This window comes from Microbulbifer variabilis (assembly GCF_056232115.1).
Map to the genome: position 1 here is coordinate 1385172 of NZ_CP174325.1, position 57671 is coordinate 1442842.

The window sequence follows — 57671 nt, forward strand, 5'->3', positions numbered from 1 at the left end:
GCTTCCCCCACCGCCGGCCACCCTTGTGAAACCATGATTGCGAGACACTTCGATATTAGCGATGAGGGACGCTCTGCAGATAAGTGGCTCGGCGAAGTAGTGCGCTGGACTTGGCGTATCAAGCTGCTTACCGCACTGGAAACCGACCTGCTGGGTGAACTGCGAGAAAAAGCCGAGGAAGAAGCGATCAAGGTATTCTCCCGCAACCTTAAAGACTTGTTATTAGCGGCACCTGCTGGACAAAAAGCCACTATCGGCCTGGACCCAGGCCTGCGCACCGGCGTCAAAGTAGCAGTGGTAGATGCCACCGGTAAAATGCTGGACCACACCGCTATCTTCCCCAACCCACCACAGAACCGCCATCAGGAGTCCGCTGCTGTTATCGCAGCCCTATGCAACAAATATAATGTGGGCCTGATCGCTATCGGCAACGGCACCGCCAGCCGTGAGACCGATAAGTTTGTAGGCGAAACTATCAAGCAATACAAACTCAGCGCGCAGAAAGTAGTGGTGAACGAGGCTGGTGCATCTGTGTACTCTGCCTCTGAATTTGCCGCGCGGGAATTCCCTGACCTGGACGTGACTATTCGCGGCGCTATCTCTATCGCCCGCCGTCTGCAGGACCCGCTGGCAGAACTTGTAAAGATCGAACCCAAATCCATTGGTGTTGGCCAATATCAACACGATGTGTCACAGACACAGTTAGCGCGCTCCCTCGACGCTGTAGTAGAAGACTGTGTAAACGGTGTCGGTGCAGAGCTGAATTCCGCCTCAGCACCACTGCTGGCCAAAGTTTCTGGCCTGACTGCCTCTATCGCCAGCAACATCGTCAGCTATCGCGACCAAAACGGTGCCTTTAAAAATCGTAAACAACTGATGGAAGTCCCTCGCCTTGGCCCAAAGGCCTTTGAGCAAGCCGCCGGATTCCTGCGCATTAACAATGGCGATAACCCCTTGGATAAATCCGGCGTACACCCGGAATCCTACATTGTGGTAAAACGCATCGCCGAGAAAAGCAGCCGTGAGATCAACAGCCTGATCGGTGACTCCGCCTTCCTGCGTCGCCTGAATCCAGCGGACTACACCGACGAAAAGTTCGGGGTACCCACCGTTACCGACATCATCGCCGAACTGGAAAAGCCCGGTCGCGACCCGCGTCCGGAATTCCGCACCGCTCGTTTTGAAGAGGGCGTGGAGGAAATCAAGGACCTGCGCCCGGCTATGGTTCTTGAAGGTACCGTAACCAATGTCACCAACTTCGGTGCCTTTGTGGATATCGGTGTGCACCAGGACGGCCTGGTGCATATTTCCGCACTCTCAGAAAAGTTCGTCAAAGATCCCCATGAGGTGGTTAAAGCCGGCGATATTGTAAAAGTAAAAGTGATGGAAGTGGACGTTGCCCGCAAGCGTATTGGCCTTTCCATGCGTCTCTCCGACGAACCAGGAGAACAGGGAAGCGGAGGTGTTAAAAAAGGTGATCAACGGGAAAATCGCCAGGCTCAGCGCTACAACAAACAACAAGGCAGCCGGCAGCAAAAGGGGGGCCAAGGTAACAACCGTGGCAGCATGGGCGATCTGTTGATGGCAGCGATGAAGAATAAGAAGTAATAATAGTGAAAGCAAAAGGCGATCTATTGATCGCCTTTTTAACTTAATATCAAACTACTTCTGACGAAGTGTTTCCTAAAGAGAACTCTTTTGAAAGCTCGCTACTGAAATACAACAATTCTCCTGTAGCTGGGTGTTTAAATCCCAGCTCTCTTGCATGCAGTAATAACCTGGGGGCTGCGTTCAGAGCCTCTATATGCGCATAAAAGGGATCACCTAATATCGGATGGCCTATTGCCTGCATATGCACCCGCAATTGATGCGATCGCCCAGTAACAGGTGTAAGTCGAATTAAGCTGCGACTCCCAGAAGTTGTTACTTTTTCCCAACGAGTTAGGGAGGGTTTACCTATTTCAAAATCCACTTTCTGCTTAGGCCTATTCGGCCAATCACAGATTAATGGCAGCTCAACTTTACCGGAGTCAGCTTCAGGAGCTCCCCATACCCACGCTATATAGGTTTTACTTACCTCACGATTTTGGAAGAGAACACTGAGTTGTCTATGCGCTTCCGGGCTACGAGCCATAACTACTAGGCCTGAAGTATCCATATCCAACCGATGCACAATCAATGCTTCCGGGTAACATTCTTGAACTCTGCTAGCCAAACTATCCCATTTGGTGGGATCACGACCAGGCACGCTAAGGAGTCCGCTCGGCTTATCCAATATCAGCAAGGAACTATCTTCAAAAACCACAGAGAGATAGGGCTCTGTGGGAGGGTTGTACTTGCGCATCACTAACTCTTAAAAAATGCTATCTGATACCAATCCCTTCCTGCGGTTTGAGAACCCAATATTCCTTCAAAAGTGAGAGGTCATTTTGCCCCTAGGCCTAGAGATTTCAAAATATGTGCAGAGGTATCAACCTGATTCATCGTATAAAAATGCAACCCGGGTGCGCCACCCTCCAACAGGGTTTCGCATAAATCAGTAACCAATTCCAGCCCTAATTTACGAACATCCTCTGGACTTTGGTAACTCTCCATCCGCTTTTTCAGCCAGCGTGGAATTTCAGCACCGCAATTGCGTGAGAAGCGTACTAAATTATCAAAATTGATAATCGGCATAATTCCTGGATAAATCGGTGCATCAATGCCAGCCCTCTCACACTGGTCAACAAAATAAAAATAAGAATCGGGGTTGTAAAAATATTGGGTCAGGGCACTGTTGGCACCTGCCTCAAATTTTCCCTTTAAATAACGTATATCATCGTCATAGCTATTGGACTCCGGATGTATTTCCGGGTAAGCGGCAACTTCCAGATGGAAATGATCGCCTGTATGGCGACGAATAAAAGCCACCAACTCATTCGCATATACCAGTTGCGCCACAGCTCCCATACCAGAGGGCATATCACCACGAAGTGCTACAATACGGTTTACACCTGCCTCTTGGTATGTATTCAATAAACCGAGTATTGTCTCTTCATTATCACCACCGAAAGATAAATGGGGTGCAATTGAGATACCATCGCGACGCATATCAGTGACGATATTCAAGGTGGTCTCTCGCGTAGTGCCACCAGCACCATAAGTGACAGAGAAAAATTCAGGGTTAAACGCCTGTAAAGCCTCGCGGGTTTTATACAGCTTTGCGCGACCTTCGGGGGTTTTGGGTGGGAAAAATTCGAAACTGATGCGAATGGAGTTTTTCATTTTATTTTCCAGGCCCTCCGAAATTTAGGCACCGGCTAAGCCGGTGCCTTTGATGAGGATATTAGTATTTGTAACTTTCTGGTTTGAACGGACCGTCCACGGAAACACCGATATATTTAGCCTGCTCTTCTGTCATACGGGTAATCACGCCGTCAAAACCTTCAACCATATAGCGGGCTACTTCTTCATCGAGGCGCTTGGGCAGTACTTTTACATACAGTGCAGATACTTTTTGGTCTGCAGGTAGATCAGCAAACTTCTCTTCAAACAAGTGAATCTGCGCGAGAACCTGGTTAGCAAAAGAGCCATCCATAATACGGCTGGGGTGACCAGTAGCATTACCAAGGTTTACCAGGCGGCCCTCGGATAGCAGCAGCAGGTGATCATTGGTCTCACTGTTGCGCACCACTTTATGTACCTGGGGCTTAACTTCCTGCCACTCCCAGTTCTCACGCATAAAGGCAGTATCAATCTCGTTATCAAAGTGACCGATATTCGACACAACTGCGCCACTCTTCAGAGCTGAAAGCATATGCGCATCGCATACATTGGCATTACCGGTAGTCGTTACGATCAAGTCAGTATTGGCCAGCAACTCCTTATTAACACCTTCCGCAGTGCCGGTGTTGATACCGTCAATGTACGGGGACACCAGCTCAAAACCATCCATGCAGGCCTGCATAGCGCAAATCGGATCTACTTCAGACACTTTTACAATCATGCCTTCCTGGCGCAGGGAGGCCGCTGAACCTTTACCCACATCACCGTAACCGATAACCAATGCTTTTTTACCAGCCAACAGATGGTCGGTAGCACGCTTGATCGCATCGTTCAAACTGTGACGACAACCATATTTATTGTCGTTTTTACTCTTAGTAACAGAGTCATTTACGTTGATTGCCGGTACCTTTAAGGTGCCTTCACGCAACATGTCCTGCAAGCGGTGTACACCAGTGGTAGTCTCTTCACTAATACCGTGACAGTTATCGAGAATATCAGGGTACTTACGATGCAGCAGTTCGGTAAGATCTCCACCATCATCGAGAATCATATTCGGCTGCCAGCCGGCGACATCGGCACCAACAGTGCGCTCCAGACACCACTCATACTCTTCCTCAGTCTCGCCCTTCCAGGCAAATACCGGAATGCCACTTGCGGCAATGGCCGCAGCAGCGTGATCCTGGGTTGAGAAAATATTACAGGAAGACCAGCGCACTTCTGCACCCAGGGCAACCAGAGTCTCAATCAGAACCGCGGTCTGGATGGTCATATGAATGCAACCCATGATACGCGCACCTGCGAGGGGTTGGTCTGCACGATATTTTTCCCGCAAAGTCATCAGTGCCGGCATTTCGCCTTCAGCGATTTCGATTTCACGGCGGCCCCATTCAGCCTTGGAAATATCCGCGATCTTGAAGTCTTTAAATTCAGTACTCATCTGGTTCATGCTATTTAATGTCCAATAAAAATTGTTATTACATTGGAGCTTTATCGCTCCAATTTAGTAGCTCCCAATTCAGAAATAGGAGCCACCGCCTTAAGAAGTGAGATCAAAGTCCGGCCTGGACGCGCAGGGCATCCACCTTGTCAGTTTTTTCCCATGGGAAAGCGGTGAAGGTCTCACTGCGCTCCTGACCATTACTGTCCACCCAGTTATAGGTATGGGTGAAAGGATCACGCCCAAAGTGGCCATAAGCCGCTGTCAGCTGATACATGGGATGCAATAGGTCTAAGGACCTGGAAATAGCAAATGGGCGCAGATCGAAGTTCTCACGTACCAGTTCGGCCAGTTTCTCTTCTGGAATAATGCCGGTACCAAATGTATTGATAGCCACAGACGTGGGCTCAGCTACACCGATGGCATAGGAAACCTGGATTTCACAGCGCTTGGCCAGGCCCGCAGCGACAATATTTTTTGCCACATATCGACCGGCGTAGGCCGCAGAGCGATCCACTTTAGAGGGGTCCTTACCGGAGAAAGCTCCACCACCGTGACGTGCAGAACCGCCGTAGGTATCCACAATAATTTTACGGCCAGTCAAGCCACAGTCGCCTACAGGACCGCCGATAACAAAGTTACCGGTTGGGTTGATATGGAACTTAGTGTCCTTGTGCAGCCACTCCACCGGCAGGGTGTGATGTACGATCAGCTCCATCACAGCTTCACGCAAATCAGCCTGGCTGACATCCGGATTGTGCTGAGTAGAAAGAACAACAGCATCAATCGCACAGGGACGGCCCTGTTCGTCATAGCGGAAGGTCAACTGACTCTTGGCATCCGGGCGCAACCATGGCAGCAGGCCGGACTTGCGCGCTTCCGCCTGGCGTTCCACCAGGCGGTGGGAGTAGTAGATAGGCGCCGGCATAAAGGTCGGGGTTTCATTGGTGGCGTAGCCAAACATCAGGCCCTGATCACCGGCACCTTGGTCTTCCGGTTTGGCACGGTCAACACCCTGGGCGATATCTACAGACTGCTTGCCGATCACATTGATCACACCACAAGTCTCGCCATCGTAACCCACATCGGATGAGGTGTAGCCGATATCGGTGATTACTTTACGCACCAGATCCTCAAGGTCCACCCAGGCAGAAGTGGAAATCTCGCCGGCGATCACCGCAATCCCGGTTTTTACCAGGGTTTCACAGGCAACACGGGCCTGCTTGTCGCGGGCCAGCAATGCATCCAGTACCGCGTCGGAAATCTGATCGGCAATCTTATCCGGATGCCCTTCGGACACGGATTCTGATGTAAACAATCTATATTCACTCATGTGAGAGTCTCCATTTATTCCGCCGCGGGCGGTTAGTAAAATTCTGCTTCTGACAATACGTTCAGACGCCGTCAGGGTTTTATAAATTCTCGTATCTGGATCTGGAAACCGTTACGCAGTGCACTGTATACACTGCGCCCATCCCTCAGCCCGGCACTCTGTGCCCAGTCACTCAATTGCTCCGGGGTAAAGCCCAGCCATAGATCACCACAGGCCTCCCTGGCCCAGTCCTGACCGTGCTCTTGCAATTCAGCCACCAACAACTGGCCGCCAGTTTTTAACGCGCTCTGCAAATCATGAAAGATCTGCGCGGGATCTGGGGTGTGATGCAGCACCATATTTACCACGATGGTATCCGCACTTGCCGGGCGCGCCGCGGCGGCACGTGTATCGCTGCAGACAAACTCAATATTGGCCAGCCCCTGCTCATCGGCAAAAGCCTGGGCTCGCTCCAACATAGCTGATGACAGGTCCAGAGCCGTTACCGTGCCAAAACGCAGGGATAGTTCCTGCAAAAACTCGCCTTCACCTGGGCCCACTTCCAATGCGTGGCGCCCAGAAATAAGCAGTTGGGCCACCTGTGGTCCATAAACGCTGTAGCTAGCGATCAGCTCCTGTTGTTCGCGGAACCGGTTACCGTAATCGGCAAAGAAACGGCGTGAAGCCTCAGCCCGCTCCTCAGAAATTCGCGCTACCGACAGGGCCCGTTCATCGGACAATGACAGAAGATCCAGATTCACAAATAACAGCTCGAGTAGCGGGGTGCCCCCCGTGCGCCGGTAAAAGATGTTGTTACCTTCGCGGCGCTTAGTCACCAGCCCAGCTTGGGCAAGGACTTTTAGGTGGTGGCTCAAGGCGGGTTGGCGCAGATCAAAAATTCGACACAATTCCAGCACACTGTAGGAGTCTTGACTGAGTAGACGCAATATCTCAAGTCGCAGGGGATCTCCTGCAGCCTTTAAGGTCATCGCCAGCTGCGAAATTTCCGCACCGGGACCGGATTCAAAGGTGGGCTGGGATTCAGACATGGGGACGAGTCTAGCAGGCACAAGATGCTATATCAAAAGATTTTGATATAGCTCCATAAAATTATTTTGATGTAGATACTTTTAGGCAATTCCAGAACCCAGATTAGGAAAATTGCTGCTGTACTTGGTGGCAATTTTTCCGGCAAGCCTTTGCGTGGGGCAGGTCTTTACGGGAAAATACGCCCCCATTTTGTCCTCGCGGAAGCTGCCAAGAGAGCAGTACCGCGGCCTACCCGAAAATCAGAGAGCTCTTCCTATGTCTTCTACCCCCTCTCGCACAGACATGGCCAACGCCATTCGCGCCCTGTCCATGGATGCGGTCCAGAAAGCCAACAGCGGCCACCCAGGTGCGCCTATGGGTATGGCAGATATCGCCGAAGTCTTATGGAATGACTACCTGAAGCACAACCCGGCAAACCCTGAGTGGGCCGACCGCGACCGCTTCGTGCTCTCCAATGGCCATGGCTCCATGCTGCTGTACTCATTGCTGCATCTTTCCGGCTACGACCTGCCGATTGAGGAGCTGAAAAACTTCCGCCAAATGCATTCCAAGACTCCGGGCCACCCGGAATACGGTTATGCGCCTGGCGTCGAGACCACTACCGGCCCGCTCGGCCAGGGTATAACCAATGCGGTGGGCATGGCTCTGGCGGAGAAAGTACTGGCAGCCCAATTTAACCGCCCCGGTTATGAACTGGTTGACCATCACACCTATGTGTTTATGGGCGACGGCTGTCTGATGGAGGGTGTCTCCCATGAAGCGTGCTCCTTAGCCGGCACTCTGGGCCTGGGCAAACTGATCGCCTTCTATGACGATAACGGCATCTCCATCGATGGCGAAGTGGAAGGCTGGTTTACCGACGACACACCCAAACGCTTCGAATCCTATGGCTGGCACGTAATCCCCAATGTAGATGGCCATGATGCAGCCGCGATCAAAGCTGCAATTGAGGAGGCCCGCTCAGTTACCGACAAGCCCACCATCATTTGCTGTAAAACGGTTATCGGTTTCGGTTCGCCAAATAAACAGGGCCGAGAAGAATGCCACGGTGCCCCCCTAGGTGACGACGAAATCGCACTGGTGCGCGAGACCATTGGCTGGGCCCACGCACCTTTCGAAGTCCCCGAAGGTATCTATGCCGGTTGGGATGGAAAAGCCAAAGGTGAAGCTCAGGAAGACGAGTGGAAAGACATCCTGACTGACTACCGAGAAGAATTCCCTGAGCTGGCCGCCGAATTCGAGCGCCGTATGAGTGGCGAACTGCCGGCAGACTTTCTGGTGAAAGCCGATGATTACATTAAACAGTGCCAGGAAGACGCGCAGAAAATTGCTTCACGAAAGGCGAGCCAGAATGCACTCAATGCCTATGGCCCATTGCTACCCGAGATCCTCGGCGGCTCTGCCGACCTGGCAGGCTCCAACCTCACTATTTGGTCTGGCTCCAAGGGTGTGAGCGCTGAAGATGCCTCCGGTAACTATGTCTACTACGGTGTGCGTGAGTTCGGCATGAGCGCCATGATGAACGGTATCGCCTTGCACGGAGGTTTCGTACCTTATGGCGCAACCTTCCTAATGTTCATGGAATATGCGCGCAATGCCGTACGTATGGCCGCACTGATGAAGCAGCGTGTTATCTTCGTCTACACACATGACTCGATCGGCCTAGGCGAAGACGGCCCTACCCACCAGCCTGTAGAACAGCTTAGCGCCTTGCGCTCCACCCCGAACCTACACACTTGGCGCCCCTGCGATGCCACTGAATCCGCCGTGAGCTGGAAGATGGCTATCGCGCGCAAAGAAGGCCCCAGCACCCTGGTATTCAGCCGTCAGGGGCTGGCTCCTCAAGCGCGCAATGCCGCACAGCTGGCGCAGATTGAAAAAGGTGGCTACGTACTTTCCGACTGTGAAGGCACTCCCGAAGCAATCATTATTGCTACCGGTTCTGAAGTCGAGTTGGCCATGGCCGCACAGGAAAAGCTCGCCGGCAAGAATGTTCGCGTAGTTTCCATGCCTTGCGCGGAAGCCTTTATGGAACAGGATGAATCTTATCGCGAATCTGTATTGCCCTCTGCTGTGCGTGCTCGTGTAGCGGTTGAAGCCAGCCATAAAGACTATTGGTACAAGTTCATTGGCTTTGATGGCGAGATTATCGGTATGAACACCTTCGGAGAATCCGCTCCGGGCGGCGAGCTGATGCAACACTTCGGCTTTACCGTAGACAACGTAGCCGCAACCGTCGAGAAGCTGGTGAAGTAACTCAGCGCGCTAGCTGGTCGCTCCCTGCTATTGTTTACCGCAGGGAGCGCTCGGTACCTTCCACAATTCCTATCTGGCAGTACTGCTATGACAACCCGACTCGCTATCAATGGTTATGGCCGTATCGGCCGCTCTGTTCTGCGTGCTCTTTATGAATCCGGTGCCCGAGATAACCTACAGATTGTCGCTATTAACGAGCTGGCTGACTGCGCCACTATTGGACACCTGACAAAGTACGATTCCGTACATGGGCGTTTTGCCGGTGAAGTCTCGGTGGAAAATGACATTTTGGTGGTCAATGGTGATCGCATTGCGGTGACACACCACGAACAGCTTGAAGATCTAAATTGGAAGCAGGAAAGAGTCGATATCGTGCTCGAGTGTACAGGCAGTTATAAGGAGCGTAAGCACGCCGAAACCCACTTGGCCACTGGGGCAAAAAAAGTTTTATTTTCCCAACCTGCCAGCCGCGATGTAGATGCCACTATTGTCTACGGCATCAACGACCACACTCTAAACGGCTCCGAAACTATTATTTCTGCAGCCTCCTGCACTACAAATTGCAGCGTGCCAGTGATCGCGGCACTCGACCGGGCATTTGGTATTGAAGCTGGGGTTTTAACCACAATCCACTCCGCCATGAACGACCAGCCAGTAAGCGATGCCTACCATCACACCGATTTGAGAAAAACACGGTCCGCCGTTACCTCAATAATTCCTGTCGATACGGCTCTTGCCCGAGGTATCGAACGCATATTGCCGCATTTATATGGAAAATTTGAAGCCCAGGCTATGCGCGTACCCACAGTCAATGTCTCCGCCATTGATCTGTCTGTTCAATTACAAAAGAATGTAAGTCAAATTGAAGTGAATGCTTTGCTGAAGTCCATAGCCGCAACAGAATTCAAAGGCGTCCTCGGCTTCACCGAAGAACCACTTGCCTCTTGCGACTTTAACCACGACCCTCGCTCAGGAATTATTGATGCCAGCCAGACACGGGTTGCCGGTGACAAATTAGTAAAAATATTAATCTGGTTTGATAATGAGTGGGGGTTTGCTAATCGGATGTTAGATGTGGCGCATATAATTACGAAAACACCCAGAGTTTGAATCGCCTGCACTCAACTCTAAACTACATCTTCCTCAGGCTGCTGCGGTAGCCGTATTTTTTCCCAATATCTGCCGAGAAATTTTATAACCCAACGTTTTTCTGGGACGATTATTTAAACGTCCAACAGCCACCTCAATCTCTGTTTGACTCACAAGTTTAAAGTCACAATTTTTCGGAAATTACTAGCGCAGCAAGTCATTAGTGTTCTCGTTCAGGCCTCTCACCCAAGATGCATACAGATGCGCAAAATAGACCGCCAAATCAACTACCCACTAATCTTCTCGTGCGGAGCAAATTCTTTTCCATTATCGACCATAATGGTGTGTACTAAGTATTTATACGATCAAGTAGTGCAATGATAGCTTGAGCAACTCACTCCGCTGTCTTACGATCTACAATGGTGCCCAAAGTATTACTATAACCTTTGCCAATTATACGAAACCAATTATTAATTTTTAAAAATCCAGCATCGGGAAAGTCAGGGTAGACTGACAAAATAGGTACGACCTGCTAAAAGACAGATAAAAAAGGCATCAAACACTTGATGCCTAAAAAAATTTATTTTTGGGGGATTTTTATTGGCCTTTCAGCTATTTTTTTCATCTCCGAATGATAAATAAGAGATGACCTTAATAGGTGACCACCAATATCGGATAAATCAGGAATTATATCACGCCGATAATCATCAAAGATCCGCAATTTTTTCTTCATGCGAAAGTTGCTACTCTCGCTAATGTTATAAATTCCCCATTCACGCTCTCGATAAAGGTGACAACTCTCAATACTAGTCGGATCCCAAGAATCAGGGATACAAAATCCACCATCTCGCTTCAAGTAATGTCTAATTGTTACATTATTATTGCCATTTAGCTTCCATAAACCTGGATATGTATTTATTTCATTTTCCTCTAAACTTCCACTAAGATTAGAATCAAACATGCTAACTACTTCTACCGTTCCATCAGCATTTAATTCGAACCAATAATAATCCGATGGCCACCGAAAATTTTGCATCGGACCACTTACCTGGTAGATTCCTGCAATTTCACCTTCTTTCCATCCAGTTGAATCTTGAACAAAATCCGTATAAAACTTTACTCTTTTGCTTTCACCGGTCTCTTCTAGAATAAAAACCCACGTCAGATTTCTATATTTATAATCTATAAACATATAGGTTAATTTAAGTCCACTTGGCATCTCCACTACCAGCTGGTAATTATCCTCCAAGTACCAAAGCCCAGATAGATCAACTTCGGATAACTCTCCGTTTCCGCTAATCTCTGGTATAGTAATATCAACGCTCCCGCCACTTTCATACTTACCATGAAATTGCATATCTAAGGCTCGCACTATATGCTGGGGGGAAATTTCAACTATAGGATCAATGATTTCTCCAGGTGTTGTTACTACAGGAAGGCTGTATAGCTTACCTAATTCAATCGCGCCAGAGACAGGAACCACCCCTGAAGATCGGATCGCAAAACTCATGTTTGTTCGATCTAAGAATTCATTGTCCTGGTATTGCCCATCTGGATAATGTGTATATTCCATTGCCTCAATAACAATAGAATCTGCAATAGAATTTTCAGATAACCAATTAATTTTATTAATTATTAAGTGTATTTCTTTGTAGGCTGAATTAAATTCATCATAGTAAGAACTTTCTATCAAATCCGCCCCTTCCAAAAGGATACCATCATTAGTTTGTAACCAAGTTATAGCTGCATAATCCATGACACCGTTAACTTCACCTGTGCCATCTTCCCTTAATACTAGTCTCATCCCTATTGATGGCAGGTAGTAAGTATCAGCAATAGGAGAGTGTTCAGATGGTGAAGAGGCCAACAAATTTATATCACGAGATATATTCTTTTTAGTTTTCTCAAATAGATCCGGAAAATTTTCACTGGCTCTCGCAACATAAAGAGAAGCTAAGCTATAATTTGTAGCTAGCTCATACGTGTCAGCGGCCTCTTCAGGCAACGCAATGCCTGCCTCCTCCAAAGGGAGTGGATTATCAATTAAAATCTTAACATATGTTGCAATAGCAAATACTACAGAAGCTTCCATACTATGGTAAGCCAAATCAAATTGTGAGCTGGATTTGACAGGGCCATTATTATTAATTTCTAAAACTGCAGATAGGGCTGTTGAGAGACTGGTAATATTCACATCCAGAAGCTCAGAGCGCACTAGAATCTGATCCTCGCCTGCTTTCTCTATTAAAGATTCTACGGAACCGAGTAAGCTGACAAGCCTAATGCCACTTTCACTAGGGAAAATGGCTTCCCCCTTCACAAAACTATGGATTCTGGATTCGTCAACTTCAATATTTATGGAGTAATTACCAAATGCATCAACCAATCCATGGAAATAGCTCTCACCTACATGGAATTTTACTTCAACGCCTGTATAGCTTGCGGTCTCCACATAACCTTGGATAGTTAAGCTCACGGTATTTTCTGGCTGCTCACCACTATCAGGGACTTTATCACTATCTTTTGACGAACTTCCACCTCCGCCACTACATGCGGATAGGAATAAAATACAACCAAGTAGTAAAAATCTGGATAGGAACTTACGGTACATCATTCTATTCATTTTAAGAATTGGGTTACAGAAGGTATTGGGAGAGTGACTATAAAGGAACAGTTAAAATCAGACTAGGATATATAAACATAGAACCATATTAAACAACCAGGCTTTTGATATTGGCTGTCACTATACGCAAACACACAGGGTGTCATCAAAAGACTATTTGTGTAGCGTAACCAAAGAAATCTAATTTTTTATTCAGTAGATTATTTTATATTGATCGTAAATTATTTGAAAAATAAGTATTCAATAAAAATAAATATTGCTCATCACTTTCCATACACTTCTTTCCTTCAGTAAAATTTTCTTGGTTTCTTCCCAAGTGTGTTCGGCGATATTCTTCCCCCAGCTTGTATAAGCTCGCTTCACGATCCATTTTATCCAAATCTCCCAACCTCTGTGCCGCATTATAAAAGACCTCCCAGTCACCACTTTCTATATACAACTGCTTGAAAGCGGGAACTTGGGATTCATATTCAGCGGCCAGGGCTAAAGTGGCATTGTTAGCTTTTTCTATATACGCCTGGTAGCGCGCTGGATTGGGCCAACTTACGGATATTTTCCGATAGCACTGGCGCAGACGTGAAAGCACTAAATTTTTTTGTTCGAGCTTAAAACTATCCGGTTCAGGGGATTTATAAATGGGTTCGAGCTGCTTGCGCGCCATATTCATCAATTGACGCACGGCCATTGTCTCGGCACGGGCTTGGGTAGCTGAACCGGTCAGGCCCTGGCTGGCAAGCCAACCCGGTAGAGCAAGTTCCGAGACGGCAGTTGCGAAACTTTCATTGAATTGTGTATCACCAGAAATATATACACGCCTGTGTGCCAGTTCATGGAATAGCAATCCGGCTAATCTCTCTGGTGACCAATTTACAAAACTAGAGAGTACTGGGTCATCAAACCAGCCAAGGGTGCTATATGCAGGTACCGGCCCCAGATAAGTATCGTAACCCTGCGCCCTTAGACTATTAACTTTTGCAATTGCAGCAGACTTACGAAAATAACCTCGATAGCTGGCGCAACCAGCAACAGGGTAGCACCAGCGTTTTGGGGTTAAAGAAAATTCAGGAGCAGCCAAGACATTCCAGATGGGATATTGATCTTCCAGCTGTACATAAGAGCTGTAAGCTTGACCAACTGATAAATTCAACTGCTGGGCAGCATAGGCCCGTATCTCCTGCACCAACATTAACTGTCGCCTCAGCTTTTCACTAGTGCCGGGCTGCTGTACCACTTTTTCAATTGGCTGTCGCGCGGACAGAATCCGCAACTGGCCCGCAGCAGCTTGAGCGTAATACCCCACCGTCTCACAACCACAAAGAAACAATGTGATGACTAACAGCCAAATATGCCTGCCATAAGCGCTTAATACTGACCTTAAGGCTCCAATGCTGATATACACTTTTGTCCTATTTTCCTTTTTGTTTAGTATCGTGCCTGTGGATCTATCCAGCTTCCTACAGACCTTCAATGGGTTATAGCATGCTGCCTGTTAGTGCAATCCTAATAGTCTTTGCTTTGGCATTTGCCGCTATAGCCTGGGGGCGGCTCCTGTATATCTGCTTTTCTGATGGGCCTCTAGCGGGCTTCCTTGCCCTGTTTTTACCACCAGTGGCGTTGTTTTTGCTCTTACCCAACTGGCGTGAAGAAAAGGAGCTCTATCAGTTGCTGGGAGCGGCCATAATCTGCCTGATCTTGGGCCTGGCACTTTAAGATTCCCTTATTGAATTAACTCAATTCCGGTTGATTTAGGTCAAGAGACTTACTTCCCAGGCCCATAGACTATATAGGTGAAGCATTGGCGTACTGGAGAGAAAGATGGATGCCTTAATTGATCTATTTACCAGCTTTTCCGGCTTGCTCAGCCTGGCCGTAATCGGGTTTATATTCCTGATGGCATTCTATTTTTATCGCCTGGTTCAAAACAATGTGGAAAAGGCAGTGGCGGAGCAGGAAAGGAAAGAACAAGCGGCAGTTTCCCATAGGAATAAGCCGGCCTGAACTGGAATATCCCGCTTAAGCCCAGGATCTTAGGGTAAATATTTTTGCCGTTGATACAGGCGGCAGCAGGCAATTATGCAGGGTTAACTCCAAAGCGAGCCCGGCACAATTGTCCATTTCCCGGGCTGACCGTCTGGTTTTTGTCGCGATGGGGGCTTGCTAGTAGTGGCACAAAAACCGGAGTCGATCAGCTTCTTTTTGCATGGAACGCAGACTGCCCATATACCTGGGTAACTCTTGTCTTGAGAGCAAAGGGTTACAATCAGGGGTAGGGTAGACAAAACAACAGGGCTATTGCCCCGCAGCTTCGGCTGCCGGGGCACTTTACAGCACAGGGGGGTGCTTATTACGCTCCCGGCTAACAGGCAGCTTATTCGGTTTGCTCTTTCTTGGAACCCCTTTTTATCCAGCGCCCAAATAAAATACCCACCTCAAATAAAAGCCACATTGGCACTGCCAGAAGTGACTGGGAAATCACATCAGGTGGCGTGAGTAACATGCCAATCAGGAAACACCCCACAATCACATAGGGGCGCTTGCTACCCAGGGTTTTTGCATCTACCGCTCCGCTCCAGATCAACAGCACAGTGGCGATGGGTATTTCGAAAGCAAAACCAAATGCAAAGAATAATTTCAGCACCAGATCCAAGTAGCTACGCATATCCGGCATCACTTTGATATCTGCATGGGCGGAACCGACAAAGAAATCAAAGAGAATTGGAAATACGACAAAGTAAGCAAAAGCAACACCCGCATAAAAAAGAAAAACGCTGGTGATCAGAATAGGCACCGCAATACGCTTTTCATTTTTATACAGGCCCGGTGCAATAAACGCCCAGGCTTGGTAGAGCACAAAAGGAATCGCAATAAAGAAAGAGACTATAAACGTGGTCTTAAATGGGGTGAGGAACGTTGAAGTCACCTCGGTGGCGATCATCCCAGCATCCCCAACCAGTCTCTCCTGCAGAGGGTTGGCAATAAAATTATAAATCTCTGAAGCGAAAGGCACGAGGCAGGCAAACAAGACGACCACGACCAATAAAGTACGTAACAAGCGGTCGCGCAACTCGATCAGGTGATCGATAAACGGCTGATGACTGTCTTGTGCTTTATCACTCATGGTTGCTTATCTTTTTCTTGTTGTGATGCTTTTTCTTCTTCATCCAATTCGACATTTTCCGGGTGATCGGGGTTCATGTCCGGGTCGCCAAAATCATGCCAGTGCTCCGGATATTCGGGGTCCTGCAACTCCTCCACAGTCTCATCCTGTTCAGGCAGGTAGTCCTCTTTTTCCGCACGGGGGGGCTGGGGTTCTTCGGGGCGCTTCGGGAGGGCATTATCTTTAAGCTCCTTGACCTCCCCCTGTTTGGCATGCTGCTCTGCAGGAGGCTTTTCTTCCGTATCCTCGGTAACCTTCTGCAATGATTCACTCACTTCACGATTGGTCTCAGTAAAGGTGCGCTCCATTTCCCGGCGACTTTCCTCAATCTCGCGAAGGATGCGCTCATTGTGTAATTCCCGACGAATATCATCCGCACCCACCTCTTTTTCCAACTCTTCACGGGCGCTATGTAAAGTGCGCTTTAAGCCGGACCACCAACGGGCTGTAGTGCGGATGGCATCGGGTAGGCGCTCAGGCCCAACCACGAGCAAGCCCACCACAGCGACCAGCAGCAGTTCAAAAAAGCCAATATCAAACACAGAGCATTACTCGCGTTAACGGTTGCCGAATTATTTATCCTGGGATTGCTTATCTTTTTCCTTGGCGGTACTGCCTTGGTCTGGCTTTTCTTCTTCATCATGCTGCAGGCGCTCGGGATCTTTCTCCTCGTCGGCTTCTTTTTTCTTGTCTTCATCCTTGATCGCTTTGCGGAAGCCCTTAATAGCCCCGCCGAGATCGCCACCAAGGTTTTTCAGGCGCTTGGTTCCGAACAGCAGTAGGACAATGACTAGAATAATCAACAGCTGCCAAATGCTAATTCCACCGAATCCCATAATTGTCTCCATGTCATTTAATGCGATAGCCAGACGCTAAGCTGCCACGGGCTATCATTGGTAAACTGCAATTTTGGAAGCCTTCAACTACTACAGCAAAGACTCCTGAATACTTTCGATAAGCGCTTGTTAGCCCTTTTTGGGTCGCGCGGCTTTCTCCACCAGACCTGAAAGGCCAAAACGCCGGCCCAATTCCTCCAGCACATCCTGCGAATCTGCACCCAGATGAGAGAGCATCACCATTGAGTGAAACCATAAGTCCGCCGTCTCGGCGATCATATCCTGATTATCGCCGCTGGACTGTGCGTCTTTCGCAGCGAGAATGGTTTCCGTGGCCTCTTCGCCGACCTTTTCCAGGATTTTATTCAGGCCTTTTTTGTGCAGACTGGCCACATAGGATTTCTCTGCGTCTTCCTCACGCTTGCGACTTTCTAAGACGGCGTCGAGCTGCTGTAACAGGTCACTCATGCAGGGGCTCACTTGTAAATGGCTTTGGGGTCTTGAATCACAGGTTGATTCACCTGCCACTCACCATCCTGTAGTAGGTTGTAGAAGCAGCTGCTACGCCCAGTATGGCAGGCTATACCACCTTCCTGTTCCACCATCAGGAGAACGGTATCTCCATCACAGTCGAGGCGCACCTCGCGCACTTTCTGTAGAAAACCGGAGGTTTCGCCCTTGCGCCATAGGTTCTTGCGCGATCGCGACCAATAAACCGCGTAACCCTCGCTGGCGGTAAGGGCCAGAGATTCGCGATTCATCCATGCCATCATCAATACCCGGCCACTTTTATAATCCTGGGCTATGGCTGGTACCAGGCCGTCACTATTCCAACTGACCTGGTCAAGGAAATCGGTTGTCGCTTTTGCTTGAGTCAATGTCCCTTCCTTCAGAGTTCCAAGTGTAGGTCGGCCCAGACATATCTAGGGCCAGAGCAACAGTACCAGGGCAGCGATACCCAGGGCCCAACCCGAGGGCGGTAACTGCTCAAGCCACTGGGGCTTGCTCAAGACGAGAGCTCCTGCAGCAAGGATTACGCCGCCTACACGGCGCAAGTACTGCCAACGCCCACGACGCTGGCCACTCGCCAGTTTCTCGCCGATATTCTCCAACTGTGGTGCCAGTTCCCGTGACTGCTCCAAGGCGGAATACACCAGTTGCGGCATCTGCGGGAATTTCTCCAACCATTCGGGACCGTAACGCTTAATTTCGCCCACAATGGTTTTCGGGTGGATGCGGTCACGCATCCAGCGTTCCAAAAATGGATGGGCAGTCTTCCACAGATCCAGCTGCGGATAAAGCTGCCGACCCAGGCCCTCGATATTCAACAGCGTCTTTTGCAGCAATACCAATTGTGGCTGCACTGCCATATCGAAACGTCGCGCGGTCTGGAACAGGCTGATCAGCACCCGCGCGAAAGAGATCTCTCCCAGCGGTTTCTCAAAAATGGGTTCGCATACGGCGCGGATCGCCGCTTCAAAAGTATTCACCGGCGTATCGGCCCGCACCCAACCACTCTGTACGTGCAGCTCAGCCACCATTCGGTAGTCGCGGCGGAACATGGCTAAAAGGTTGCGTGCCAGATAGTACTGGTCCTCACGCGAAAGGCTACCGACAATTGCAGTGTCGATAGCAATATACTGAGGACGTTGTGGATGCTCGCGGGAGACAAAAATATTGCCAGGGTGCATATCGGCATGGAAGAAATTGTATTCAAATACCTGTTTGAAAAAAATTTCCACGCCGCGCTCAGCAAGCAGTTGCATATTAGTATCCTGAGCGCGCAACTGTGCCAAATCGGTAACCGGGATGCCCTCAATACGCTCCAGTACTAACACGCTCTCACGTGTGTATTCCCAGTACACTTCAGGGATATACAGCAGTGGAGAGTTATTAAAATTACGCCGCAACTGGGTGCCATTGGCCGCCTCACGCACCAAGTCCAGCTCTCCCTCAATGGTGTGGCGATAGTCCTCCACTACCTCCACCGGGCGCAGGCGTCGCCCATCGGGCACAAAGCGCTCAATACCGCGGGCTAATACCCCCAACAGACGCAAATCTTCCTGGATTATTTCACCAATACCTGGGCGCAGCACCTTTACAACCACTGATTCACCAGTGGTGAGCACCGCAGCATGTACCTGTGCCACCGAAGCCGCAGCCAAGGGCTCGCGCTCAAAGCTCGCGAAAACTTCGTCGACACTGGCCTCCAAGGCCTCTTCAATCAACGAGATACACTGGTCGCTTGGGAAGGGAGGCACCTTGTCTTGCAGGTAATCGAGCTGCTCGACAATATCTGGCGGTAACAGGTCAGGGCGGGTAGAAAGCAACTGACCAAATTTGACGAAAATTGGCCCCAGTTCCTCCAGGGCTCGACGCAGGCGCTCACCGCGCTCCATCTTTGGCTGTGGCAATAGCTTCAGGGGAGCCAGTATCCCTCGCAGCCACAAAGGGCGGCGCTCGGCGGGCAATAGCTGATCGAGACGATAGCGCAGGAAAACCCGCGTGATAGTAAAACTGCGAAAGAGCGGCAAAACTACTCGGCCTCCCTGCGGGAGAACTGCTCTTGCAGCAAACGCACCCGTGCTTCCAGGCGCTCAGTGGCCAGAGACAGCTCAGCGAGATCATCGGCAAAGGCCTCAAATTGCGCCTGTGGTGGGGTCAACTGCCACTCTTCGCTGATGGTTTCCGCAGCCGCAACAGGTGCGCGACTGAGACTGGCGCTCAACCAACTGCCGGCATTGCGCAATACATTGCCGATGGAGTGAGCGGGAATATCGCCTATCAATTGCGCCAGCGGCGCCTCCCAGTCGATATCCAGATCACTCATCATCCACTGCAATTCTGCCAGCAGAGCACTAGAACCACTGATTGAGACCCCCAGGGCCGCGGGCGTGGCATCCGGGTCTTTTAGAAGACGCACAAGAGAAATAGCCGAACCACTGATAGAAGTGGTGACATCTCCCTCCCAATGCTGGCGGACAAATACTTGATCGCCCTCAATGCACAAACAACACTGTAGTTTTGGAGCGGTTAGATCGAGCGCCATAACTTTACCATCCAGCTCCTGCAGACGAGCGCGAGTAGCCGGGTCATATTGCAGGGCGGTATTAATGGCGGTTTCCAGCGCAGCATCAAAACCCGCGCGATAAGTGGGATCGCTCATGGCAGTTATTGGCCTCGTGCCATCACTTGCAGGTAAATCACGTCAAACGCCAGTTAGGGCTTGATGCCACGGTGCAACGCAACAATACCGCCAGTCATATTGTGATATTCACAATCGACAAAACCGGCATCCTCCATCATCTGCTTGAGGGTTTCCTGGTCTGGGTGCATACGAATGCTCTCCGCCAGGTAACGGTAACTTTCCGCATCATTGGCTACCAATTTGCCCATAAATGGCAGTAGGCGGAAAGAATATTGATCGTAGACTTTTTCAAGCAGTTTCGACTCTGGCCTGGAGAACTCGAGCACTAGCAAACGCCCGCCGGGTTTGAGCACCCGTAGCATGGAGCGAAGCGCTAGGTCTTTGTCAGTGACATTACGCAGACCAAAGGCGATAGTTATGCAGTCGAAGGTATTATCCGGGAAAGGGAGGTATTGGGCATCTGCCTGCACTGGCACCACATTGCCGGCGATACCGCGGTCCAGCAGGCGATCGCGACCAACCCGCAACATCGATTCATTGATATCCGCCAGTACCACCTGACCACTGTCACCCACAATACGCGAAAAGCGGGCGGTGAGGTCGCCAGTTCCCCCAGCAATATCCAAAATTTTCTGTCCCGGCCGCGCGCCGGATAATTCGATGGTAAAACGCTTCCAGAGGCGGTGAATCCCCCCAGACATTAAATCGTTCATTACATCGTAGCGCGCTGCCACTGAGTGGAACACTTCTGCCACACGACCGGCCTTTTCCTCCACCGGGACCTCTTGGTAGCCGAAGTGGGTGGTCTTGCGATCCTTCATGCTGTGCTGCCTACTGAGCCAAATTCTGGGGAGCCATTGTACATCTAGGAAGCCGGCGGAACACAGCCCATCATCACCCCCTTTGGAAACTCGCTAAAATTGATCCATAGAAACCGGAACGAAATACTGGTCAGGGCTCATGAGTTATCGGCTCGATTGCAACGTACTTCCAGAGCATGGACTTCGGCAAGTTGCCCTGGCGGAAATCAATACTGCAATCAGCCATACAAAACAGCTTCCCAGTGAGCATGCAGTGCACGAATTGCGTAAGCACTGCAAGAAATTACGCGCTCTACTGCGCCTCGTACAACCAGTTTATCCACTCTTATTCCAGAGTGAAAACATTCACTACCGCAACCTGGCCCACAGCCTCGCTCAGAGCCGCGATCCGGTTTCTATTCGAGGAGCCCTACTTGCGATAGCCCCGCCACACCACTTTCCGACAATGCACACACTGCTGCGCCATATGCTGCATTTAAAAATAGATAAAAGGGCCCTGGCACAGGTCGAACCGTTTCTGATTCAAAGACGGGGGCGTATCGGTAACTGGTCATTAGAGGATGTTCGCTGGGCTCATTTAGAACGCGGATACTGTCGAGGTTACCGGCGAGCGCGAAAAGCTTGGTATCAGGTGCAAAAATTGGATAGCGCGGAGAATCTGCACCAATTGCGCAAACGAGTAAAAGACCACTGGTACCACAGCCGACTGCTTGAAGAAAAATTTCCACAGCCAGCCGCATTACGTTGTGAGCCACTAAAACAATTGGCCCAAGTTCTTGGCGATTGGCGCGACGCCTATTTACTTTGCCGCTTGGCAATTGCCACGGGAGAGAGCCTCGGGAAAGAGCTGATACCAATCTTGGAACTGGGTGACTGGCGCAAAATGAGGCTTCGTCGGGAAATAGAGACTCTTTGCTCTGCGCTCTTCATTAAGGCAAAGTTGAAAGTCAGATAGAAAGTAAAACAGCGCAGGGAAATACCTGCGCCATTGCATTGAAACAAATAACCTCCGAATTTATTCGGCATCCTGCTCCAATAAACCACCTGAGCGTGCCATAACGTGGAATAGGTAGTTCTGCTCATTGGTACCACTCACCAAGTGTGCACCCGGCCCGCGAGCCCACACGCCTACATCCTCTCCAGCGTGAGACTCGCTGCTCATGGGCACCAGTGCATCCTGCTGGTAATCAAGTGCGACAGTGTCAGTGCTTGTGAGATCATGCCGGCTACCGTCATCATTGGAGCTGTAACCCGGGCCATTGGCATAGGTCAAGGTTGTGTAGGGCAGGCCATCTTCAGCTAATGAAGGAGAGGTTTTAGCCTCACCACTGCTGTCATTACCAATCACCTTGCCAAGAATCGGGTTGCCGCGGGTGGGATAACCGGCAATCGTCATCACATGGCTGTGGTCCGCAGTAACGACTATTAGAGTATCTTCTGCACTGGTGTTATCCATTGCATACTGGATAGCCTCTGCAAATTCCACAGCATCGGTCAGTGCGCGGTGGGCGTTGCCAGCATGATGGCCATGGTCAATACGACCGGACTCCACCATAAGGAAATATCCCTTATCGTTTTTCTGCAGGAGTTCGAGACCTTTAGATGTCATCTCAGTGAGGGAGGGCTCACCCGCAGTATCTTCCTCACGAACAGCTTCATACTCCATGTGGGAAGAGTTGAACAAACCCAGTAACTTGTCGGTTGCAGCGCTGTCTACAGCATTAAAGCCTGTGGTGTCTTCTACGTAAGCAATATTATTCACACCGTCGTTGTAACGTGTCTTCCACTCATCCACCAAGTTGCGCCCGTCTTCTCGACGCCCGGCTTCCCCCTCGATATCTGTGACGTCACTGGGCAAGAAGTTACGGCGGCCCCCTCCCATTACCACGTCGATACCATCACCAGCCTCCAGCTCAACCAGCTGCGCGGCAATATCAGTGCAACCATCAGGAGCAGACGCTTCCCAGCCACGCTCAGGCACCTTGGCATAGGTGGCTGCCGGAGTAGCGTGGGTAATTCTCGCGGTACTGATAATACCGGTGCTTTTGCCCAGATCCTCTGCCAGCTCAATGGCAGTGGTAAGAGGACGCTCCAGACTGGCGGCACAATCGCCGCGCGCTACATCTTCGGCAACACTTAATACGCCGGCCTTGGTTTTAACCCCGGTAACTAGAGCCGTCATAGTGCCAGCGGAGTCCGGAGTTTGCTGGTTGGTATTGTAAGTTTTCACCAAACCAGCAAAAGGCATTTTTTCAAAGCTCAGCTGGTGCTCCTCACCGGCGAGGCCCTGCTGTTGACCGGCGAGGATACGCGCTGCAGTCACTGTAGAAATACCCATGCCATCGCCGACAAACAGGATGATATTCTTTGCTGCGCCAGGAGTATTATTAATTGCCTGTGCCTGCGCAGCCTCTACAGCCTCTTGGCCCTCTTTGAACCAGTCGCTATCGAGCTGCCCCTGGGGAAGGTTCAACACATCTTCTGGCTCTGGCAGTTCAACCGGATTCGAGCTGGACTTGTCATCACTGCAACCAGCGGCCAGCAGGGCTACGGAGAAAGCCAGCAGGGTCTTTTTAAAATGTCTCATGGTGAATTACCCCAATTATTCTTCTGTCAACGACAGGTCAGTCGCAGCAGTCATCACATGGAAAAGCGCACTTTGCTCCAGGCTACCCTGTACCAACTTGGCTCCAGCACCAATGGCATGCAGGCTGATATCTTCACCCGCGTGACTCTCTGATTCCAGGTGAACTAGAGCCTCCTGATGAAAACCCGGTGCCTCGGTGTCTACGCCAGAGAGATCTTTACGGCCGGTATCAGCAGCTATGCCATAACGTTCATCCGCATCGGTATTCTCACCCAGGTCGGCAAAGCCCAGACCATTGGCATAGGTCAGCGTGGTAAAAGGCAAGTCGTCCGATGCGGTTTCCAGTTCCGCCTTGGCTGCGCCGCTACTGTCATTCTCAACCACCTTGCCGAGAATGGGGTTACCACGGGTTGGATAACCGGCAATGGTCATCACATGGCTGTGGTCCGCAGTCACCAGGATCAGGGTGTCCTCAAGATCCACCTTATCCAGTGCAGCTTGTACCGCATCCGCAAAGGCAATCGCATCGTGCAATGCGTTGTAAGCATTACCTGCGTGATGGCCGTGGTCGATTCGACCAGACTCCACCATCAGGAAATAGCCATCGCTATCTTTCTGCAGGAGTTCAATAGCAGTACCGGTCATCTCGGCGATACTCGGCTCGTCGCTCTCCTTAGCAATACGGTCCGCATCGTAACTCATATGGCTGCTTGTGAAGAGCCCCAACAGCTTGTCTGTAGAGGCGAGATCCACGCTCGCCAGTTCAGCTCCAGTCTGCACATATTCAGCATTCTGTTCACCTTCATAGCGCTGTAGCCACTCATTGGTAAGATCGCGCCCGTCTTCACGCTTGCCACCTGTATCGGTCGTTGTAAAACTGCGACGGCCGCCACCGAGCATCACGTCGATGCCATCCCCATATTCCAGTTCAATCATTTGCGTGGCGATATCCACACAATTTCCTTCAGCTTCGTACTCCCAGCCACGCTCTGGACTACGCGAATAAGTGGCGGCGGGCGTGGCATGAGTCAATCGCGCGGTTGAGACGATGCCAGTTGATCTGCCACGATTTTCCATCAACTCGAGGAAAGTATTCAGCTCTTTGCCTTCAGCACTGACGCAATCAGCACGCAATGCATCTTCCTCAATATTAATGACTCCGGCGCGGGTTTTTACACCGGTCATCATCGCAGTCATGGTACCGGCAGAGTCCGGGGTCTGCTGGTTGGTGTTATATGTTTTGATCAGAGCGGAATAGGGAAACTCCTCAAAAGAAAGGGCATTTTCCTCACCATTCTCACCGCGCAGTTGACCCTCAAGAATACGTGCAGCAGTCAACGTGGATATACCCATACCGTCGCCGACAAAAAGAATGACGTTCTTTGCAGTCTTTGCTTCTCTGGAGAGGGCAGTACGCTCTTCCAGACGATCGGCAGCGTCGGTATACCAGTCACTTTTGGTTTGGTAGTCAGGCAGGCTTGCGGCAGAAACCGCTGAAGCGAGAGGAATTAAACAAAAGGCGCTAAGCGCGCGGGCAAGTTTGTTTGCCACGATGAGCCTCCGGAACTCGTAAATTTGGCGAGCATTAGAGTCCGGAAATATGACAAAAGAATTACGCGCCGATTAACTTCTGGCTTTCATCGCCACAAAGCTTAGTATGGGCGTTAAGACTGTAAAAACACAACCACAGCAATATTACAGAATTGCGAAAAAACAGTGAGAGATTATTGTTTTTTCAGTATTTTCAATGGGTGGGGAAATAGACAAGTGCACCGCTATACGGCGCACCCCGTACTAGCCGATAAACTTCACCACACTTTCATCAGGATCGCGTCCCTTACCCTCAGCGCGCAACCGCTGCAGGTAGCTCTCCCAGTTAGCATTATATTTCTCGGCGAGTTCACGCAGGTATTCCCAGGTATAAATACCTGTGTCGTGGCCATCATCAAAATCGATTTTCAGCGCATAGCGACCAGCCGCCTCTATTTTGTCGATACCCACGTGCATTTTTCCATCCACCAGAACCGGGGCACTGTTGCCATGACCACGCACCTCGGCACTGGGGGAGTAGACGCGCAAATACTCTGCCGGCAAGGTAAAGTCGCCATCAGCAAATACCAGCTGCAAGTTTTTCTCTGCGCGATTTAATCGGATTTTTTGCGGTTTCATTTACAGGATAAAACGCGAAAGGTCCTCATTTTGGCTGAGCTCGCCCAGGTGGGTATCCACATAGGCAGCATCTACATTCAGGGTTTTGTCTCCGTCACCAGCATCGAAGGAAATCTCCTCCAACAGGCGCTCCAGTACGGTGTGCAATCGACGCGCACCAATATTCTCCGTGCGCTCATTCACCTCGTAGGCCACCTCTGCAATGCGGCGGATTCCGTCTTCAGTAAATTTCAGCTCCAGGCCCTCTGTAGCAAGCAGAGCTCTCTGCTGCTCGGTCAGGGAAGCGGATGGCTCAGTGAGGATGCGCTCAAAGTCTGCCGAAGTGAGCGAGCTTAACTCCACACGGATTGGCAGTCGGCCCTGCAACTCTGGGATCAGATCCGATGGCTTGGACAGATGGAAGGCACCTGAGGCGATAAACAAAATATGGTCTGTCTTGATCATGCCGTACTTGGTGTTAACAGTACTGCCCTCAATCAGTGGCAGTAGATCTCTCTGAACACCCTCACGAGACACATCGGCACCGCCACTCTCCTGACGCTTGGCCACTTTGTCGATTTCATCGATAAAGACAATACCGTTCTGTTCGGCGGCACGAATCGCACTGGTTTTAATATCTTCATCATTAACCAGCTTGGCCGCCTCTTCATCAGTCAGCTGCTTTATGGCCTGCTTAACCGGTAATTTGCGCTTGCGGGTCTTGCCCTGGGACATATTCGAGAACATGCCCTGTAGTTGATTAGTCATTTCCTCCATACCTGGAGGCGCCATAATCTCTACGCCCACTGGCGCAGCTGCCATATCTAACTCCACTTCCTTATCGTCGAGTTCTCCCTCCCGCAATTTCTTACGAAACAACTGGCGGGTACTGGAATCCTTGTCATTGGGCTCAGTGGAGCGCGCTGGCGGCAATAAGGCATCTAAGATACGCTCCTCCGCAGCATCCATAGCACGCTGCTGCACACCGGACATAGCCAGCTCACGCTCCTGCTTCACAGCCATCTCGACAAGATCGCGTACGATCGACTCCACATCGCGGCCAACATAGCCCACCTCCGTGAACTTGGTTGCTTCTACCTTAATGAAGGGCGCATTGGCCAACTTTGCCAGACGGCGGGCAATTTCAGTTTTGCCCACACCGGTGGGGCCAATCATCAGGATATTTTTCGGGGTGATCTCGGCGCGCAAATCCTCGGTCACCTGCATACGGCGCCAGCGATTGCGCAGTGCAATCGCTACGGCGCGTTTGGCGTCCTGCTGGCCGACTATATGGCGGTCGAGCTCATGGACGATTTCTCTGGGGGTCATCTGGGACATATCAATTCAATTCCTGCAAAACATATCGGCGGTTCCCTTTGAGGGACCGCCCGGCCAATGGCGCCTAAAGAGCGCGAGGCACTTAAAAATTCAATTCTTCGATGGTGTGGTTCTGGTTGGTGTAAACACAGATATCACCGGCGATTTTCAGGCCCTGCTCAACAATTGCACGGGCATCCATATCGGTGTTGTCGAGCAAAGCCCGTGCCGCAGACTGGGCAAAAGGCCCACCAGAACCGATGGCGATCAGGTCATCTTCCGGCTGAATAACATCACCATTGCCGGTCACGATCAGGCTGGCAGTCTCGTCGGCCACAGCTAACAGGGCCTCGAGGCGGCGCAGGGCACGATCGGTACGCCAGTCTTTGGCCAGCTCCACAGCGGCGCGGGTCAATTGCCCACCATGGGCTTCCAACTTGGCCTCGAAGCGCTCAAACAGGGTAAAGGCATCGGCGGTACCGCCGGCAAAACCGGCAATCACCTTGTCCTTATACAGGCGACGCACCTTGCGCGCATTGCCCTTCATAATGGTGTTACCCATGGACACCTGGCCGTCGCCGCCAATCACAACTTTGCCGTTGCGGCGACAGGATAAAATGGTGGTTCCGCGATACTGTTCCAATGGAGACCTCTCGGATTACGCGTGAGCTTCAGCGCAGAAGGTGGTTACCAATCGCGCCGGGAATTTCATTCAGGTTAGATAAGTGAGGACGGCACGCGCCGATTTCAATAAGGAAGGGGCAATTGCTGTACCCGGAACCCAGTATCCACTGTGGTTTTTTGCTTCAAAGCCAAAGCCGCCCACGTTAATTTGACCAAAAGTGAGAGAGTAAATAGCTTTATCTACCATGCTGGGCAGAAAGCCCTGCACATTAATCAGTTGGCTGGACGTTTCAGCACCAGCGGCATCAGTCTGTGCTCAGCCAGTACCTGTCGGGCCTTTGCCATACGCGAGCGGTTGTCGAAAGGCCCAACCAAGACTCTGTGCCAGGTTCCGCGACTATCACTAGCTGACTCGACTTTAACATCCAGATTGGCCAGGGTAAGTTGCACACGCAGGCGCTCGGCTTCAGCCGCCTCACGAAAGGAGGCTGCTTGCAGAATGTAAACCTGTTGTGGGGGTTCACTAACTGCCCCCTGCCCGGTATTGGAATCCTGCTGACGACGAGCGGGCTCGGCCACCTTGGGGGGAGGTACGGAAACCTCGTTTTCCTTCAGCATTGTGTAGAAATCAAAGCGCGGCTGAGTGCGCTCCTCAACCCTCGGTTTGGCCGCCTGTGGTTTGCCACCGCTAGCGCCTTTACCCTCCCCAGCAATACCGTATTGCAGAAGCAGAAATACCGCGAAACCGCCAACAATATTTCCCAGGAAGAACCAACCCCAGGCGGGTTTTCCCGCAGAACTTTTACTGCGGCGATTGGTTTTGCGACGGCTCATTGAGGATTTCTTCCCTGGGTGATCTGCTCAGCAGGGGAATTGTACCGCCAATTAGGCTGGGGGCATTGAATTCCAGCAAAATTTACGACAATTCCTGTGCATCCATATCTATCGCCCAGCGCAGACGACGGTTTTTATTTCCCTCTGCCCAGACACATAAGCGCGCCAAAAGAGGCTGCAGTTGCGCGCGATTCTGCGCAGTAACCTGTATATAAAAACGGAAACGCCCGGATTTGCGCTCCAACAACGCGGGCACTGGCCCCAGATACTGTAACTGCGGTGAAGGGGGTGCCAGGGACTGCATAAACATTCTCGCATTGTGCAGGAACTCCTCAGCCCAGGAGGGCTCTTCGCACTCCGCCCGCACGAGAGCCATTGCATTGGTAGGGGGCAGCTGCGCCACCGCGCGATCGCGCAGTAATTGGCGCGCAAAGCTACCGTAGCCTTTCTCCAATAACATCTGTAACAGGGGGTGTTCAGGAAATCGACTCTGCACCAGTACCCGACCGCTCAGACTGCCGCGCCCTGCACGTCCAGCCACCTGCTCCAGCAACTGACCAGTACGCTCCGGGGCGCGGAAATCTGCACTAAACAGGCCACCATCCGCATCCTGAACTACTACCAAGGTCACCCGCGGCAAATGGTGACCTTTAGCCAGCATCTGGGTACCCAGGAGCAAACAGGGCTCTCCATCGCGCGCCGGAGCCAACAACCGGTCCAAGGCCAGCTTACTGGTCGTGGTGTCCCGATCCACACGGATTACCGGATATTCGGCAAAGCGCCGCGCCAACAACTCCTCACTGCGTTCAGTACCCCCACCCAGGGCGGAGATAGATCGGCTGTGGCACTGGGGGCAACTATCAACTAGTGAACAGCGGTAATCGCAATGGTGGCAACGCAACTGACGCAAGCGCCGATGCATGGTGAGCTTGCTGGAGCAGTGGGGGCAATCGGCCAACCAACCACAATCATCACAGGTGAGGGCGGGAGCGAAGCCGCGCCGGTTAATAAAAACCAAAACCTGTTCACCACGCGCCAGGGTTTCCCCTATATGGCGAAGCACCTGGGGGGAAAATCCCTCCTCCAGCGGCTCGCGCAGAGTGGGCACCACATGGATCTGCGGAGGGCGCGCATCCCCCGCGCGCTGGCGCATGCGCAAATGCTGGTAACGGCCATTCAACGCGTTATGCAGGGTTTCCAGGGAGGGCGTGGCGGAGCCCAATAGCACCGGAACATTGGCATTGCGCGCCACCACCACTGCAAGATCCCGAGCTGAGTAGCGCACACCATCCTGTTGCTTAAAGGAAGCATCGTGCTCCTCATCCACTATCACTATGCCAAGTCTCGGCATTGGCGTCATAATCACCGAGCGGGTGCCAATCACAATATCGGCCTGCCCCGCCACTGCAGCGAGCCAGGACTGGGCCCGCTCGCCTTCAGCCAGGCCTGAATGCAGAGCCGCAATGCTGCGCTTGGGGAAACGCGAAGCTATACGCCGTAGGGTCTGAGGGGTAAGTCCTATTTCTGGAACCAGGAGTAGCGCCTGGCGCCCCTCAGCCAAAACCCGCTCCATCAATTGCAAGTAAACTTCGGTCTTGCCACTGCCGGTAGTGCCCTCAAGGAGGGAAGCGGAATAGTGGCCGCAATCCACCGAATCCAATACCTTTTGCTGTTCTTCACTCAATTGCGGCGCCGGAACCGGTTCTGCTACCGGTAGCGGTGGTGGAACGGTAGGGCCAGAGCTCCAATTAACAAGGCCGCGCTCCTGCAAGGCGCGCACTATCGTCGATGTATGCCCCAGGGCTTTCAGGTGAGTACGGCTTTGCCTTCCCTCACTGAGCAACAGTTGCAACAGGGCTTGTTGTTTTGGTGCCCGCGCCAATGCTGACTCGGGCAAACCCTTGCCCTCGGTAGTGAGCTGCAACCATTGCTCGGCCCAGTGGTCTGCGGGCTTGCCCTTACGCAGAGCGGCGGGCAGTGCGGCTGCATACACTTCACCAATCGGGGCCTGGTAATAATCGGCGATCCAGGAAAGGAATCCCAGACTGACTCTACTAAACAGCGCCGTTTGGTCAATCACCCCCAGGGCGGGCTTTAAATGTGCAAACGATGACTTCTGCACAACGTCTACCAATACCGCAACCAGTTTGCGCCCGGCAAAGGGCACCCACAGCCGCTGCCCTGGTATTAATGTCTGCGGATCCAGGCCCTCTGGAGGCAGGTAGTCGAACAGGCGCCGCAACGGTACTGGTACCGCCAAGCGTAAAATGACATTCTGTTGGACTGCCTGTTCCACCTCACCCCCACGAACCTCGGTAAAAGGCGCTAGTGTACTGACTGCTCCGGCAAGATACAGAGGCCGATTACTTTTTTATATGGCAATGTGTAACCACCAGGTCGGGTAGCCTTCCTAAGCCAGGCCCGGCCCTATGCTTACCAACACCCCAAAGAGGCAATACCGAGATATCCAGATAAGTCCATTGGCTGAATAAATGGCAATTTAGTGACTGGCTAGATCCCGGTATTTGGACTTGAACCCCGACGCTAATCTGATAGTATGCGCCGACTTTTTAATCAGCCTGGAACCGGTCCGGTTCCTGCTCCAACGACGATACCGTGCCCGGCAACAGATCGAGTGGCGGTTTCGAAAAGAGGCAATCATGAAAGCAGATATCCATCCTAACTACACCGACATCACCGCCACTTGCTCCTGCGGAAACGTAGTCAAAACCCGTTCTACCCTGGGCAAAGACCTGCAGATCGATGTGTGCTCCCAGTGCCACCCCTTCTACACTGGCAAGCAAAAGCAGGCTACTACCGGTGGACGCGTGGACCGCTTCAAAAAGCGTTTCGGCAGCCGCATCGGCAAGTAAACCGAACATTGGGATGCCTGACATCTCGGAAGAGGGCATTGGGGCCACCCCAATGCCTTTTTTTTTACCCTTAATACCTATATCTGCTCAAAGGTATGCCCCACGGGCAAAATCGATTCGAATTGCTTAATGTTGTCGATTTTGACGATAAATTTATCCTTCAAAATCACACATTAGCAACTGATCATCCTGAAATTAGCCACTTACTAAGGGCAAAATAGTAAGAAGTACTAGTTTTAGCCTTCCATTAAGCTTGTGGCTACAAGTGCCCCTCGGTTATTCTCTGGCACCCGCAGTAACCGGGATAGCACCGCAGCGTTATCCCAAGTTTTCGAGAGAATAGCCCCCAAATGACGGATTCATTGCGCCAGGCAGCGCTCGATTACCACGCGCTCCCCACTCCCGGCAAACTTTCAGTTGAGCTGACTACTGCCGCCGAAACCCAAGAGGACCTGTCCCTGGCCTATAGCCCAGGGGTAGCCGAACCGGTACGCGAGATAGCCAAAGACCCAGAGGCCGCTTATCAATACACTGGTAAGGGCAACTTGGTAGCTGTTATTTCTAATGGCAGCGCCATTCTCGGCCTCGGCAATCTGGGGCCATTGGCTTCCAAGCCCGTTATGGAGGGGAAATCACTTCTGTTCAAGCGCTTCGCCGATATCAATTCGGTGGATATCGAGGTGGACGTCAATAGCCCGGAGCAATTTATCCAGACTGTTGCCGCTATCGCCAATACCTTTGGCGGCATCAACCTTGAGGATATAAAGGCGCCGGAGTGCTTCCATATTGAAGAGGCACTGATAGAGCGCTGCCCGGTACCGGTATTCCACGACGACCAACACGGCACAGCTATTGTGACCGTAGCGGGAATGCTCAATGCACTGGAAATCCAGGGTAAAAAAATCAGCGAAGTGCGCATGGTATGCCTGGGCGCTGGCGCAGCTGCTACCGCCTGCTGCAAGCTAATGTTGGCTGCCGGTGCGCGCAAAGAGCAAATCACCATGCTCGACAGCCGTGGGGTAATCCACTCCGGGCGCACCGATATCAACGCCTACAAAGGCGAGTGGGCACGGGATACCGATATGCGCACCCTCGACGATGCCATAGCCGACGCGGATGTGTTCCTCGGCGTATCCGGACCAGACCTGCTATCTGCCGAGCAGCTGCAACGAATGGCACCCAGGCCGGTAGTCTTTGCCTGCTCCAACCCCAACCCGGAAATCAAGCCGGAGCTGGCCCACAGTGTGCGCGAAGACCTGATTATGGCTACCGGGCGTTCGGACTATCCAAATCAGGTCAATAATGTGCTGTGCTTCCCCTTTATTTTCCGCGGCGCTCTGGATGTACGTGCGGCACGGATCAATGAAGAGATGAAACTCGCGGCAATCGAAGCCATCCGCAAAATTGCCCACCTGCCCGTTCCCGACTCAGTTCGTGAAGGCTACGGTGGTATAGAACTAAGCTTTGGCTACAACTATATTTTGCCCAAGCCCACAGACCCGCGCCTGCTGCCCGAGGTCGCTGCTGCAGTAGCCCGCGCGGCAGTGGATAGTGGCTGTGCTCGCCTGCCTTACCCCGAGCACTACCCGCTGAAATCTGTATAGCCATCCCCACCTCACCCCGTGGGAGCGGGCGTTTGCCGCGTTCGCTCTCACGGACTCCTTGAGCCATACAGCACCCGTCGCTAAACTGCCTTTCTGTCACAGCATCAAAGTTGCCCAACATAATGAGTCATGTGTATGTGCTGGCCAATCAGCACCAGCAGTTCCTGAGCAAAAGTGGTGAATGGCTGGATGGCCGTGAGCCCAATAAACTGTTTCGCAGCGAACACAAAGACGTCGCCATCAATCAGATGTTCGAAGCCAACACACGTGATGTCAGCCTGCGCATCGAATTGCTGCAATGTGAGCTGAATAACAAGGGACAACCGCTAGTACCAGAAGAGGCCCTTGCCGACATTTCTACTCTGCAGGGTGACCCGGAAATTGAGCCGAACACGCCAGAGGAAATGCCAGCGCAGGAACCTCCTGAGCTGGAGCCCCAGGCAGAGCCGGAGGTATCCCCGGAACCGGCTCCCGAGGTTGTACCTGAGCAACCCCCAGAAGAAACGCCCGCTCATCCCAGCGAGAAAACATCGGAATCAGAGTCAGCCGCTTGAGCGGTAACTCTCACTGAACCGGCACCAGTCGCTCTATCCAGCGACGCAAGAGAAAGTTCCGGTAGTACCAAGGAGATTCGAGTGCCTATTCCCCATCTGGCCGCCCTGTCTCAGGCCAAACCTGTGCAATTACTCAAGGGCATACGCCGTGGACTCGAGAAAGAGAGCTTGCGGGTTGCCAGTGACGGTACCTTGGCGGCAACCCCCCATGCGCAAACACTGGGCTCAGCCCTCACCCACGAGAGTATCACTACCGATTTTTCCGAGGCGCTGCTGGAATTTATCACACCGCCGGTAGCCACCCCCGAGGAGGCGTTGCGGATACTCGACCGTATCCACCGCTACACCTATAGCCAGATCGGCGATGAGCGCCTGTGGGTCAACAGCATGCCCTGTGTAATCGGTACCGATAATGATATCCCGGTAGCCCGTTACGGCAATTCCCATAGCGGTGCCATGAAAACTATTTATCGGCTCGGTCTTGGCCTACGCTACGGCCGCGCCATGCAGACAATCGCCGGTATCCATTACAACTTTTCTCTGCCCGATGATTTCTGGCTGTGGTTGCACGAGCTCGAGGGCAGCAGCGAGTCCTTGAGTGAATTCAAGACCCGTCGCTACTTTGATTTGATCCGTAATTTCCGCCGCAATTACTGGCTGTTGATTTATCTGTTTGGCGCAGCGCCAGCTGTGTGCTCGTCTTTTGTGGAAGGGCGTGAACACAAGCTTGAGGCGTTTAACGGCGATAGCCATACTTTACACGTCCCCCATGCCACCTCACTGCGTATGGGCGACCTGGGCTACAACAGTGATGTGCAGCAATCCCTGATCGTTTGCTACAACAACCTGCGCAGCTACCTCTCAACATTATGTTCTGCCATCAGTCGTCCCTACGGCCCCTATCAGGAGATGGGAGTGAAAGATGGCGATGAGAATTACCAACAGCTGTCTACCGGCATACTGCAGATCGAAAATGAATTCTATTCGCCCATTAGGCCCAAAAATCCGGCCAAGCGCGGTGAGACAGCCCTGGCTGCTCTGAACAATCGCGGGGTCGAGTATGTCGAGGTCCGCTGCCTCGACCTAAACCCATTTATGCCACTGGGTATTGATGCCCAGCAGATGCGTTTCCTCGACAGCTTCCTGCTTCACTGCCTGCTCACCGAAAGCCCCAAAACCAACGATACCGATTATCGCGCTACCCAGGAAAACCAGCAGCGCATTGTCTATCGCGGCAACGAGCCAGGCCTGTTGCTGCGCTCCGGCAATGGCGAGCGCAAACTCGAAGACTGGGCTTCTCAGCTTTTGGGGGAGATGAACTCCGTTGCTGAGCTGCTCGACAGTGCTTGGGGTGGCGACCAGTACCGCTGTGCCGTTGGCGTTCAGCGTGCAAAAGTGAAGGGGGAAATCCCCACTCCTGCGCAGCAGATCTTAGCCGAAATGGATGCGCAGAAACTGAGCTTCTACCAATGGGCCATGGAAAAAGCTGAGCAGCATCGACACTACTTTCTCGAGCGCCCTCTCGACAGCGACTCAGTCCGGGACTTCTCCCGTCAAGCTGAGGAATCGCTGCTCAGGCAAAAGCAGATGGAAGCGGAAGATAAAGGCTCTTTTGAGGAGTTCCTCAGCCACTACTACGCACAATATATTTGTTGTCAGGACTAGTCGGCCACCGGCGTCTGACCGGGTGTGCGGGCTCGAACGGATCGATAGTATGAACTACCTCGCACACCTGTTGCTGTCCGGCCCCGAAGCGCGCTGGCGCCTGGGTGGACTCCTGGGTGACTTTGTCAAAGGGCCACTGGTTGGCGAAAGGCCCGCAGCCATTGAGGCCGGCATCAAGTTGCACCGGCGGATTGATGCGAGTACGGATGAACATACCGCCTACCGCGACGCCCTGGCAAGCTTGGACCCCAGGTGGCGCCGCTATGCCGGTATTGCGCTGGATATTTGGTTCGATCACCTACTGGCACAAAATTGGCACACATGGCACCCACAGAACCTGGAAGAGTTCTGTACCGAATGCTGGAGAGACTTTCGCAGCGACAGCGCGTATATTCCGCCGCAAGCCAAAGCGTTTATGGCGCGTGCTGAGCAGTTTAAACTGCTGCAGAGCTACCGCGAAGAGCAAGTGGTAGCCCTCACTTTGGAGCGGGTTGGGCAGCGCTTGCGCCGCCCGGTGGCCCTACAGGAAATGCTGCCCGAGCTGATCGCCGGGCGGGAAAAGCTGGAACACAATTTCAATAAACTACTGACCGACTTGAATCTCGAAGCCTCCCGGTTTCGGCAGCATTATTCAGGATCTGATAAATCATGACCTTACCCAACCCACGCATCACTTTTCTGATTGTTTTCCTAATGGTTGCCTTCCTGCTGGGCTCTGCGTTCTACTTGGAATACGTTCGCGGCCTGGAGCCCTGCAAGCTCTGTATTACCCAAAGGGTAATGCTGCTCGGTGTGGGAGTGGTTTCCCTGATTGCCTTCCTGCACAACCCGGCCACCATAGGCAGGCGCGTCTACGGTCTGCTGGTATCCATCTGGGCCCTGGGCGGACTTTACTTTGCCGGCCGCCAGTTATGGTTGCAGAGCCTACCCGAAGACCAGGTGCCCGCCTGTGGTCCCAGCGTGAGTTACATGCTGGAAGTTTTTCCCATGGCCGATGTTCTCAAGGCACTTTTGAGTGGTGACGGTAACTGTGCAGAAGTCCAGTGGACAATGATGGGCCTGAGTATTCCCGGCTGGTCCGCGATCGGCTTTGGCGGCCTGGTCCTATTCGGTGCCTGGCAGGCATTCCGCAAAGCTTGATAAAAAATGGCGGCTCCACCGGGCCGCACTCCAAAATGACTCCACCCGCCCTGAGCAACATATTTCACTGGCTGATTGGCACCGCCATTCTGTTTGGTTGTGAACGCCTCGGCACACTTGCCAGCACAATGCTCGCACTTCCTGTTCCCGGCGCGGTGGTAGGTATGCTACTGCTACTATTTGGGTTGATGGTGAATGGAGGCGTACCACGTGGCCTCGCCCAAATCAGTGCCCAGCTGCTCTTCCTGTTGCCACTACTTTTCCTGCCCGCTGCAGTGGGCGTCTTTTTTCTACGTGACCTTGCCCCCGCAGACTGGCTTGCGCTGATCGCTGCGGTTGTAATCGGCACCCTAATCAGCCTAGTCCTGTGCGCCATGCTACTGCAGAGGCTATTAAACAAGGCCGGTAGTAAATGGTAGTGGCTAACTGGCTGCACAGCTCTCTGTTTGCCTTACCGCTGAGTCTGGTGGCTTTCTGTATCGGCGTGTACTTTTACCGCCGCAGCGGTACAGTACTATTGCACCCAATAGTGACCGCCAGCCTGATAGTAGCGGCGCTGCTCCATACCTTGAATGTTCCCTACAGCGATTATCAGCACTCCAGTACACTGCTCTACGCACTACTCGGTCCAGCAGTAGTGGCCCTGGCAGTGCCACTGAAACAGAACCTGGCAGTGATTCGCCGGGCCGGCTGGCCACTGCTGGTAACGATTGCCGTAGGGGCAGTCCTGGCACCGGTTGTCGCTATCATAATCGCCCTTTTATTTGGCGCCGGGGAATCCGTATTACTGGCTCTCAGCGGCAAATCTGTCACTACCCCGATTGCCCTGGCTTTGGCCGAAAAAATCCACGCAGCATTGAGCCTCACCGCGGGCATCGTAGTCCTCACTGGAGTGGTTGGTGCCCTGGCCGGACCACCGTTACTAACTCTGCTTGGTATTCGCGATAAGCGTATCCTCGGGGTGGTTCTAGGTATAAACGCCCATGCCGTAGGCACCGCTCGCGCTTTCGAAATCAGTGCCCTTTGTGGCGCCTGCTCTGCCCTTGCCATGGGACTCTGCGGCGCGCTGACTGCACTGGTCCTGCCGCTGATTATCAGTAGCTGAACAGCTTTCAATTCCCCATAATCGAATTCGCACATCTGTCACAGTATTTTGGCGTAGTTTACTCCCTCTATCTTGCTGCCGGCGGGGGAATCTCCTATCTTCCATAAAGTCTTCGACATCGGCAATAAAGCTGGCCACTGCGGCAACAGTAACAAAGGGACATATTGGAGATGCTGGAAAATTGCAAATCGGCGCGGGAGCGCTGGGGTGGTGTAAGCGAAATAATCGACCGCTGGTTACAGTCGCGGCAAAATTTGCTGGTGAGCTTCTATCATCTCTCTGAAAAAAAAGAGTTCAGTGAAGACGACCCTGAAACTGAGGATCGTGTGCGCCAGTTGTGCCAGCTGTTGGTGGATTATGTCTCGGCAGGTCACTTTGAAGTCTATGAGCAATTAATGCGAGAGGGCCAGGCATTCGACGACAAGTCGGGACTTAAAAAAGCCTGTGAGCTGTACAAAGATATCGATACAACGACAGACATCGCCGTCGATTTCAATGATAAGTACTTAGAGACAGATGATCTCTCCAGCCTGGCCCCGGATCTATCCGAACTCGGGGAGGCGTTGGAAACTCGATTTAGCTCCGAAGACAAGATGATCGCCCTGCTGCATACCGCACATAAAAACCAGATTGTCTGAAAGCAGCAATAAAAAACCGCTCTTATAGTTCGCAATTTAACTCCTGTTACTGTGAAACTAAATGTATTTACAATTTTCTATTGGTTATTCGAAAGCGGTTTACTAGCGCTCAAAAGCTTCCTACCAAAAAATAAAAAAGGGCGCCCTTTAGGCACCCTTTTTCAGTAAAGTCTAAAAAGTCAGATTATTCAGACTTTGGCTCTTCCTTCTTTTCTTCTTCTTTTTTCTTGGTCTCTTCTTCACCGCCAACATTGGCCTTGTGCAACTCCACTTCAAAAATCAGGGTCGCGTTCGGGCCGATTTTGCCACCGGCACCACCGGGGCCATATGCCAATTCAGAAGGAATATAAAGTTCCCACTTGGAACCTTCCTTCATTAGTTGCAGGGCTTCAGTCCAACCTTTGATAACGCCGTTTACCGGAAACTGTACCGGCTCACCACGGGCGTAGGAGCTGTCAAACTCCTCACCGTTAATCAGGGTACCTTTGTAGTCGACTTCAACAGTGCTGCTGGCGGAAGGCTTGCTGCCGGAACCTTCAGTAATCACTTTGTACTGCAGGCCTGAATCAGTGGTAATCACACCTTCCTTTTTCGCATTCTCTTCGAGGAACGCCTTTCCTTCAGTCAGGTTTTTATCAGCAGTTTCCTTAAACTCCTGTTCCTGCTTGGCCAGCATTTCCTGCTGCTTCTTCTGCATCTGCTCCTGGAAAGCAGCAATGGTCTGTTGCTTATCTTCGTCTGTCAGACGCGATTCATGGTCACTGGCAACATCATTGAGTGCCATCAACACCACCTGAGGGTCCAGCTTCACGTCCTGGGCTTGAAGACGCTTGGCCATATCTTCAGCAATGATATAGCTGACCTTCTTCTCCTGGGTATCCAGGGTAACTTCTTTTTCCTGCTTGGATCCCTGTTCGTTACAGCCGGTCAGCGCCAGGCCAAGGGCAATTGCTGCAGCCAAAGGGTATTTATTCATGGATGTTGTCTCTTTGTCCGTATTGCGTTTATGGATTCGCGCTTGACCTTGGTCCAACGCCATCAGCGGTTTCTCGGGCAATGCTGTTGCGGCCTCCAGCCGCCGGGCGCACGCTATCCGCCAGTGCGCTCAAGTCTAACCCAAGGCGACAGCCAGTGCATACCGATGACTTTCACACTGTGCAGGACACCACATTCCCTATGCCAGTTCCGGTCTCTTCCATAAAAAAACGCAACCCGCGCTTTTTTCACTGCACTCGGCATACATTTTTATTAAAAACAGCGCTATTATCGACGAGTCACCGGTTATTGTTCTGGACTGTTTGAGGTGCTTTTCAGTTTTGGGGCAATATTGCAGTGCGCGCGTCTCTTCTTCAGCGGTATCGATCGTATTTAAGGCAAGGCTAGTGCACCACCCGGAAGTGCCAATCGATAATAAACGTCAGGACATTTACTCATGGCTGCCAAACGAAAAGCTGTCAATCCGGTCGCAGAGCTGGAAGCACAAATTTCCAAGCTCTCTGCAAAACTGGATAAAGCCCGCAATAAAAAAGTCACCGATGCCGGCAAGGCGGTATTAAAAGCCGGAAAAGCTCTGACTTCGGCAAAGGAAAAACTGGCCAAGGCCAAAACCAAGCTTAGCGAAGCCCGCGCCGCGGCTAAAACGGCCAAGACCGCCGCTGCACGAAAACGAGTCGATACCGCCAAAGCCAATGTGGAAAAACTCAATGAAGTATTCCAATTGGCTAAGAGTTCGGCAGCGGAGGCCAAAGATAGTCAATCCCTGGCTAAAGCCGAGCTTAAAGCTGCAGAAGCTGTGCGCAAAATCGCAGCCAGAACAGAAAAAGAGCTCGCTAAGAAGCAACCCAAGGCTAAGAAGGCTCCAGTAGTTAAAAAAACTGCTGGAGCTAAAAAGGCTACAGCAAAAACTGCCACTAAAGCTGTGAAAGCAGCTGGTACTAAAACGAGCAAAAAACCAGGAGCTAAAAAAGCTACTGAAAAGAAAGTTGCTACGAAAAAGGCCAGCGTACGCAAAAGCACTGCAAAAGCTACAAATTCCACTGCGAAGAAAGCCGCTGCCAAACCCGCTAAAGTCAGCACTACTCACAAAGCGACAAAGCCCGCCAGCAAAAAAGCAACCTCAGCCAAAGCTGCTTCAACAGCAAAAGCTTCTGTTGCGGCTAAGCCTAGATCTGAAAAGCCTGTGCAGGCAAAAGGCGGTGACTCCGTTACCGTAGAAAAAGCTCCAAAGGAAGCAAAAGCCTTTGTAGCTACCGAAGAGAAGAAGCCGGTGGAGTCCACACCTCCTAACCCAACTATTACACCAACCACTCCCGCCAACAGCCTGTTCTCCTCGGAAAACCGTAGCAGCGAGTGAGGGCTTCAGGCAATTGATTTACTGCGCCCAGCCGACCAACGCTCTCGATTGGCGGCAAGGGCGCAAACTTAGCAGATTTTTGCCTTATGCGACTCCGTTCTCCAGACAGGTCATGTGAGTTCATCCCACAAACAGGTCCCTGTTAAGCCCGGCGCTTATGGACTGTTGGTTTTTGTCTTACCCAGACTTCTCGATTGTGTCATAAAACTCTCTATCAACTCTGACCAGTAGGCCTGCTCTTTTTGTAGCAGACCATACTGCTGCCCAGCCAGCTCCAGGGCAGGACGATCCCCCGGCCACTCCTCAACGCAGATTTTCCAAAGAGCGGCTAACTGCAAGCGCTCAAGATTCAGCTCATAGCGTCTAAATAAATCATAAATCCGCTGGCTGTGGGGGCGAAAGCGCCCCAGCAAGCGTCGCAGGTGACGAACACTCGTGATTATCCTACGCCTCGGCGCCAGGCCACGATCCGCAACACGCCAACCCTCTTCACTCAGCTGATGACCACAGGCAGTGGCATAGCTCGCCCACAGCATCAAGCACACATCCGCACCTTTTTTATCCTGGCAACGGAGTAGGAATTCCTCCACCTCTTCATGGCGGTAAAATTCCAAGCTGAACTGCCACAGAGGGTTTTCCTGAGCAGAAGATGGAGGTGAACTATTTGTCACGTTAGAATCCCGACCTTTTGTTGATCGGCGCTTATGTAGAGGCGGCGATTGAATTCAAATACGTCGAATAGCCTAGCACCCATCGGCCTGTTCATATGAGGTTTTTCCAGTGATCAATTTGCAAGGTGTCTCCCTGCATCGGGGTGAACGTGACCTGTTGGACAGCGCAGATTGCCGTATATTTCCCGGCCACAAAGTGGGAATTATCGGTGCGAATGGCTGCGGCAAGTCAACCTTATTTAAGCTTTTACTCGGCCAGCTGGAAAGCGATGCAGGTCAGGTAGACCTACCGAGCACCTGGCGTATCTCGCATATGGCCCAGGAAGTTGAAGCCAGTGAACAATCCGCCCTTGATTATGTTCTCGATGGCGATCAAGAGCTTCGCCAACTGCAAAGACAATTGGCCCAGGCGGAAAATAGTGATGATACCGATGGCCATAAGCTGGGAGAGCTGCACGAGCGTATGGCCAGTATCGATGGCTACAGCGGGCCAGCGCGCGCCGCACAGCTGCTCGATGGACTGGGATTTTCCCACGCAGATCAACAGCAGCCAGTACGCAGCTTTTCCGGGGGCTGGCGTATTCGCCTCAACCTGGGGCGGGCGCTGATGTGCCCCGCTGATCTGATGTTGCTCGACGAGCCCACCAACCACCTGGACCTAGATGCAACCCTGTGGCTGGAGCAGTGGTTACAGCGCTTTCCCGGTACCCTGCTGATTATTTCCCACGACCGCGATTTTCTCGATGCGGTCGTCGATGGCATTGTCAGTTTTGAGCAGCAAAAACTGGTGCTCTATAGCGGTAATTACAGCGCCTTCGAGCGCACACGCGCAGAGCGCCTGGCACAGCAACAAATCCAGTTCGAAAAGCAGCAGGTCGAACGTGCGCACATGGAAGACTTTGTGCGGCGTTTCCGCGCCAAAGCGAGCAAGGCCAAACAGGCACAGAGTCGCATTAAGGCACTCGATCGCATGGCCCGGATTGCCCCAGCCCATGTGGACTCCCCCTTTCACTTCACCCTGCCTTCCGCAGAGAAAACCTCCAACCCGCTGATCGATCTGCGCGAAGCGGATATCGGCTATGCCGACAAGGTAGTGGTGAGCAAGGTACAACTGGGTATCCAGCCCGGTCGCCGCATTGGCCTGCTTGGTCCCAACGGCGCAGGTAAATCTTCACTGATTAAAACCCTCGCCGGGGAGCTGCCGCCACTGAGTGGCGAGCGCCAAAGTGGAGAACACCTGGCAATTGGCTACTTTGCCCAACACCAGCTGGAAGCCCTCGACGGAGCCGCCTCGCCACTACTACACCTGCAACGCTTAAGCCCAAATGCCAGTGAACAATCACTGCGGGATTTCCTAGGTGGCTATGGCTTTGTCGGAGATCGGGTTTTTGAAACCGTCGCTGGTTTTTCCGGCGGCGAGAAGGCACGCCTGGCGTTGGCTATCCTGGCTTGGCAGAAACCCAATCTGCTATTGCTCGACGAGCCCACCAACCACCTCGATCTAGAGATGCGCCACGCTTTAACCATGGCACTTGCGGAGTTTCCCGGTGCGATGGTTCTGGTTTCCCATGATCGTCATCTGCTTGCCAACACTACCGATGAGTTTATTCTGGTTGCCAATGGCCGCGCTGAACCCTTTAGCGGTGATCTCGATGACTACAAACAGTGGTTGCTGAGCTTTAACCGGGATAAACGGCGCGACGAGAAATTCACCGATAATAACGAAATTCCCGAGAGGTCTGCTGAAGACAAAAGAACACAGCGCCGCGCCGCTGCCGCGCTACGAGAACAGCTAAAGCCTCTTACCAATAAGCTGAAAACGATTGAACGGCAAATCTCTACAGCAGAGAAGAAACTGAACCAGGCTCAGGAAAAGCTTGCAGACGAAAATCTGTATAGCGGCGGCCAGCAGGAGGAAATCTCCCGCCTCAATAAAGTGCAGTCAGAGCAGCGCGAAATTCTTGATACCCTGGAAATGGAGTGGCTTGAAATTTCTGAACAGGTGGAAGAGTTGCGTGGAGAGTAACACCTCTACCCACCTATTCTTACAGCCTTAGAGGGGCGCTTTGCCCGGATGATGTACCTGAAACCGCCATCACAATGTTACATCACGGGCATCCCTTATCTGGATGGCACCGCGTAAGGCGGTTTTCCAAAAAAGTGGAAACCGCCAGTTTTTAGCTGCGGATACAACCGTATTCATCCACCGCAATACCAATCGGTGTATTCGGACACTGGTCTATATAGGTAGGTACACCATCAAAGTCTGAGTCGATAGGACAACCGTCAGGCCCCACATCCACACCAACTGGTGTCTGTGGACATTGGTCTGTTGCATCAATCACACTGTCGGCATCCTCGTCATACCAAAAATCCGGGTACTCAAGCCACTGATAGCCTACTGCGACACTGGCAAATCCATCCAGGCCACCTTCTTCCACCCCTTGAAAAAGACGTATATCAGCACGTGCCTGCCAACGAGGCCCCAGACTGTACTTCACTCCAATACCCAGATTGACCATAGTCTGGCTATCATGCCAATTGCAAACGTACTTTGGGTAGAGGTGCGTATAAGGGTATTTACGTTTGTACTCACAGTCATACCGATACTTGCCGTCTTTATCCCTGTAATGTTTTTTTGGTGCATCATCGTAGTTAATACGAATTTCGCCAATCCCGAAAGCTACGTAGGGTTGCCAGCAAAAGTCGCCGCAGAACTGGCCACCAAATTGATAAAGCAGATCCAAATGGTAATTGTATACTTCAACCTTTTCAGGAATTTCATCTACATTCACTACAAAGTAATCAACCACTCCCTCCATGGCCCAGTAGTTGGTCATATTGAATCCCAGGCCGCCACCGCCACCAGTGGTGTCCCGCAGTTTTAATCCATGAAAGGGTGTCCCATTTAGTCGGTCACTGTTAAACCAATGTTTACCACCATTGGCGTAGAGATTCAGTGTGCCAACAAAATCAGCAGAGGCCCCTGAACTTGTAAAAAGAAGAGAAAATAAAACGCCATACAAAATTGAAAGAAGCGAGAGACGCTTTCTCATTAGAGACACCGAAATTCCTTTTCGAACCAACCCCCCAAGGCTTTTATTCGAATGGGTACTTAGCAACGAAATCGAATTTATTGGTATATTTTTTAAGTACTCTTAATACGAATTCGTATTTGATGCCTCGCCCAGTATTAGCATCATAGACTGGAAATAGGAAAAGATAGCGATAAGGACAGGAGAGATAACCGATGCCGACGCCAACAATGTAGTGGCATTCATGGCCATTAACAAACAGTACCTTCGGCGGTCCTGAATGCAATATTTTGCCGCTACACAAAACAGTATTGTGCCTGTGAACTGGATAAGTTTTGGCAGGATTGCCTTTTAGAATCTCCGATGTCAGCGAAGATCGGAAACTACCGGGAAAAACTGGCAGATAATTTTGTAGAGACTGCGATATTTCAAAACTGATCACTGGTGGAACGGGTAATATCACCAGTGATCATACTCTCGCTCTAAGTACTAGAGACTATTCTCCACCGGGACCATAAGTGGAACTGACTTCACTCTCTATGCTAGCCACTCGCTGAGCGGGAGCTTCACCGGGCAAACGCCGATACACCAAATCCCAAACACCATGGCCCAGGCGCTGGCCTCGACGTTCGAATTTGGTTTCCGGGCGCCACTCGGGCCGCGCAACATAGTCATTGCTGGCAGATGTATTTTCTAACAACTGCTCCGCCTGGAGTACTTCCAACATATGCTCGGCATAGTTCTGCCAGTCTGTCGCCATATGCATCAGCCCGGCGGTTCTTAGTTTGGCACAAATCAAGCGTACAAATTCTGGCTGCACAATGCGACGCTTGTGATGCTTTTTCTTGTGCCAAGGGTCGGGAAAATATAATTGGAACCTGTCCACGATACCCTCACCGATGCAATCATTGAGAACGTCTACTGCATCAGCCATATAAACACGCAGGTTTTCCAGCCCAGCTTTACCGGCACTATTAATCAACCTGCCGACACCGGGAGGGTGCACCTCGATACCAATAAAATTCTTGTCGGGCTCCGCCTGTGCCATCGCGAACAGGGAGTCCCCCATACCAAAACCAATTTCCAGAACCAGCGGGGCCTCGCGCCCGAAAACTTCACTCGGATTGATAGGACCATCAAACAGGGACAAGCCAAACTGCCCCCAGTAGGTATCAAAAGCGCGGCGCTGCCCTTCAGTCATTCGCCCTGCGCGGATCACGTAACTACGGATGGACTTTTTCTTGTACTCGGTGCGGTAGGGGAACTCTCCCGCGGATTCGTCTTGCATTCTTCACGACCTCTTATGCGAAACGGTTTTCTTATATTCGGGTATTGGGATAAATTGGGCGCCGACTCAAAAATGAATCTGGTCCCGATTATTTGGAGAAATTTGCAGCGGCAATTAACAATGCAATCCAACCGGCAATCATCAGGGTCCCACCAACTGGTGTGACAGGCCCCAGCCACCGCGGCCCTCCAAGGGCGAGGGCGTAGAGACTGCCGGAAAAAAACACTACGCCAAATACAAAGAAAGCTCCGCTCAGGGTGAGTGACAAGTGCACCCCCCTGCTCTGGATTAACAGAGCCACGCCAAGCAATGCCAAGGCATGGAGCATCTGGTACTGCACTCCAGTCTTGTAGGCCTCCAATAGGTTCTCTGTCACCTTATCGCGCAGGCCGTGGGCGCCGAAGGCACCCAGGGCAACACCGCTGGCGCCGAACAGTGCGGCGAGCACCAGGTAAAGTTTTGCCATTATTTATCCCTCAACAGTTTCCTTCCTGGTTAGACTCAGGAAATCGATAAATACGGAAATAAAAAAACCGCGCAACTGCGCGGTTTTCTACCGAATGACAAAGATACGGGTTCAGGCCTCCATGGCCGCCCGCACTTTCTTCATGGCATTCTTTTCCAGCTGGCGGATACGCTCAGCGGAAACACCATACTTGTCAGCCAATTCATGCAGCGTGGACTTCTCCTCACTCAACCAGCGTGCCTGGATAATATCGCGGCTGCGCTCATCCAGTTGCTCCATAGCATGGGCGAGGCTACTGAGGTTGGTTTCCTGCCAGTTATCACGCTCCAGCTGGGCGGCTGGGTCAAAACTGCGATCTTCCAGGTAATGCGCCGGTGCCTGCCAGGCAGTATCGTCATCGTCATCTACACCTGCATCGAATGCGGCATCATAAGCAGCGAGACGGCCTTCCATCTCATGGACCTGGGCAACATCCACGTTTAAGTCTTTTGCCACAGCCTTGGCTTCATCATTGCTGAGCCAAGCCAATTTCTTCTTTTGGCCACGCAGGTTAAAGAAGAGCTTGCGCTGCGCCTTGGTGGTGGCGATCTTCACAATACGCCAATTGCGCAGGATAAATTCGTGGATCTCGGCTTTGATCCAGTGAACCGCGAACGAAACCAGGCGCACACCCTTTTCAGGGTTAAAGCGCTTGACGGCTTTCATCAGGCCAACATTACCTTCCTGAACCAGATCGGCCTGATTAAGGCCATAACCGGAGTAGGACTTGGCAATATGCACTACAAAGCGCAGGTGGGACATCACCAGCTGGCGAGCGGCATTAATATCTTCACGATAGTAGAGGTCTTCTGCCAGGCGCTTTTCCTCTTCGGCAGTCAGTACATCAAAGCTACTGACCGTCTGGATATAAGCTCCCAGGTTGGCGCCCGGAGACAGCGTATGCACTGGCTGTAGGCTGGTTCCCATTCAGGTTTCTCCTCTCTTTATTAGTCGACCGGCTCCACCGGCCGCTGTCGTCGAATACTGTTTCCGGCGACAAGCTGGGCTCAGTGTAGCACTTGCACAGGCGGATAAGAAAGTCCGCCGCCAATTGCCGTATTCCGCTGTATTTCGGGCAATTAGAGGGCCGAACAACCCCTGGGGTTCCCACTGCTGCTGCAGCTTTACGATTCTTTATGGAACTAACCAGTCAAGTGGGTTCGATAGCCCGAATATGCCGGGTTGCCGCCAGCCAGGCACCCAACAATCCCAAGAGGACAGCGCCAGCGGTCAGCCCTAAAAAGTAGCTGAATCCAGGGCCTGCCAGAGCGTAGTTACTTCCATAACTGGAAGAAAGGCCTGCAATTGGCCCCGACAACAGCAGTACGCCACCCAGTAACAGCAACCAGGCCAACAACCCGCCACAAAAACCATAGCAGAGCCCGCTGTAGAGAAAGGGCCTGCGCACAAAGGCATTGGTACCGCCCACCAGCTTTGCCACCAGAATCTCCTCGCGGCGGCTCTCGATATGTAGACGAATGGTATTGACTACCACCAGGATCACCCCCAGTGCCAACAGGACCGCAAGCCCAGCGGAGAGGCGCTGCCCCAGCTCAGTAAGCTGGGTAAGACGCTGCACCCAAGCTAAATCTAACACTACGGAATCAGTCAGGGCCTGTTGCTGCAAGTTCGCCACCAATATCTGCAACTTGTCATTATCCTGGGTATCCCGTGGGCGCAATAACAATACCGCTGGTAGAGGGTTCGCATCGAGTCCCGCCAGCACATCACCGAGCCCCGATGCCTGCTCAAACTCAGCCAGGGCCTCTTCCGGGGAGATATAAGTCACTTCGGCTACTGCCGGATCGCTGCGCAGTTTTGCAGCAAAAGATTCCACAGCAGCGTCCCGCGCACCCTTATGCAGGAAAACTGAAATTTGCGGTTGTCCATCCCAACCAGCTACGGCGCGCTGAAAATTCGCTAGCCCCAGCTGCAGGGCAGCAGGTAGGGCTAAAGCTATCGCTATCACCAGTGCAGTCATGATACTAGCCATGGGGGTAGCAAAAAAACGCCGTAGGGATTCCAGCGCCACCTCTCTATGATGGCCGAGCCAGCTGCGCCACAAATCGCCAAAATCGGTACGGGCTGCTACTGCCCCGGTACTGCGTGTACGTTTTTCAGCACTGGGATTCTGGCGCTGTGACCTAGACTGGGTTTGCTTCACGGCTCGGAACTCCGTCATAAATCAACTGGCCAGCCTGCAGCGTCAATACTCGCCGACGCATTCGTGCGATCAATTCCAGGTCGTGACTCGCCACCATTACAGTAACGCCCACTGTATTAAAATCCGCGAACAACTGCATAATTTCCTGGGATAGTTGCGGATCAAGGTTACCGGTCGGCTCATCGGCTACCAGGATGGCTGGTTTGTTCACTACGGCACGGGCTATGCCAACACGCTGCTGTTCACCACCAGACAACATAATGGGGTTTTGCTTTTCCTTGTGCAGGAGGCCCACCTTGTCCAGCGCAGCGCGTACCCGGCGGCCCAGTTCGCGCCTATTACAACCGGCAACTGATAGGGGCAGGGCAATATTGTCAAACACACTGCGATCAAAGAGAAGTTGGTGGTTTTGGAATACGATGCCCAGGTTGCGGCGATAGTAGGGAACCTGACTATTACGCAGTCGATTGAGGTTTTGCCCGGCAACTAGGATAGTCCCCTTGGTGGGGCGCTCTATAGCAGTAACCAATCTCAGTAGGGTACTTTTGCCTGCACCGGAGTGACCGGTGAGGAACACCATATCCCCGCGGGGAATTTCCAGGCTGATACGCACCAGGGCATCTTGCCCCGATGCATAACGCTTGTTCACATTGTCAAAGGTGATCACGGTTTCTAATTCTTGTTATTCCCTGTGAGGAAAGTCAGGCGGTATCGCGGCCGAACAGTGCCGAAACGAACTCACGTGCCCGGAAAGGCTGAAGATCTTCCGCCTGTTCCCCCACACCGATAAAGCGTACCGGGATGCCGAAACGGCGTGCCAGGGCAAATATCACCCCACCTTTGGCCGTGCCATCTAATTTGGTGAGAACCAGCCCGGTAACACCAGCCGCCTCACGGAATTGGGAGGCCTGATTGATTGCATTCTGGCCCGTACCGGCATCGAGTACCAACAGCACTTCATGGGGAGCACTGGGGTCCAGTTTGCCCATCACCCGGCGGACCTTGGCCAGCTCATCCATCAAGTTAGATTTGGTATGCAACCGGCCGGCAGTGTCTGCAATAACTACATCGATGCCGCGGGCCTGAGCTGACTGGACCGCATCAAAGATAACTGATGCGCTGTCTGCACCGGTATGTTGAGCGACAACTGGGACATCGTGGCGCTGGCCCCAAACCTGCAACTGCTCCACAGCAGCAGCGCGGAAGGTATCGCCTGCGGCGAGCATGACCGACTTACCCTCACCGAGAAAGCGATGCGCCAACTTACCAATGGTCGTGGTCTTGCCAACACCATTAACTCCCACCACCAGAATCACATACGGCTTCTTGCCAGTATCAATCATCAGCGGCGCATCGACACTCTCAAGCAGTTCCGCCAGCTCCTGCTGCAGGGCTTGGTACAGGGCATCACCATCGGCAAGCTCGCGACGGGACACGCGCTCAGTCAGGCGCTCAACAATCTCACTGGTAGCCTCAACACCCACATCTGCCATCAGCAACTGGGTTTCCAGCTCTTCAAGTAAATCCTCATCGATTTCCTTGGCACCAAGAAACAGATTGCCCATTCCCTCAACGAACTGATTGCTGGTACGGCTGAGTCCACGGCGAATGCGAGCAAAAAAGCCCTCTTTCTTTTTCTCAACAGGTTTTTCCTGAACCTGTGCAGGTTTCGCTACCGGCTCTGGTACCCGCTCGACAGCGGCTACTTGCTCCGCAACAACCTGCTGCAGCTTGGGTTCAACTTCAGCTTTTTTCTCCGTGACTTCTGCGGGCTTTTGTTCCGCAGTTGATTGTTCGGGAGCTGTGACAGGTTCCTCTCGCCCTACAGCGGTAGGCTTTTCTTCAACTGGGGGAGACACATATCCCGCTACTTGAGCACCGGTTTCCGAAGTCGAAGGCTCTTTATGGCCTGAGGACTCTTGCTCACTGGAAAGCTCCCCAGAAGCAGCAGCAACTTCCGCATGCTCCTGCTGGGACTCGCTTTGTTCAGGTTTGCGCTTTTTCTTTTTACGCAGGAAATCAAAGATCATTCGTGTATCCGGGTGTACCGCTTGCAGAAAGACGCTAATCTTAGCATCGCTAAGCCCACAGTAGAGAGTTCCCTTGGCCAGAAGTTCATCACGCAAGCCCACCCCACAACCTCTTTCCCAACTTCGCATCATCGGAGGGCAGTGGCGCGGACGCAAACTGCAGTTCGCACCAGTAGAGGGACTGAGGCCCACGGGCGATCGACTGCGTGAAACCCTATTCAACTGGCTGCAGTTTTATCTGCCAACCGCTCACTGCCTGGATCTATTCGCCGGTTCCGGAGCCCTTGGCCTGGAGGCCTTGTCCCGCGGCGCTGCCTCAGTGGATTTTGTCGAGCTGAATCCCCATGCGGCACGCACCCTCAAGCAGCAACTGCAGTTGCTGGGCGCACAGAGAGCCCAGGTGTATAACTGCGAGGCAGCCGATTTCCTTGCGAGTAGTGATAAGCAATACGATATTGTCTTTATTGACCCGCCGTTTGCCAAAGACCTGTGGCAGGAGAGCTTGAGCGCCCTTGAGGGCCATCTATCTGCGGAGGCATTGATATATATTGAAACCCCTCACAACACGCCTCCCCCAGTATTGCCAAACTGGCAATTAATCAAAGAAAAACGTGCTGGGCAGGTTTGTATGCGTCTATATAGCGATAGCAGCACTAAACAACGCTCAACTGAATAGCGAGGAGCCAGCGAAATTATATGAATGCATTCGGTTTTGAGCCTTAGCCGTAAATTGTTTACCATTCGCATCCCTTTCGGCCCGCACTAAAAGCCTTGGCGTATGAAAAAAGTCGTCTATCCCGGAACGTTTGATCCAATCACCAATGGCCATCTAGACCTGGTGGAACGGGCCTGCCGCCTGTTTGACCACGTTATCGTTGCTGTGGCCGCCAGCAGTCGCAAAAACCCCTTGTTCACTTTGGATGAGAGGGTAGAGCTGTCCCAGAAGGTACTCGGCCACCTGCCCAATGTGGAAGTTATCGGCTTTGATATTCTGCTGGCCGACCTAGTTCGCCAAGTAGATGCCTACGGCGTACTACGTGGCCTGCGTGCAGTATCCGACTTCGAATACGAGTTCCAGCTGGCAAATATGAACCGGCAGCTGGCGCCGAATATGGAAAGCCTGTTCCTAACACCGGCGGAACATCTTTCCTACATTTCCTCATCTCTGGTGAGAGAAATTGCCTCTTTGAACGGTGATGTCACCAAGTTTGTTCCACCGGCAGTACAGAGCGCACTCCAGGAGAAATTCCGCTAAGCCCGGACCTGGTTATTTCTGGTACACTCAAGCGGATTTTTCCACAATCCGCGGAGTGTGCTGTGCGCTACCTTCTCCTCGCCTTTGCCGTCTTAATGACCCCAGCAATAGCCGACGAGCCGCAACCGGAGATCGATACCGGTCGCAGTGCGATCAAGTCGGCCACAGCCAACACCTATATGGCGGTTACCGCCAATCCACATGCCAGTCGCGCAGCTGAGCAGGTTCTCGCCCAAGGAGGTACCGCTGTGGATGCTGCTATAGCCGCACAAATGGTATTGGGGCTTGTGGAGCCTCAGTCATCAGGTATTGGTGGCGGTGCCTTCATGCTCAGTTATGACGCCGACGACAAAGAACTCCAATACTACGATGGTCGCGAGACAGCGCCCGCTGCAGTCGATGAACATTACTTTATGCACGAGGGTAAGCCCCGCTCATTTATCCGAGCGGTTATTGGTGGCTACTCAGTAGGTGTACCCGGCGTTATCCGCATGCTGGAAATGGCACACAAGCGCGATGGCAAACTCCCATGGGAATCCCTGTTCCAGCCCGCTATCGACTTAGCCGAAAATGGATTTGAGATTTCCCCTCGTCTGCACCAGCTCCTGCTCAGGCTTCCGAGCGTTGCCGCCAGGCCGGCTATCGCCAACTACTTCTTCGACAGTGATGGAAAGCCTCTGCCTGTGGGGCACAAGCTGAAGAACCATGATTACGCCCAGACATTGCGAATGATTGCCAAAGGTGGCTCAGATGCGTTTTATCATGGCGAAATAGCCAAGGCTATTGTAGAGGCAGTAAATAACGACCCGGAAAACCCCGGTCTGCTCAGCCTGGAAGATATGGCTACCTATAAAGCCAAGCAGCGTGAGCCCTTATGCTCACTATTCCTCGAATATCGCGTCTGTGGTGCCGATGCTCCCTCCTCAGGGGGTACCACTGTGGGTGGAATATTGGGCATGCTGCAGCAGTTTCCGCTGGACAAGATGGAGGCTGGCGACGACCTTCTCACCCACCTGTTTATTGAAGCCTCCGAGCTGGCATTTGCCGACCGCAATACCTACTCCGCCGATGCGGATTTTGTCAGTGTGCCGAGCAAGCCCCTGGTCTCTCCCGACTACCTAAGCAGTCGCGCTGCCTTGATTGACCCAGATAGCGCCAACACCGCCAAGCCAGGCAATCCCTCGGCCGGTACTAGCAAGCGCACAATGGCCCAGTCACCGGAGATGCCCAACACCAGTCATCTGGTAGTGGTGGACCGCTACGGCAATGGTGTCAGTATGACGACCAGCATCGAAACGGGGTTTGGATCACGTTTACTGGTGAAGGGATTTCTGCTGAACAACCAATTAACCGACTTTTCCTTCACGCCAAGGGATGCCGATGGGAATCTGGTAGCCAACCGTATCCAAGCCGAAAAAAGACCCCGTTCATCCATGTCACCCACTATCGTATTCAACAAGGACGGCAGTATGCGCCTGCTGGTTGGCTCCCCCGGTGGATCCCGCATCATCGACTATACAGCTCGAACCATTCTCTATCATTTGGGTCTGGATATGCCGATCGCAGACGCTATAGCCGCCGGTAATATTGGCGCTATCGGCCGGCGCGTGGAACTGGAACCGGGGTTTTTCAGCAGTGAAACTGTAGAAAAGCTGAAGGCACGCGGACATCAGGTAGTCGAGCGCAATCTCAATAGCGGCATTCATGCAATTGCCCTAAAGGATAAAAAACTCCATGGCGGCGCTGACCCCCGTCGTGAGGGGAGCGCCCTGGGGCACTGATCTCAGGTGGGATACTTAAAAGCCTCTGCACATCAGGGGCTTTTTTCATTGGGCAATTTATCGCTACCAAATTCATAAACCAGCCGCCCCTTGTAATAAGTCCGCAGGATATTGGCTTTGTGGATTTCACTTACAGGAATCTGGAATAGATTACGATCCAGCACAATAAAATCCGCCCACTTATCCTTTTCCAGACTGCCTGTTTCCGATTCCAGCCCATGGGCATAGGCTCCATTTATAGTAAAAGTCTCAAGCATCACCTCCAGAGGGATATTGCGCTCTACCCCGGATTGAATCCCAAACAGTGGACTACTCTCCCTACCTGAAGACAATACATACCCAGAAACCAAAGTAACGCCTTCCGGAAAAAAATGTTTACTATTTTCTACATTGAAATTTTTTTTCTGTAGCGGAATTTTGCTCGGATGAACTACCGCTACAATTTTACCCTTTGCAAATTTCTGTAATTCATCGGCATCGGCAATCGTGGCATTGAAGATACTGTTACGCGGGTTTCTTTTTTTGGCCATATCTCCCAGCTGTAAGAGAGCTCCTAAAGCCAACTCAGTGCCAACGCGATTATGCACGTAAAGTTGTACAGGGAAATTATGAATATTTGCTCGCTCTACTAGCTGTATTATTGCCGGTAATTTTCCAGTTTCTGAACTATGGCCAACTGCATTCGGAGAGACAGGGGTACTGATACTGACAGAACCTATACGAAAATCTTCACCGGAATACCGTTTGGTAAGAGCCTGTAGCGTCCTAAACTGTGCTGCTGTCATATCAGGCAAAACAGTAAATGAGCTTCTTACCCGCAAGTCCAATGGTTCTAGATCTGAAAATTTATCCAGAATCGTCATTAATTTTCCACCGCTAACCAAAGGGGTATTGGTCTCATAAAGTGTTGTCACACCCCAACTGGGGGCCAGACTATTTATACGTAAAATATCCTTATGGTAATCTGTCGAACGCTTATCTGGGATCAATTTCTGCAATAGTTCTGTCGCACCTCGGCCACGCAATAAGCCTATTGCGATACCATCCTCATTTTTAGCAATAAATCCATTTAGTGGATTTTTCGTATCGTTATCAATACCGGCGGCAGCGAGCCCTTCGGAATTTGTCCAGATACTCGTTCCGTCAGCAGAAACCAGAATAATAGGAATTAAATCATTTATTTGATCGAGAATTTCTTTATGAATTTTATGGTCTGAAAATGCTTGTGGGCGCCATCCTGAACCAACCACAACCTGTTGATCCGGGTTTTCCTGGATATAAACTTCTACCGCCCGCCGGTAATCATCAACCGTATTTCCCGCGTGCAAATCAATGCCAAATGCCGATCCGGCAATTTTTGCTCCCTGAATAAACCCTGGTAAGATCAGTTTTCCCTGTAGGTTCTCAACCTTTGTATCTGGCCCAATGTATTTTTTTGCACCCTGTTCATCGCCAATGTAAACAATATACCCATCCCTGATAACCATGGCCGAGGCAACGGAACGGGATTTATCCAGTGTATAGATATAAGCATTTTCCAAAATCAGCTGAGCAGGAACTAGGCTGGAACTATTCTGTGGAATAGCTTCACCGCAGGATAGCAAAGAAAAACAATATAAAATCAAAACCAAACGCTTCATACGAGCTTCCTTTTTCAGAGGCACCCCAGTCAATCCACGGAAAGTAATTGGCTTTAAAAATAAGCGGCTCGAAAATATTTTTTTGAAATATATGCAACTGTCTTTTATAGGTAAATGTAACAGCCAGTCCAGCACATATAACCCATGGCACTGTCGTAATTGTAGAAAAGGAGAAGCTTTTATGAGCAAGCTTAAGTCCACAACCAGTGATAGCCAAAAGAGCCACTGGTACAGGGCCCCAGGCCGCACTCAAGAAAAACGCCTATCAGATTAACCATGACGATGGTAAAAAAAGCAGTGGCAACAGATTTTTCCACAAAACTGAAACGACGTGGCGCAAAATTGCGCTGGGAAAATCCTAGCATCATGGCAACCCCTGAATAAGCTAGAAGCCCGAAAAAGGCAACAGCTGACCAGGTATAAAGGTGCAGGCCAAAGAAAGCTTCACCAAAGCCCGGGTTGCCAGGAAGGATATGCAGTAGCACTTGTCGCCCAGCCACAGCTAAACCGGCAAGCCCTGATAGTATGACCATTCCATAATGTACAGGTCGCACACCAAAGCGCAGGTTCATCAGCAGTCCAATACCCACCATAGTAAAAGCCACCCTCTGCAGTAAGCATAGAGGGCAGGGTGGCTGATGGAAAAACAGCTCCACGAGGAAAGCAAACCACAATGCCACTGTAATCAGTAACAGAAGCAGGGCGTCGAACCTTCGCACCGTATACACCATGGCGAGCCCCTTTGAGGCCTATTCTTAGAAGGAAAGGTGTAGCTTAGTAGTCCAATGATATGCGAACCAGGCAAGATAAATTGCCAAGGTCACGAGCCACCAGCCAATTGCCGCCCGCGGGTGTCCACTCCAGATGTACCATGCTGACAGTAAGGTGGTGATAAATGGCAATAACATTACCACGGACTATCTCCGTAGACGGCGATAGCTTGATATTAGTATTGCCGTAGACAGTTCCCCAGATTTACTGCAAATTAACGCTGGCAGCTGGAACAGAAGAAAGTGTTTCTCTGGCCCAAAACCATGTCCCGCACCGCTCGTCCACACGAGGGACAAGGCTCACCTGCACGGCCATAAACATTGAGCTGCTGGGCGAAATAGCCCGGCTTTCCATCGCCTCCAATGAAATCCCGCAAGGTCGTTCCACCCTGGGCGATTGCCTGACTCAGAACCTGCTTTATGGATTTGGCCATGCGCTGGTATCGGGCTTTGGAGATGGAACCGGCCTGTCGGTCGGGGCGAACCCCCGCTAGGTATAGGGATTCACTAGCGTAAATATTGCCCACCCCCACAACGATACGGCCATCCATAATGAAGGTTTTAACCGACTGCTTACGCTTTCGCGAAGCTTCAAACAAATAGTCACCACAAAATTCTTCTGAGAGAGGCTCGGGACCCAGGTGGCTGAGCAAATCATGAGTCAGTGGGTCCGCCGCCGTCCACAATAGGGCACCAAAACGGCGAGGGTCGCGGTAACGCAGTGTGAGACCGCTATCCAGGCGCCAGTCGATATGATCATGCTTTTCCGGTGCCAGTGCAGGCTCAACCATACGCAGACTGCCAGACATCCCTAGGTGCCAGATAGCGCAGCCTTTGTCAGTATGCACCAGTAGGTACTTAGCCCGGCGCTCCAGCTTCAGTATTCGGGCATTTCGGATACGACGTTCAAAGTCTGCGTCCACAGTCCAGCGCAATTGGTGCTGACGCACCTTTGCGGAGCGAATTTTGTGCCCCTCCAAGTGAGGTTTCAGACCTCTGAGAGTGGTTTCTACTTCCGGGAGCTCTGGCATCGTCTGGAATACCCTGTCTAAACTGGCTGCTCAATTTCCACAACGCACAAAAAAGCCCGGTTAAAACCGGGCTTTCTGTACAGTAGCGGTAGGCAATTACTTAATTTTGCCTTCCTTGTACATCACATGCTTACGTACAACGGGATCGTACTTTTTGATCTCCATCTTCTCGGGCATGTTGCGCTTGTTCTTGGTAGTGGTGTAGAAGTGGCCAGTACCGGCGCTGGAATTCAGACGAATCTTCTCACGCATTGCTCTATCTCCAATCTATTAGCTGGGTTACAGCTGTTACACTTTTTCGCCGCGGGCGCGCAGCTCAGTCAGGACAGCGTCGATACCTTTCTTATCGATAACGCGCATGCCTTTTGCGGAAACACGCAGTTTCACGAAACGCTTCTCGGACTCAACCCAGAAACGGTGACTGTGCAGATTTGGCACGAAGCGACGCTTGGTGCGGTTCTTAGCGTGGGATACATTGTTTCCGGTAACCGGACGCTTACCGGTTACCTGACATACCTTGGACATCTGTTGGCCTCTTCAAAACGCTTGTGCCCGCATAGCGCCAATCCTGAAGAGGAAAAGGTAGTGCGGGAACATAAAAATCGGGATTCTAATCCGGTTCCTGGATGGCGGCGGAACCTGTGCAGAATCTGGCCCGGCCGCAAAGAGCGGCGTTTTATACCAAAAGAGCCCGTAGGGAGCAAGTTTTGTACAGCAGTTCTGCGCCGATCACGGCATCTTTACAGAAGCCCCTGCTCGGCAAAGGATAAAGCCTTGTCCTCACCAACGATTAAGTGATCTAGAACTTTAATATCGACCAGCTCCAAGGCCTGTACCAAGCGCTCAGTGATACATATGTCCGCTTGGCTGGGCTCACAGATGCCAGAGGGGTGATTGTGCGCCAGGATTAGCGCTGCCGCATTGCGATGCAGAGCCGTCTGTACCACCTCACGGGGATAGACACTGGCAGCATTGAGCGTTCCCTCAAACAGCTCCTCAAAAGCAATCACACGATGCTGGGTATCCAGGTACAGGCAGCAGAATACTTCCCGTCGGCGGTGGCGC

58 protein-coding genes (2 of these 58 cut by a window edge) are annotated in these 57671 nt (G+C 51.8%); 20 read left to right on the top strand and 38 right to left on the bottom strand.

Going from position 1 to position 57671, the window contains the following annotated elements:
• Positions 1–1608, top strand: the 3' portion of a protein-coding gene (locus ACJJI7_RS06025; RefSeq protein WP_282952115.1) for a Tex family protein. The gene continues 747 nt to the left of window position 1, outside the view; 1608 of the gene's 2355 nt are visible here — the last part of the coding sequence; the start codon falls outside the window, past its left edge; its stop codon occupies positions 1606–1608.
• 49 nt (positions 1609–1657) lie between these two features.
• Here ACJJI7_RS06025 and ACJJI7_RS06030 read toward each other — a convergent pair whose 3' ends face one another.
• From ACJJI7_RS06030 to ACJJI7_RS06050, 5 genes are all read right to left on the bottom strand, one after another.
• Positions 1658–2344 (bottom strand): RluA family pseudouridine synthase, encoded by a 687-nt coding sequence (locus tag ACJJI7_RS06030; RefSeq protein ID WP_282952114.1) that lies wholly within the window; start codon positions 2342–2344, stop codon positions 1658–1660.
• Positions 2345–2424: 80 nt separating this feature from the next.
• Positions 2425–3264: a methylenetetrahydrofolate reductase [NAD(P)H] gene (gene metF / locus ACJJI7_RS06035; RefSeq protein WP_282952113.1), complete on the bottom strand. Its 840-nt coding sequence runs from the start codon at positions 3262–3264 to the stop codon at positions 2425–2427.
• A gap of 61 nt (positions 3265–3325) precedes the next feature.
• Positions 3326–4711, bottom strand: coding sequence for an adenosylhomocysteinase (gene ahcY / locus ACJJI7_RS06040; RefSeq protein WP_444902461.1), 1386 nt, complete (start codon positions 4709–4711; stop codon positions 3326–3328).
• 103 nt (positions 4712–4814) lie between these two features.
• Complete coding sequence (gene metK, locus ACJJI7_RS06045; protein WP_020414035.1) at positions 4815–6035, bottom strand: methionine adenosyltransferase; 1221 nt, start codon at positions 6033–6035, stop codon at positions 4815–4817.
• Between the two features lie 71 nt (positions 6036–6106).
• Complete coding sequence (locus tag ACJJI7_RS06050) at positions 6107–7063, bottom strand: metalloregulator ArsR/SmtB family transcription factor (RefSeq protein WP_444902460.1); 957 nt, start codon at positions 7061–7063, stop codon at positions 6107–6109.
• A 256-nt stretch (positions 7064–7319) separates the two neighbouring features.
• On the opposite strand from ACJJI7_RS06050, the gene tkt reads away from it, so the two are divergent.
• Complete coding sequence (gene tkt / locus ACJJI7_RS06055; protein WP_282952112.1) at positions 7320–9320, top strand: transketolase; 2001 nt, start codon at positions 7320–7322, stop codon at positions 9318–9320.
• Positions 9321–9407: 87 nt separating this feature from the next.
• Positions 9408–10430 (top strand): type I glyceraldehyde-3-phosphate dehydrogenase, encoded by a 1023-nt coding sequence (gene gap, locus ACJJI7_RS06060; protein ID WP_020414032.1) that lies wholly within the window; start codon positions 9408–9410, stop codon positions 10428–10430.
• Between the two features lie 559 nt (positions 10431–10989).
• Here gap and ACJJI7_RS06065 read toward each other — a convergent pair.
• Positions 10990–13023, bottom strand: a complete 2034-nt coding sequence (locus ACJJI7_RS06065) for a hypothetical protein (protein ID WP_282952111.1) — start codon at positions 13021–13023, stop codon at positions 10990–10992.
• Between the two features lie 214 nt (positions 13024–13237).
• On the bottom strand, positions 13238–14431 hold the full coding sequence (locus ACJJI7_RS06070) for an aminopeptidase (RefSeq protein ID WP_444902459.1): 1194 nt from the start codon (positions 14429–14431) through the stop codon (positions 13238–13240).
• An 80-nt stretch (positions 14432–14511) separates the two neighbouring features.
• On the opposite strand from ACJJI7_RS06070, the gene ACJJI7_RS06075 reads away from it, so the two are divergent.
• Together ACJJI7_RS06075 and ACJJI7_RS06080 are read left to right on the top strand one after the other, a co-directional pair.
• Complete coding sequence (locus tag ACJJI7_RS06075; RefSeq protein ID WP_157533540.1) at positions 14512–14742, top strand: hypothetical protein; 231 nt, start codon at positions 14512–14514, stop codon at positions 14740–14742.
• Positions 14743–14847: 105 nt separating this feature from the next.
• Positions 14848–15030, top strand: a complete 183-nt coding sequence (locus ACJJI7_RS06080; protein WP_020414028.1) for a DUF3149 domain-containing protein — start codon at positions 14848–14850, stop codon at positions 15028–15030.
• A gap of 370 nt (positions 15031–15400) precedes the next feature.
• Here the strand turns inward: ACJJI7_RS06080 and tatC are convergent, their stop codons facing one another.
• The 8 genes from tatC to ubiE all read right to left on the bottom strand — a co-directional run bounded on the left by tatC (position 15401) and on the right by ubiE (position 20994).
• The gene (gene tatC / locus ACJJI7_RS06085; protein WP_020414027.1) at positions 15401–16150 is read right to left on the bottom strand and encodes a twin-arginine translocase subunit TatC; all 750 of its coding nucleotides are present in this window, start codon (positions 16148–16150) and stop codon (positions 15401–15403) included.
• Positions 16147–16731, bottom strand: a complete 585-nt coding sequence (gene tatB / locus ACJJI7_RS06090; RefSeq protein WP_353375895.1) for a Sec-independent protein translocase protein TatB — start codon at positions 16729–16731, stop codon at positions 16147–16149. Before tatB ends, tatC begins: the two co-directional genes overlap by 4 nt.
• A gap of 30 nt (positions 16732–16761) precedes the next feature.
• Positions 16762–17025: a Sec-independent protein translocase subunit TatA gene (tatA, locus tag ACJJI7_RS06095; RefSeq protein ID WP_020414025.1), complete on the bottom strand. Its 264-nt coding sequence runs from the start codon at positions 17023–17025 to the stop codon at positions 16762–16764.
• Positions 17026–17154: 129 nt separating this feature from the next.
• Positions 17155–17493, bottom strand: a complete 339-nt coding sequence (locus ACJJI7_RS06100; protein ID WP_020414024.1) for a phosphoribosyl-ATP diphosphatase — start codon at positions 17491–17493, stop codon at positions 17155–17157.
• A gap of 8 nt (positions 17494–17501) precedes the next feature.
• Complete coding sequence (gene hisI / locus ACJJI7_RS06105) at positions 17502–17903, bottom strand: phosphoribosyl-AMP cyclohydrolase (protein ID WP_020414023.1); 402 nt, start codon at positions 17901–17903, stop codon at positions 17502–17504.
• 45 nt (positions 17904–17948) lie between these two features.
• Positions 17949–19559: a ubiquinone biosynthesis regulatory protein kinase UbiB gene (gene ubiB / locus ACJJI7_RS06110; RefSeq protein ID WP_020414022.1), complete on the bottom strand. Its 1611-nt coding sequence runs from the start codon at positions 19557–19559 to the stop codon at positions 17949–17951.
• Between the two features lie 2 nt (positions 19560–19561).
• On the bottom strand, positions 19562–20191 hold the full coding sequence (locus ACJJI7_RS06115) for a ubiquinone biosynthesis accessory factor UbiJ (protein ID WP_444902458.1): 630 nt from the start codon (positions 20189–20191) through the stop codon (positions 19562–19564).
• Positions 20192–20244: 53 nt separating this feature from the next.
• The gene (gene ubiE, locus ACJJI7_RS06120; protein WP_444902457.1) at positions 20245–20994 is read right to left on the bottom strand and encodes a bifunctional demethylmenaquinone methyltransferase/2-methoxy-6-polyprenyl-1,4-benzoquinol methylase UbiE; all 750 of its coding nucleotides are present in this window, start codon (positions 20992–20994) and stop codon (positions 20245–20247) included.
• 139 nt (positions 20995–21133) lie between these two features.
• Here ubiE and ACJJI7_RS06125 point away from each other — a divergent pair, with 139 nt between their 5' ends.
• Positions 21134–21949 (top strand): CHAD domain-containing protein, encoded by an 816-nt coding sequence (locus ACJJI7_RS06125; protein ID WP_020414019.1) that lies wholly within the window; start codon positions 21134–21136, stop codon positions 21947–21949.
• Between the two features lie 60 nt (positions 21950–22009).
• Here ACJJI7_RS06125 and ACJJI7_RS06130 read toward each other — a convergent pair whose 3' ends face one another.
• The 7 genes from ACJJI7_RS06130 to ACJJI7_RS06160 form a co-directional block, all read right to left on the bottom strand.
• Entirely contained in the window at positions 22010–23581 is a 1572-nt protein-coding gene (locus ACJJI7_RS06130) for an alkaline phosphatase (RefSeq protein ID WP_282952106.1), read from the bottom strand.
• A gap of 15 nt (positions 23582–23596) precedes the next feature.
• A complete protein-coding gene (locus ACJJI7_RS06135; protein WP_444902456.1) occupies positions 23597–25132 on the bottom strand; it encodes an alkaline phosphatase in 1536 nt (511 codons plus the stop codon).
• A 243-nt stretch (positions 25133–25375) separates the two neighbouring features.
• A complete protein-coding gene (locus ACJJI7_RS06140) occupies positions 25376–25750 on the bottom strand; it encodes a gamma-butyrobetaine hydroxylase family protein (RefSeq protein WP_020414016.1) in 375 nt (124 codons plus the stop codon).
• Positions 25751–27067: an ATP-dependent protease ATPase subunit HslU gene (gene hslU / locus ACJJI7_RS06145; RefSeq protein ID WP_020414015.1), complete on the bottom strand. Its 1317-nt coding sequence runs from the start codon at positions 27065–27067 to the stop codon at positions 25751–25753.
• Positions 27068–27149: 82 nt separating this feature from the next.
• Positions 27150–27689 carry an ATP-dependent protease subunit HslV gene (gene hslV / locus ACJJI7_RS06150; RefSeq protein WP_020414014.1) on the bottom strand — a complete coding sequence of 180 codons (540 nt, stop codon included), beginning with the start codon at positions 27687–27689 and terminating at the stop codon, positions 27150–27152.
• Positions 27690–27943: 254 nt separating this feature from the next.
• Entirely contained in the window at positions 27944–28504 is a 561-nt protein-coding gene (locus ACJJI7_RS06155) for an SPOR domain-containing protein (protein ID WP_020414012.1), read from the bottom strand.
• A gap of 82 nt (positions 28505–28586) precedes the next feature.
• Positions 28587–30800 carry a primosomal protein N' gene (locus ACJJI7_RS06160; RefSeq protein WP_353375891.1) on the bottom strand — a complete coding sequence of 738 codons (2214 nt, stop codon included), beginning with the start codon at positions 30798–30800 and terminating at the stop codon, positions 28587–28589.
• 364 nt (positions 30801–31164) lie between these two features.
• On the opposite strand from ACJJI7_RS06160, the gene rpmE reads away from it, so the two are divergent.
• From rpmE to ACJJI7_RS06205, 9 genes are all read left to right on the top strand, one after another.
• Positions 31165–31377 (top strand): 50S ribosomal protein L31, encoded by a 213-nt coding sequence (rpmE, locus tag ACJJI7_RS06165; protein ID WP_083922744.1) that lies wholly within the window; start codon positions 31165–31167, stop codon positions 31375–31377.
• 350 nt (positions 31378–31727) lie between these two features.
• Positions 31728–32981: a malic enzyme-like NAD(P)-binding protein gene (locus ACJJI7_RS06170; protein WP_020414009.1), complete on the top strand. Its 1254-nt coding sequence runs from the start codon at positions 31728–31730 to the stop codon at positions 32979–32981.
• Positions 32982–33103: 122 nt separating this feature from the next.
• Entirely contained in the window at positions 33104–33535 is a 432-nt protein-coding gene (locus ACJJI7_RS06175) for a hypothetical protein (protein ID WP_282952101.1), read from the top strand.
• An 81-nt stretch (positions 33536–33616) separates the two neighbouring features.
• Complete coding sequence (gene gshA / locus ACJJI7_RS06180) at positions 33617–35200, top strand: glutamate--cysteine ligase (RefSeq protein WP_444902455.1); 1584 nt, start codon at positions 33617–33619, stop codon at positions 35198–35200.
• Positions 35201–35249: 49 nt separating this feature from the next.
• Positions 35250–35852: an acyl carrier protein phosphodiesterase gene (locus ACJJI7_RS06185; protein WP_020414006.1), complete on the top strand. Its 603-nt coding sequence runs from the start codon at positions 35250–35252 to the stop codon at positions 35850–35852.
• Positions 35849–36340: a disulfide bond formation protein B gene (locus ACJJI7_RS06190; RefSeq protein WP_020414005.1), complete on the top strand. Its 492-nt coding sequence runs from the start codon at positions 35849–35851 to the stop codon at positions 36338–36340. The genes ACJJI7_RS06185 and ACJJI7_RS06190 overlap by 4 nt, the downstream gene beginning before the upstream one ends.
• 35 nt (positions 36341–36375) lie before the next feature.
• A complete protein-coding gene (locus tag ACJJI7_RS06195; protein WP_282952100.1) occupies positions 36376–36759 on the top strand; it encodes a CidA/LrgA family protein in 384 nt (127 codons plus the stop codon).
• The gene (locus tag ACJJI7_RS06200; RefSeq protein ID WP_282952099.1) at positions 36753–37445 is read left to right on the top strand and encodes an LrgB family protein; all 693 of its coding nucleotides are present in this window, start codon (positions 36753–36755) and stop codon (positions 37443–37445) included. The genes ACJJI7_RS06195 and ACJJI7_RS06200 overlap by 7 nt, the downstream gene beginning before the upstream one ends.
• A 170-nt stretch (positions 37446–37615) precedes the next feature.
• Entirely contained in the window at positions 37616–38083 is a 468-nt protein-coding gene (locus tag ACJJI7_RS06205) for an Rsd/AlgQ family anti-sigma factor (RefSeq protein ID WP_020414002.1), read from the top strand.
• 184 nt (positions 38084–38267) lie between these two features.
• Here the strand turns inward: ACJJI7_RS06205 and bamJ are convergent, their stop codons facing one another.
• Positions 38268–39059, bottom strand: a complete 792-nt coding sequence (gene bamJ / locus ACJJI7_RS06210) for an FKBP-type peptidyl-prolyl cis-trans isomerase (RefSeq protein ID WP_282952098.1) — start codon at positions 39057–39059, stop codon at positions 38268–38270.
• 456 nt (positions 39060–39515) lie between these two features.
• On the opposite strand from bamJ, the gene ACJJI7_RS06215 reads away from it, so the two are divergent.
• A complete protein-coding gene (locus ACJJI7_RS06215) occupies positions 39516–40436 on the top strand; it encodes a hypothetical protein (RefSeq protein WP_020414000.1) in 921 nt (306 codons plus the stop codon).
• Positions 40437–40591: 155 nt separating this feature from the next.
• On the opposite strand, the gene ACJJI7_RS06220 is transcribed toward ACJJI7_RS06215, so the two are convergent.
• A complete protein-coding gene (locus ACJJI7_RS06220; RefSeq protein ID WP_282952097.1) occupies positions 40592–41107 on the bottom strand; it encodes a TIGR02444 family protein in 516 nt (171 codons plus the stop codon).
• A 109-nt stretch (positions 41108–41216) separates the two neighbouring features.
• Here ACJJI7_RS06220 and ACJJI7_RS06225 point away from each other — a divergent pair, with 109 nt between their 5' ends.
• Positions 41217–43133, top strand: a complete 1917-nt coding sequence (locus ACJJI7_RS06225; RefSeq protein WP_282952096.1) for an ATP-binding cassette domain-containing protein — start codon at positions 41217–41219, stop codon at positions 43131–43133.
• 151 nt (positions 43134–43284) lie between these two features.
• Here ACJJI7_RS06225 and ACJJI7_RS06230 read toward each other — a convergent pair whose 3' ends face one another.
• The 7 genes from ACJJI7_RS06230 to ftsY all read right to left on the bottom strand — a co-directional run bounded on the left by ACJJI7_RS06230 (position 43285) and on the right by ftsY (position 49829).
• Positions 43285–44163, bottom strand: coding sequence for an outer membrane beta-barrel protein (locus ACJJI7_RS06230; protein ID WP_020413996.1), 879 nt, complete (start codon positions 44161–44163; stop codon positions 43285–43287).
• Between the two features lie 475 nt (positions 44164–44638).
• Entirely contained in the window at positions 44639–45430 is a 792-nt protein-coding gene (gene trmB / locus ACJJI7_RS06235) for a tRNA (guanosine(46)-N7)-methyltransferase TrmB (protein WP_282952095.1), read from the bottom strand.
• 88 nt (positions 45431–45518) lie between these two features.
• Positions 45519–45896, bottom strand: coding sequence for a DUF423 domain-containing protein (locus ACJJI7_RS06240; protein ID WP_444902454.1), 378 nt, complete (start codon positions 45894–45896; stop codon positions 45519–45521).
• A gap of 111 nt (positions 45897–46007) precedes the next feature.
• On the bottom strand, positions 46008–46862 hold the full coding sequence (rpoH, locus tag ACJJI7_RS06245) for an RNA polymerase sigma factor RpoH (RefSeq protein WP_020413993.1): 855 nt from the start codon (positions 46860–46862) through the stop codon (positions 46008–46010).
• A gap of 223 nt (positions 46863–47085) precedes the next feature.
• Entirely contained in the window at positions 47086–48099 is a 1014-nt protein-coding gene (gene ftsX, locus ACJJI7_RS06250; protein ID WP_444902453.1) for a permease-like cell division protein FtsX, read from the bottom strand.
• Positions 48080–48766, bottom strand: a complete 687-nt coding sequence (gene ftsE, locus ACJJI7_RS06255) for a cell division ATP-binding protein FtsE (protein WP_444902452.1) — start codon at positions 48764–48766, stop codon at positions 48080–48082. Before ftsE ends, ftsX begins: the two co-directional genes overlap by 20 nt.
• Positions 48767–48800: 34 nt before the next feature.
• Positions 48801–49829, bottom strand: coding sequence for a signal recognition particle-docking protein FtsY (ftsY, locus tag ACJJI7_RS06260; protein WP_211214942.1), 1029 nt, complete (start codon positions 49827–49829; stop codon positions 48801–48803).
• 373 nt (positions 49830–50202) lie between these two features.
• Here ftsY and rsmD point away from each other — a divergent pair, with 373 nt between their 5' ends.
• The 3 genes from rsmD to ggt all read left to right on the top strand — a co-directional run bounded on the left by rsmD (position 50203) and on the right by ggt (position 53165).
• On the top strand, positions 50203–50805 hold the full coding sequence (gene rsmD, locus ACJJI7_RS06265; RefSeq protein WP_444902451.1) for a 16S rRNA (guanine(966)-N(2))-methyltransferase RsmD: 603 nt from the start codon (positions 50203–50205) through the stop codon (positions 50803–50805).
• A 102-nt stretch (positions 50806–50907) separates the two neighbouring features.
• Positions 50908–51384, top strand: coding sequence for a pantetheine-phosphate adenylyltransferase (coaD, locus tag ACJJI7_RS06270; RefSeq protein ID WP_020413988.1), 477 nt, complete (start codon positions 50908–50910; stop codon positions 51382–51384).
• A 62-nt stretch (positions 51385–51446) separates the two neighbouring features.
• Positions 51447–53165: a gamma-glutamyltransferase gene (ggt, locus tag ACJJI7_RS06275; protein ID WP_444902450.1), complete on the top strand. Its 1719-nt coding sequence runs from the start codon at positions 51447–51449 to the stop codon at positions 53163–53165.
• A gap of 32 nt (positions 53166–53197) precedes the next feature.
• On the opposite strand, the gene ACJJI7_RS06280 is transcribed toward ggt, so the two are convergent.
• The 7 genes from ACJJI7_RS06280 to radC all read right to left on the bottom strand — a co-directional run.
• Entirely contained in the window at positions 53198–54805 is a 1608-nt protein-coding gene (locus tag ACJJI7_RS06280; protein WP_444902449.1) for an amidohydrolase, read from the bottom strand.
• Between the two features lie 191 nt (positions 54806–54996).
• Complete coding sequence (locus tag ACJJI7_RS06285) at positions 54997–55536, bottom strand: disulfide bond formation protein B (protein ID WP_282952091.1); 540 nt, start codon at positions 55534–55536, stop codon at positions 54997–54999.
• 24 nt (positions 55537–55560) lie between these two features.
• On the bottom strand, positions 55561–55713 hold the full coding sequence (locus ACJJI7_RS06290; protein WP_282953647.1) for a DUF5993 family protein: 153 nt from the start codon (positions 55711–55713) through the stop codon (positions 55561–55563).
• Positions 55714–55790: 77 nt separating this feature from the next.
• Entirely contained in the window at positions 55791–56606 is an 816-nt protein-coding gene (mutM, locus tag ACJJI7_RS06295; protein ID WP_020413984.1) for a bifunctional DNA-formamidopyrimidine glycosylase/DNA-(apurinic or apyrimidinic site) lyase, read from the bottom strand.
• 96 nt (positions 56607–56702) lie between these two features.
• Complete coding sequence (gene rpmG / locus ACJJI7_RS06300; protein WP_020413983.1) at positions 56703–56858, bottom strand: 50S ribosomal protein L33; 156 nt, start codon at positions 56856–56858, stop codon at positions 56703–56705.
• Between the two features lie 36 nt (positions 56859–56894).
• On the bottom strand, positions 56895–57131 hold the full coding sequence (gene rpmB / locus ACJJI7_RS06305; protein WP_020413982.1) for a 50S ribosomal protein L28: 237 nt from the start codon (positions 57129–57131) through the stop codon (positions 56895–56897).
• 215 nt (positions 57132–57346) lie between these two features.
• Positions 57347–57671 carry the 3' end of a RadC family protein gene (radC, locus tag ACJJI7_RS06310; RefSeq protein WP_444902448.1) on the bottom strand. The gene runs 350 nt beyond the window's last position, so 325 of the gene's 675 nt are visible here — the last part of the coding sequence; the start codon falls outside the window, past its right edge; its stop codon occupies positions 57347–57349.

Coding starts and splice junctions, on each gene's coding strand:
- ACJJI7_RS06030 (WP_282952114.1), bottom strand. CDS start 2,344: ATGCGCAAGTACAACCCTCCCACAGAGCCCTATCTCTCTGTGGTTTTT.
- metF (WP_282952113.1), bottom strand. CDS start 3,264: ATGAAAAACTCCATTCGCATCAGTTTCGAATTTTTCCCACCCAAAACC.
- ahcY (WP_444902461.1), bottom strand. CDS start 4,711: ATGAACCAGATGAGTACTGAATTTAAAGACTTCAAGATCGCGGATATT.
- metK (WP_020414035.1), bottom strand. CDS start 6,035: ATGAGTGAATATAGATTGTTTACATCAGAATCCGTGTCCGAAGGGCAT.
- ACJJI7_RS06050 (WP_444902460.1), bottom strand. CDS start 7,063: ATGTCTGAATCCCAGCCCACCTTTGAATCCGGTCCCGGTGCGGAAATT.
- tkt (WP_282952112.1), top strand. CDS start 7,320: ATGTCTTCTACCCCCTCTCGCACAGACATGGCCAACGCCATTCGCGCC.
- gap (WP_020414032.1), top strand. CDS start 9,408: ATGACAACCCGACTCGCTATCAATGGTTATGGCCGTATCGGCCGCTCT.
- ACJJI7_RS06065 (WP_282952111.1), bottom strand. CDS start 13,023: ATGATGTACCGTAAGTTCCTATCCAGATTTTTACTACTTGGTTGTATT.
- ACJJI7_RS06075 (WP_157533540.1), top strand. CDS start 14,512: ATGCTGCCTGTTAGTGCAATCCTAATAGTCTTTGCTTTGGCATTTGCC.
- ACJJI7_RS06080 (WP_020414028.1), top strand. CDS start 14,848: ATGGATGCCTTAATTGATCTATTTACCAGCTTTTCCGGCTTGCTCAGC.
- tatC (WP_020414027.1), bottom strand. CDS start 16,150: ATGAGTGATAAAGCACAAGACAGTCATCAGCCGTTTATCGATCACCTG.
- tatA (WP_020414025.1), bottom strand. CDS start 17,025: ATGGGATTCGGTGGAATTAGCATTTGGCAGCTGTTGATTATTCTAGTC.
- ACJJI7_RS06100 (WP_020414024.1), bottom strand. CDS start 17,493: ATGAGTGACCTGTTACAGCAGCTCGACGCCGTCTTAGAAAGTCGCAAG.
- ACJJI7_RS06115 (WP_444902458.1), bottom strand. CDS start 20,191: ATGAGCGATCCCACTTATCGCGCGGGTTTTGATGCTGCGCTGGAAACC.
- ubiE (WP_444902457.1), bottom strand. CDS start 20,994: ATGAAGGATCGCAAGACCACCCACTTCGGCTACCAAGAGGTCCCGGTG.
- ACJJI7_RS06125 (WP_020414019.1), top strand. CDS start 21,134: ATGAGTTATCGGCTCGATTGCAACGTACTTCCAGAGCATGGACTTCGG.
- ACJJI7_RS06130 (WP_282952106.1), bottom strand. CDS start 23,581: ATGAGACATTTTAAAAAGACCCTGCTGGCTTTCTCCGTAGCCCTGCTG.
- ACJJI7_RS06140 (WP_020414016.1), bottom strand. CDS start 25,750: ATGAAACCGCAAAAAATCCGATTAAATCGCGCAGAGAAAAACTTGCAG.
- hslU (WP_020414015.1), bottom strand. CDS start 27,067: ATGTCCCAGATGACCCCCAGAGAAATCGTCCATGAGCTCGACCGCCAT.
- ACJJI7_RS06155 (WP_020414012.1), bottom strand. CDS start 28,504: ATGAGCCGTCGCAAAACCAATCGCCGCAGTAAAAGTTCTGCGGGAAAA.
- rpmE (WP_083922744.1), top strand. CDS start 31,165: ATGAAAGCAGATATCCATCCTAACTACACCGACATCACCGCCACTTGC.
- ACJJI7_RS06170 (WP_020414009.1), top strand. CDS start 31,728: ATGACGGATTCATTGCGCCAGGCAGCGCTCGATTACCACGCGCTCCCC.
- ACJJI7_RS06175 (WP_282952101.1), top strand. CDS start 33,104: ATGAGTCATGTGTATGTGCTGGCCAATCAGCACCAGCAGTTCCTGAGC.
- ACJJI7_RS06185 (WP_020414006.1), top strand. CDS start 35,250: ATGAACTACCTCGCACACCTGTTGCTGTCCGGCCCCGAAGCGCGCTGG.
- ACJJI7_RS06190 (WP_020414005.1), top strand. CDS start 35,849: ATGACCTTACCCAACCCACGCATCACTTTTCTGATTGTTTTCCTAATG.
- ACJJI7_RS06195 (WP_282952100.1), top strand. CDS start 36,376: ATGACTCCACCCGCCCTGAGCAACATATTTCACTGGCTGATTGGCACC.
- ACJJI7_RS06200 (WP_282952099.1), top strand. CDS start 36,753: ATGGTAGTGGCTAACTGGCTGCACAGCTCTCTGTTTGCCTTACCGCTG.
- ACJJI7_RS06205 (WP_020414002.1), top strand. CDS start 37,616: ATGCTGGAAAATTGCAAATCGGCGCGGGAGCGCTGGGGTGGTGTAAGC.
- bamJ (WP_282952098.1), bottom strand. CDS start 39,059: ATGAATAAATACCCTTTGGCTGCAGCAATTGCCCTTGGCCTGGCGCTG.
- ACJJI7_RS06215 (WP_020414000.1), top strand. CDS start 39,516: ATGGCTGCCAAACGAAAAGCTGTCAATCCGGTCGCAGAGCTGGAAGCA.
- ACJJI7_RS06230 (WP_020413996.1), bottom strand. CDS start 44,163: ATGAGAAAGCGTCTCTCGCTTCTTTCAATTTTGTATGGCGTTTTATTT.
- trmB (WP_282952095.1), bottom strand. CDS start 45,430: ATGCAAGACGAATCCGCGGGAGAGTTCCCCTACCGCACCGAGTACAAG.
- ACJJI7_RS06240 (WP_444902454.1), bottom strand. CDS start 45,896: ATGGCAAAACTTTACCTGGTGCTCGCCGCACTGTTCGGCGCCAGCGGT.
- rpoH (WP_020413993.1), bottom strand. CDS start 46,862: ATGGGAACCAGCCTACAGCCAGTGCATACGCTGTCTCCGGGCGCCAAC.
- coaD (WP_020413988.1), top strand. CDS start 50,908: ATGAAAAAAGTCGTCTATCCCGGAACGTTTGATCCAATCACCAATGGC.
- ACJJI7_RS06280 (WP_444902449.1), bottom strand. CDS start 54,805: ATGAAGCGTTTGGTTTTGATTTTATATTGTTTTTCTTTGCTATCCTGC.
- ACJJI7_RS06285 (WP_282952091.1), bottom strand. CDS start 55,536: ATGGTGTATACGGTGCGAAGGTTCGACGCCCTGCTTCTGTTACTGATT.
- ACJJI7_RS06290 (WP_282953647.1), bottom strand. CDS start 55,713: ATGTTATTGCCATTTATCACCACCTTACTGTCAGCATGGTACATCTGG.
- mutM (WP_020413984.1), bottom strand. CDS start 56,606: ATGCCAGAGCTCCCGGAAGTAGAAACCACTCTCAGAGGTCTGAAACCT.
- rpmG (WP_020413983.1), bottom strand. CDS start 56,858: ATGCGTGAGAAGATTCGTCTGAATTCCAGCGCCGGTACTGGCCACTTC.
- rpmB (WP_020413982.1), bottom strand. CDS start 57,131: ATGTCCAAGGTATGTCAGGTAACCGGTAAGCGTCCGGTTACCGGAAAC.